52 protein-coding genes (1 of these 52 only partly in view) are annotated in these 56,625 nt (G+C 63.6%); 12 read left to right on the forward strand and 40 right to left on the reverse strand.

The features are described 5' to 3' along the window. Positions 1 to 186 precede the first annotated feature (186 nt). From HR9077_RS18215 to HR9077_RS18340, 27 genes are all read right to left on the reverse strand, one after another. A complete protein-coding gene (locus HR9077_RS18215) occupies positions 187 to 942 on the reverse strand; it encodes a FadR/GntR family transcriptional regulator (protein ID WP_136068726.1) in 756 nt (251 codons plus the stop codon). 681 nt (positions 943 to 1,623) lie between these two features. Then, positions 1,624 to 2,424 (reverse strand): NAD-dependent epimerase/dehydratase family protein, encoded by an 801-nt coding sequence (locus HR9077_RS18220; protein ID WP_136068727.1) that lies wholly within the window; start codon positions 2,422 to 2,424, stop codon positions 1,624 to 1,626. 115 nt (positions 2,425 to 2,539) lie between these two features. Next, the gene (locus tag HR9077_RS18225) at positions 2,540 to 3,403 is read right to left on the reverse strand and encodes an amidohydrolase family protein (protein ID WP_136068728.1); all 864 of its coding nucleotides are present in this window, start codon (positions 3,401 to 3,403) and stop codon (positions 2,540 to 2,542) included. A 2-nt stretch (positions 3,404 to 3,405) separates the two neighbouring features. Next, complete coding sequence (locus HR9077_RS18230) at positions 3,406 to 4,542, reverse strand: mandelate racemase/muconate lactonizing enzyme family protein (protein WP_136068729.1); 1,137 nt, start codon at positions 4,540 to 4,542, stop codon at positions 3,406 to 3,408. Positions 4,543 to 4,575: 33 nt separating this feature from the next. Continuing rightward, positions 4,576 to 5,856, reverse strand: coding sequence for a TRAP transporter large permease (locus HR9077_RS18235; RefSeq protein ID WP_136068730.1), 1,281 nt, complete (start codon positions 5,854 to 5,856; stop codon positions 4,576 to 4,578). Between the two features lie 4 nt (positions 5,857 to 5,860). Further along, the gene (locus HR9077_RS18240) at positions 5,861 to 6,448 is read right to left on the reverse strand and encodes a TRAP transporter small permease (protein WP_168380994.1); all 588 of its coding nucleotides are present in this window, start codon (positions 6,446 to 6,448) and stop codon (positions 5,861 to 5,863) included. A 12-nt stretch (positions 6,449 to 6,460) separates the two neighbouring features. Beyond that, positions 6,461 to 7,465, reverse strand: coding sequence for a TRAP transporter substrate-binding protein (locus HR9077_RS18245; RefSeq protein ID WP_136068731.1), 1,005 nt, complete (start codon positions 7,463 to 7,465; stop codon positions 6,461 to 6,463). A gap of 582 nt (positions 7,466 to 8,047) precedes the next feature. Beyond that, positions 8,048 to 8,194, reverse strand: a complete 147-nt coding sequence (locus HR9077_RS21945; RefSeq protein ID WP_168380995.1) for a hypothetical protein — start codon at positions 8,192 to 8,194, stop codon at positions 8,048 to 8,050. A gap of 22 nt (positions 8,195 to 8,216) precedes the next feature. Then, the gene (locus HR9077_RS18250; RefSeq protein ID WP_136068732.1) at positions 8,217 to 9,533 is read right to left on the reverse strand and encodes a TRAP transporter large permease; all 1,317 of its coding nucleotides are present in this window, start codon (positions 9,531 to 9,533) and stop codon (positions 8,217 to 8,219) included. Beyond that, entirely contained in the window at positions 9,533 to 10,084 is a 552-nt protein-coding gene (locus tag HR9077_RS18255) for a TRAP transporter small permease subunit (protein ID WP_136068733.1), read from the reverse strand. Before HR9077_RS18255 ends, HR9077_RS18250 begins: the two co-directional genes overlap by 1 nt. Before the next feature lie 62 nt (positions 10,085 to 10,146). After that, positions 10,147 to 11,223, reverse strand: coding sequence for a TRAP transporter substrate-binding protein (locus HR9077_RS18260; RefSeq protein WP_136068734.1), 1,077 nt, complete (start codon positions 11,221 to 11,223; stop codon positions 10,147 to 10,149). Positions 11,224 to 11,322: 99 nt separating this feature from the next. Then, positions 11,323 to 12,663, reverse strand: a complete 1,341-nt coding sequence (locus tag HR9077_RS18265) for an enolase C-terminal domain-like protein (protein WP_136068735.1) — start codon at positions 12,661 to 12,663, stop codon at positions 11,323 to 11,325. A gap of 109 nt (positions 12,664 to 12,772) precedes the next feature. After that, complete coding sequence (kdgD, locus tag HR9077_RS18270; RefSeq protein ID WP_136068736.1) at positions 12,773 to 13,690, reverse strand: 5-dehydro-4-deoxyglucarate dehydratase; 918 nt, start codon at positions 13,688 to 13,690, stop codon at positions 12,773 to 12,775. A gap of 407 nt (positions 13,691 to 14,097) precedes the next feature. Beyond that, positions 14,098 to 15,675, reverse strand: a complete 1,578-nt coding sequence (locus HR9077_RS18275; RefSeq protein ID WP_136068737.1) for an aldehyde dehydrogenase (NADP(+)) — start codon at positions 15,673 to 15,675, stop codon at positions 14,098 to 14,100. Between the two features lie 54 nt (positions 15,676 to 15,729). Next, positions 15,730 to 16,482 (reverse strand): FadR/GntR family transcriptional regulator, encoded by a 753-nt coding sequence (locus HR9077_RS18280; RefSeq protein ID WP_136068738.1) that lies wholly within the window; start codon positions 16,480 to 16,482, stop codon positions 15,730 to 15,732. Positions 16,483 to 16,687: 205 nt separating this feature from the next. After that, positions 16,688 to 18,013 carry an enolase C-terminal domain-like protein gene (locus HR9077_RS18285; protein ID WP_136068739.1) on the reverse strand — a complete coding sequence of 442 codons (1,326 nt, stop codon included), beginning with the start codon at positions 18,011 to 18,013 and terminating at the stop codon, positions 16,688 to 16,690. A 33-nt stretch (positions 18,014 to 18,046) separates the two neighbouring features. Beyond that, complete coding sequence (gene garD, locus HR9077_RS18290; RefSeq protein WP_136068740.1) at positions 18,047 to 19,615, reverse strand: galactarate dehydratase; 1,569 nt, start codon at positions 19,613 to 19,615, stop codon at positions 18,047 to 18,049. Positions 19,616 to 19,656: 41 nt separating this feature from the next. Then, on the reverse strand, positions 19,657 to 21,165 hold the full coding sequence (locus HR9077_RS18295) for a tripartite tricarboxylate transporter permease (protein WP_136068741.1): 1,509 nt from the start codon (positions 21,163 to 21,165) through the stop codon (positions 19,657 to 19,659). 15 nt (positions 21,166 to 21,180) lie between these two features. Then, entirely contained in the window at positions 21,181 to 21,624 is a 444-nt protein-coding gene (locus HR9077_RS18300; protein ID WP_136068742.1) for a tripartite tricarboxylate transporter TctB family protein, read from the reverse strand. A gap of 111 nt (positions 21,625 to 21,735) precedes the next feature. Beyond that, positions 21,736 to 22,791: a type 2 periplasmic-binding domain-containing protein gene (locus HR9077_RS18305; RefSeq protein ID WP_136068743.1), complete on the reverse strand. Its 1,056-nt coding sequence runs from the start codon at positions 22,789 to 22,791 to the stop codon at positions 21,736 to 21,738. 123 nt (positions 22,792 to 22,914) lie between these two features. Further along, positions 22,915 to 23,832 carry a 5-dehydro-4-deoxyglucarate dehydratase gene (kdgD, locus tag HR9077_RS18310; RefSeq protein WP_136068744.1) on the reverse strand — a complete coding sequence of 306 codons (918 nt, stop codon included), beginning with the start codon at positions 23,830 to 23,832 and terminating at the stop codon, positions 22,915 to 22,917. 300 nt (positions 23,833 to 24,132) lie between these two features. After that, positions 24,133 to 24,621: a phosphohistidine phosphatase SixA gene (sixA, locus tag HR9077_RS18315; RefSeq protein ID WP_136068745.1), complete on the reverse strand. Its 489-nt coding sequence runs from the start codon at positions 24,619 to 24,621 to the stop codon at positions 24,133 to 24,135. Continuing rightward, complete coding sequence (locus tag HR9077_RS18320) at positions 24,618 to 25,679, reverse strand: NAD(P)H-dependent glycerol-3-phosphate dehydrogenase (protein WP_136068746.1); 1,062 nt, start codon at positions 25,677 to 25,679, stop codon at positions 24,618 to 24,620. Before HR9077_RS18320 ends, sixA begins: the two co-directional genes overlap by 4 nt. Positions 25,680 to 25,802: 123 nt before the next feature. Further along, the gene (locus HR9077_RS18325) at positions 25,803 to 27,245 is read right to left on the reverse strand and encodes an NAD(P)(+) transhydrogenase (Re/Si-specific) subunit beta (RefSeq protein ID WP_136068747.1); all 1,443 of its coding nucleotides are present in this window, start codon (positions 27,243 to 27,245) and stop codon (positions 25,803 to 25,805) included. A gap of 17 nt (positions 27,246 to 27,262) precedes the next feature. Then, on the reverse strand, positions 27,263 to 28,834 hold the full coding sequence (locus tag HR9077_RS18330) for a Re/Si-specific NAD(P)(+) transhydrogenase subunit alpha (protein WP_136068748.1): 1,572 nt from the start codon (positions 28,832 to 28,834) through the stop codon (positions 27,263 to 27,265). Between the two features lie 590 nt (positions 28,835 to 29,424). Continuing rightward, positions 29,425 to 31,323, reverse strand: a complete 1,899-nt coding sequence (htpG, locus tag HR9077_RS18335) for a molecular chaperone HtpG (RefSeq protein ID WP_136068749.1) — start codon at positions 31,321 to 31,323, stop codon at positions 29,425 to 29,427. A 127-nt stretch (positions 31,324 to 31,450) separates the two neighbouring features. Continuing rightward, positions 31,451 to 31,792, reverse strand: coding sequence for a YkvA family protein (locus HR9077_RS18340; protein ID WP_136068750.1), 342 nt, complete (start codon positions 31,790 to 31,792; stop codon positions 31,451 to 31,453). Positions 31,793 to 31,936: 144 nt separating this feature from the next. Here HR9077_RS18340 and HR9077_RS18345 point away from each other — a divergent pair, with 144 nt between their 5' ends. Continuing rightward, entirely contained in the window at positions 31,937 to 33,880 is a 1,944-nt protein-coding gene (locus HR9077_RS18345) for a transglycosylase SLT domain-containing protein (protein WP_136068751.1), read from the forward strand. A 323-nt stretch (positions 33,881 to 34,203) separates the two neighbouring features. Here the strand turns inward: HR9077_RS18345 and HR9077_RS18350 are convergent, their stop codons facing one another. Both HR9077_RS18350 and HR9077_RS18355 read right to left on the reverse strand, forming a co-directional pair. Beyond that, the gene (locus HR9077_RS18350; protein WP_136068752.1) at positions 34,204 to 34,317 is read right to left on the reverse strand and encodes a 30S ribosomal protein THX; all 114 of its coding nucleotides are present in this window, start codon (positions 34,315 to 34,317) and stop codon (positions 34,204 to 34,206) included. Between the two features lie 111 nt (positions 34,318 to 34,428). Next, positions 34,429 to 36,144 carry a DEAD/DEAH box helicase gene (locus tag HR9077_RS18355; protein WP_136068753.1) on the reverse strand — a complete coding sequence of 572 codons (1,716 nt, stop codon included), beginning with the start codon at positions 36,142 to 36,144 and terminating at the stop codon, positions 34,429 to 34,431. A 425-nt stretch (positions 36,145 to 36,569) separates the two neighbouring features. Between HR9077_RS18355 and HR9077_RS18360 the strand changes: the two genes are divergently transcribed. Together HR9077_RS18360 and HR9077_RS18365 are read left to right on the forward strand one after the other, a co-directional pair. Then, on the forward strand, positions 36,570 to 37,019 hold the full coding sequence (locus HR9077_RS18360; protein WP_136068754.1) for a YaiI/YqxD family protein: 450 nt from the start codon (positions 36,570 to 36,572) through the stop codon (positions 37,017 to 37,019). A gap of 45 nt (positions 37,020 to 37,064) precedes the next feature. Then, complete coding sequence (locus tag HR9077_RS18365) at positions 37,065 to 37,178, forward strand: DUF188 domain-containing protein (protein ID WP_244613355.1); 114 nt, start codon at positions 37,065 to 37,067, stop codon at positions 37,176 to 37,178. A 214-nt stretch (positions 37,179 to 37,392) separates the two neighbouring features. On the opposite strand, the gene HR9077_RS18370 is transcribed toward HR9077_RS18365, so the two are convergent. The 6 genes from HR9077_RS18370 to HR9077_RS18395 all read right to left on the reverse strand — a co-directional run bounded on the left by HR9077_RS18370 (position 37,393) and on the right by HR9077_RS18395 (position 44,986). After that, entirely contained in the window at positions 37,393 to 39,159 is a 1,767-nt protein-coding gene (locus HR9077_RS18370) for an SLC13 family permease (protein WP_136068755.1), read from the reverse strand. 331 nt (positions 39,160 to 39,490) lie between these two features. Continuing rightward, on the reverse strand, positions 39,491 to 40,759 hold the full coding sequence (glyA, locus tag HR9077_RS18375) for a serine hydroxymethyltransferase (protein WP_136068756.1): 1,269 nt from the start codon (positions 40,757 to 40,759) through the stop codon (positions 39,491 to 39,493). Positions 40,760 to 41,073: 314 nt separating this feature from the next. Beyond that, a complete protein-coding gene (locus HR9077_RS18380; protein WP_136068757.1) occupies positions 41,074 to 41,400 on the reverse strand; it encodes a type II toxin-antitoxin system PemK/MazF family toxin in 327 nt (108 codons plus the stop codon). After that, positions 41,394 to 41,630, reverse strand: coding sequence for an AbrB/MazE/SpoVT family DNA-binding domain-containing protein (locus HR9077_RS18385; RefSeq protein WP_136068758.1), 237 nt, complete (start codon positions 41,628 to 41,630; stop codon positions 41,394 to 41,396). Before HR9077_RS18385 ends, HR9077_RS18380 begins: the two co-directional genes overlap by 7 nt. Before the next feature lie 75 nt (positions 41,631 to 41,705). Further along, positions 41,706 to 44,267, reverse strand: coding sequence for an ABC transporter permease (locus HR9077_RS18390; RefSeq protein ID WP_136068759.1), 2,562 nt, complete (start codon positions 44,265 to 44,267; stop codon positions 41,706 to 41,708). Continuing rightward, a complete protein-coding gene (locus tag HR9077_RS18395; RefSeq protein WP_136068760.1) occupies positions 44,264 to 44,986 on the reverse strand; it encodes an ABC transporter ATP-binding protein in 723 nt (240 codons plus the stop codon). The genes HR9077_RS18390 and HR9077_RS18395 overlap by 4 nt, the downstream gene beginning before the upstream one ends. Positions 44,987 to 45,065: 79 nt before the next feature. Here HR9077_RS18395 and HR9077_RS18400 point away from each other — a divergent pair, with 79 nt between their 5' ends. Genes HR9077_RS18400 through HR9077_RS18410 form a run of 3 tightly spaced genes read left to right on the forward strand, consistent with a single transcriptional unit; the run spans position 45,066 to position 46,334 of the window. Next, positions 45,066 to 45,683, forward strand: coding sequence for an arylesterase (locus HR9077_RS18400; protein WP_136068883.1), 618 nt, complete (start codon positions 45,066 to 45,068; stop codon positions 45,681 to 45,683). A gap of 43 nt (positions 45,684 to 45,726) precedes the next feature. Beyond that, positions 45,727 to 45,990 carry a type II toxin-antitoxin system Phd/YefM family antitoxin gene (locus HR9077_RS18405; protein ID WP_136068761.1) on the forward strand — a complete coding sequence of 88 codons (264 nt, stop codon included), beginning with the start codon at positions 45,727 to 45,729 and terminating at the stop codon, positions 45,988 to 45,990. After that, entirely contained in the window at positions 45,987 to 46,334 is a 348-nt protein-coding gene (locus tag HR9077_RS18410; RefSeq protein ID WP_136068762.1) for a type II toxin-antitoxin system RelE/ParE family toxin, read from the forward strand. The genes HR9077_RS18405 and HR9077_RS18410 overlap by 4 nt, the downstream gene beginning before the upstream one ends. Here the strand turns inward: HR9077_RS18410 and HR9077_RS18415 are convergent. Then, complete coding sequence (locus HR9077_RS18415) at positions 46,331 to 47,221, reverse strand: DMT family transporter (protein ID WP_136068763.1); 891 nt, start codon at positions 47,219 to 47,221, stop codon at positions 46,331 to 46,333. The two genes, HR9077_RS18410 and HR9077_RS18415, sit on opposite strands and share 4 nt — an antisense overlap. 290 nt (positions 47,222 to 47,511) lie before the next feature. Between HR9077_RS18415 and HR9077_RS18420 the strand changes: the two genes are divergently transcribed. Further along, positions 47,512 to 48,504, forward strand: a complete 993-nt coding sequence (locus tag HR9077_RS18420; RefSeq protein WP_136068764.1) for a zinc transporter ZntB — start codon at positions 47,512 to 47,514, stop codon at positions 48,502 to 48,504. A gap of 115 nt (positions 48,505 to 48,619) precedes the next feature. On the opposite strand, the gene HR9077_RS18425 is transcribed toward HR9077_RS18420, so the two are convergent. Then, positions 48,620 to 48,889 (reverse strand): Rdx family protein, encoded by a 270-nt coding sequence (locus tag HR9077_RS18425; protein WP_136068765.1) that lies wholly within the window; start codon positions 48,887 to 48,889, stop codon positions 48,620 to 48,622. Between the two features lie 107 nt (positions 48,890 to 48,996). On the opposite strand from HR9077_RS18425, the gene HR9077_RS18430 reads away from it, so the two are divergent. From HR9077_RS18430 to HR9077_RS18450, 5 genes are all read left to right on the forward strand, one after another. Further along, positions 48,997 to 50,313: an MFS transporter gene (locus HR9077_RS18430; RefSeq protein WP_136068766.1), complete on the forward strand. Its 1,317-nt coding sequence runs from the start codon at positions 48,997 to 48,999 to the stop codon at positions 50,311 to 50,313. Positions 50,314 to 50,436: 123 nt separating this feature from the next. Further along, positions 50,437 to 50,871 (forward strand): PAS domain-containing protein, encoded by a 435-nt coding sequence (locus HR9077_RS18435; protein WP_136068767.1) that lies wholly within the window; start codon positions 50,437 to 50,439, stop codon positions 50,869 to 50,871. 135 nt (positions 50,872 to 51,006) lie between these two features. Continuing rightward, on the forward strand, positions 51,007 to 51,213 hold the full coding sequence (locus HR9077_RS18440; RefSeq protein WP_136068768.1) for a PA3496 family putative envelope integrity protein: 207 nt from the start codon (positions 51,007 to 51,009) through the stop codon (positions 51,211 to 51,213). A 214-nt stretch (positions 51,214 to 51,427) separates the two neighbouring features. Beyond that, a complete protein-coding gene (ettA, locus tag HR9077_RS18445) occupies positions 51,428 to 53,089 on the forward strand; it encodes an energy-dependent translational throttle protein EttA (RefSeq protein ID WP_136068769.1) in 1,662 nt (553 codons plus the stop codon). Positions 53,090 to 53,207: 118 nt separating this feature from the next. After that, complete coding sequence (locus HR9077_RS18450) at positions 53,208 to 54,590, forward strand: DUF2254 domain-containing protein (RefSeq protein ID WP_168380996.1); 1,383 nt, start codon at positions 53,208 to 53,210, stop codon at positions 54,588 to 54,590. Here HR9077_RS18450 and HR9077_RS18455 read toward each other — a convergent pair. The 3 genes from HR9077_RS18455 to alr form a co-directional block, all read right to left on the reverse strand. Then, the gene (locus tag HR9077_RS18455) at positions 54,550 to 54,705 is read right to left on the reverse strand and encodes a DUF1328 domain-containing protein (protein ID WP_136068771.1); all 156 of its coding nucleotides are present in this window, start codon (positions 54,703 to 54,705) and stop codon (positions 54,550 to 54,552) included. The two genes, HR9077_RS18450 and HR9077_RS18455, sit on opposite strands and share 41 nt — an antisense overlap. 105 nt (positions 54,706 to 54,810) lie before the next feature. After that, a complete protein-coding gene (gene lpxL, locus HR9077_RS18460) occupies positions 54,811 to 55,725 on the reverse strand; it encodes an LpxL/LpxP family Kdo(2)-lipid IV(A) lauroyl/palmitoleoyl acyltransferase (RefSeq protein ID WP_136068772.1) in 915 nt (304 codons plus the stop codon). A 155-nt stretch (positions 55,726 to 55,880) separates the two neighbouring features. After that, positions 55,881 to 56,625: the 3' portion of an alanine racemase gene (alr, locus tag HR9077_RS18465; protein WP_136068773.1), read on the reverse strand. Its footprint extends 356 nt past the window's final position; the window shows 745 of its 1,101 coding nt (coding positions 357-1,101); the start codon falls outside the window, past its right edge; its stop codon occupies positions 55,881 to 55,883.

Consider the following 56,625-nt stretch of genomic DNA (forward strand, 5'->3'; position numbering starts at 1 on the left):
GCCGGCATAGACCGGCTCCAGGCGTTGGTTGGTGCCCGGATCGATGGCCTGGATCGCGTCGCTGGAACCGGCGACGGCCTGCTGGCCGATGAGTAGTTTGCCTTCCAAGGTCATGACTTCCTCCTGATTGACGCGGGCCAGATTCGGCCCGTCGTGGCTGGATTCGCAGGTGCTGGGTGCCTGGAGCTACGACTCCTGATACTTGGCGTACATGTTCCTGGCCCGGTTGAGGTGCTGGTACATCATTTCGCGGGCCGACTCACCGTCGCGGGCGAAGATCGCTTCGAGCACGTAGGTATGTTCCTCCTCGACCCGGGCCAGATACGTGTCGGTCGCCGAGGTGTTGATTTCGATGCTCATCAGCTTGGCACGCGGAATGACGCTCTGGCTCAGTTGTTCGTAGAACGACTTGAAGAAAGGATTGTGAGTCGCCGCAGCAATAGCGTAGTGAAATTCATAGTCCTCGACACGCGCCTGGGAATGTTGGGCACGCGCATGAATGAACGCGTCATGTTTTTCGCGCAGGATACGTCGGTCGTCGTCATCATGACGCAGTGCCGCCAGCTCGGCGGCGGCCGGCTCGATGTTCAAGCGCAATTCGAGGACATGCAGGATGTCCTCGACCGTGGTCGGGCTGATCCGGTTGGCGGGCATTGCCTCGACCGTGGCATTGCGCAATACGGTAGTCCCCACCCCGCGGCGGGTCTCGACGAGACCCAGCGATTTGAGATGAGTAATCGCCTCGCGGATGACCGTACGGCTGACCCCGAAAGAGTCGCACAGACCATTTTCCGTCGGCAGCTTTTCGCCGACGGGCACCCCGCCGTTGACGATCAACGCCTCGAGCTGGTCGGCCACGTGCAGAGAGAGACTCCCTTCCCGTGAAACGCGTTGTACGTTCAGCGTCCTCAAGCCCTTCGTTATGTCGTTCTTGCCTGCCATATTGGGTTCACTACGCCACGGGTTGAGAATCCATTGAGCCTGGGCGGCTAGCGCACCAGCACGGGCCGATTGGGATACAGCCGCCAGTCGGTAATCAAGTATTGCATGGCCATGGCGTCATTGTGCTATGCAACACTCAGGCTGTTGCACAGCCCAAGAGCCTGCCAAGTCGATCCATTCAGAGCTCGACATCCAAGCGGGTATTTCAATAACATTGAGCTTGCCGTCACGAATCTCAAGGGCCATGTGGCTAAGAATGCGTTGCACAATCGAGTACTGCAGCCGGAGCAGGTTTTCGCAAGGGCGCTGATAAACCCTTCCTTGGGCGCTACTTTCGCCATCTGACCGCCATGGATGGCGGAAATGCCGGAATGGAGATGGATCACTTTCCGGCCATGGCGAAAGCCCCTTGCTTCAACCTCCCCGACATCCGCACTATCAGTGTTTTGAAATGTGCTCTAAATGCACCAGCCATCTCGCCAACCCCCGACGCGCGTCGAGAAAATTGATCTCGCCCGGGCAGGCCGTTGCAGCGCGTCATGCTCATCAACGATATACCCGATGTTTATTGCCGTACGCCCCCGGATCATACCCCACTGGTGACACAACTCGGCGACCATTAACGCAACCCGGCATCGTTCATAAATGGAATCGTCGAGCTGAATGCCAGACCGCTTTAGCTCACTGATCGTCGGGATGCCCTGCGGCAACAAACTTGCCCCCCTGATAGACGACCGCCGGATCGTCGGGATCAAGGTCGCCGGCCTGCCCCTCGACCTCGACACGCCAAGGCTCCGAGCTATCTTGCGGGGCCCAGCCGAGAAATGCCGATTTGCTGTTGTCCCACCACTGCTCGGTGTTCGCCGAGGCCCCGTAGATAATAGTGCAACCCAACTGAGGAGCCACGAAGGCACGCTTCATGAGGCGCATGAAGTCGTCGACGCTCAACCAGGTGGCCATCATCCGCGTATCCTTTGGCTTGGGAAAACAGGAGCCGATACGCACACTGAGGGTCTCGATATCAAACTTGTGGTAATACAGGCTCGCCAGATCCTCGCCGAAGCACTTGGACAGGCCGTACAGCGAGTCGGGTCGGCGCGGCACCTCGGTATCGAGCCGCGTAGTACGCGGATAGTAGCCAATAGTGTGGTTGGAACTGGCGAACACGATGCGCGGTTTGCCGAGATGGCGGGCCGCTTCATAGAGATTGTAGGCACCGACGATATTGGCCTGAAGGATATCGTTCCAAGGCTGCTCCACCGATACGCCGCCAAGATGAATGATCGCGTCACACTCCTTGACGAGCTCATATACGGCCTGGGCATCGGCGAGATCACAGGACACCAGCTCTTCATGTTCTGCCGCCTGGCCGAGATCGGCGATATCCGATAAGCGCACCTTTTGTGCCAGAGTCTGCAGGTGCGGGCGAATCGCGCGCCCCACACCACCGGCCGCACCGGTCACCAATAAACGCTTGAGCATTTTGCCTCCTTCACTTGCGACCAGCATGCGCCGCTGGCATCGCTACTGATGATTTTTCATGCCCCCTCAGAGAACACAGCCCTCGGGGCGGGGGCGGTCTAGCTGCGCTAGCTACTCAGAAGCCGTACAGCGCCGCCGGGTTGTCGACCAGAATCTTCTGGCGTTGCTCGGTGCTCGCCCAGTCGAGCAGCACATCGAGCTGCTCGGCATCGTCAGGGTATTGCTCGCGCGGCACGCCGACGTGCGGCCAGTTGGAGCCCCAGATGATGCGTTCGGGCGCATGCGCGATGACCCGCTTGGCGATCGCCCCGATATCCGCGTAGTCGGGTCCGCCGGTCTGGCTGGCCTCGTAGCCGGCGCAGATTTTGAACCAGGCATTGCCGCGATCGAGTAGCCGCAGGATCTCGTCGACCCGGGTATCGTCCGCCGGCACCGGCGGCATGAACTTGCCGATATGGTCGATGATGTACTCGCCTTCGATACGCCGCAGATCGTCGAGATAGTCGTTCAGCTTGCAGCCGTTGAACTGCACCATCAGATGCCAGCCCAGCGGGCGGATCTGCTGCTCGACGGCGAGCATCTCATCGTTGGTGACCGCGCCGCCCGGCAGGTTCATGATCCGCGCCCCGCGCACGCCCTTGTCATGCCAGCCCTGAAGATCGCTGGCCGGGGTATCGGGGGTCACCACGGCAACGCCGCGGGCGCACTCGGTGCCCAGTTGATCGAGCGCCGCGAGCAGGGCGCTGTTGTCGCGCTGGTAGGCGTTGGGCTGGGTGACCACCACCCGTTCGAGCGACAGCCGCCGCTGTAGCTTGCGGTAATCCTCCAACGTTGCCAACTCGGGAATCTTCGGACCGCCGGGCTGGGCTTCGAAGCCCGGCAGGTAAAGATGAATGTGGCAGTCGGTGGCCCCGGCCGGCGCCTCGAGCCTGGGAGCCGGACCGTCGAGCGGGCGGGTGTTGACGGGAATCTCTGACACGCTCATGCCTCCTTCAATGCGAATTGCCGCAGTGCCTTGCGGTTGATCTCGATGCCCAGGCCGGGGCCGTCCGGAATCGGCACCACGCCCTGATGGTGCTCGATGGGCGTCTGCACGACGGCCTGGCGGAACGGGTTCCTGGTGCGATCGAACTCCATGATCGGCTCGATGGGCTTGCGGCGCGGCGGATTGGGCGGCAGAGCCGCCATGACCTGCAGACTGGCCGCGATACACACCGCCGTCCCCCACACATGCGGCACCAGGCGCACGCCGAACATCGCGGCCATGTCGACGACACGGCGCATTTCCGAGAACCCGCCCACGCCACAGACATCCGGCTGGGCGATGTCCACCGCGCGAGTCGAGAGCGGCTCGAGCATGGCGTAGCGACCGTGCCAGTTCTCGCCGCTGGCGACGGGTATCGGCTGTCCGTCGCGCACCGCGCGGTAGGTGGCGATCTGTTCGGGCAGCACCGGCTCCTCGAACCAGTCGACACGATACGCTTCGGCGCGCTTGCCGACTTCCAGCGCTTCCAGCAGGTCGTAGCCGTGATTGGCGTCGACCATCAGTCGGCGCTCGGGGCCGATCGCCTCGCGCGCCGCGGCGATCGAGCGCAGATCCTCTTCGACGTCGAAGCCGATCTTGATCTTGACGCCATGAAAGCCTTCGCGGGCATAGCCGGCGACTTCGTCGGCGACGTCCTGGACCCGGTCGACGCCCTCGCGGCGGAACGAGCCCGTGGCGTAGGCGCGAACGCTGTCGCGAAAGCGCCCGCCCAGCAGCTCACTGACCGACGCACCGTAATGCTTGCCCTTGATGTCCCACAGGGCGATGTCGAGGCCGCTCAGCGCCGTCACGGTCAGCCCGCGCTGGCCCTGGTCGCGCAGGCAATTGTAGAGCTCGAGCCAGAGCTTCTCGGTTTCCAGCGGATTGCGGCCGATCAGCGCCGCGGCATAGATGTCGACGATCGCCGCATTGGCCTTGGCCGGCCCCAGGCACTCGCCCCAGCCCACCGTGCCGTCGTCGCAGACCACCTCCACCAGGCAGTGCTGGCGCCTTTCGAAGCGCATCGAGGCGCTCTCGAAAGCCTGCTCGAGTTCATAGTCGAGAACGTGCGTATGTATCCTTTCGATCTTCATGTCGGCAGCCATGATCCGTATGGGAAGTGAGCGCTACTCGAAGAAGCCGGGCAGCGTCAGCGAGATCGCCGGCACATAGGTCACCAGCATCAGCACCACGAACAGCGCCAGGTAGAACGGCCAGATGGTGCGTACCGCCTGCTCGATCTTGATCTTGCCGATGACGCTGCCGACGAACAGACAGGCGCCGACCGGCGGCGTGCACAGGCCCAGCCCCAGGTTCATCATCATGATGATGCCGAACTGGATCGGGTCCATGCCGAACTGGGTCGCCACCGGCAGGAAGATCGGCGTGCAGATCAGGATCAGCGCTGCCATGTCCATGATCATGCCCAGCCCCAGCAACAGCAGGTTGAGCATCAGCAGGACGACATAGGGGTTGTCGGAAATGCCCAGCAGCGCATCGGTCAGCAGTTGCGGCACGCTGTACAGCGCCAGCAGGTAAGAGAATGCCGAGGCGCAGCCGACCAGGATCATCACCAGCGAGGTGGTGCGTACCGATTGATAGACCGCCTGCTTGAACGACTCCCAGCGCAGCTCGCGATAGACCAGACCGGTCACGACGATGGCGTAGATCGCGCCGAAGGCGCCGGATTCGGTCACCGTCAGGATCCCCGAGAGCACCCCGCCGACGATGATCACGGCAGTCATCAGCCCGGGCAGCGCCGCCGCGAAGCTGATGATCAGCGCCGACCAGCCGGGGAACGGCTCGCCCTTGTAGCCCCGCTTGACCGCCACGACATAGGCCGCCACCGCCAGCGCCAGGCACATCAGCACGCCCGGCACGATACCGGCGATGAACAGCTGGGTTATCGAGATGCCGCCACCCGCGGCGACCGCGTAGAGGATCATGTTGTGACTGGGAGGAATGACCACGCCGGCGATCGACGAGGTCACGGTCACGTTGACCGCATAGTCGGCATCGTAGCCCTTCTCCTTCATGACCGGGATGAGGATCGAGCCGAGCGCCGAGGTGTCGGCGACCGCCGAACCGGAGATGCCCCCGAACAGCATCGACGAGCTGACGTTGACCATGCCCAGCCCGCCACGCACGCGGCCCACCGCCGCCGAGGCCAGGCGCACCAGACGCGTGGAGATCCCGCCATGCAGCATCAGTTCGCCGGCAAAGATGAAGAACGGGATGGCCAGCAGCGAAAAGACCGAGATACCCGAAAGAATCCGTTGAAAACCCACGAACAACGGCAAGCCTTCGTAGAGGAAGGTCCCGACCGCCGCCAGACCGACGGCGAAGGCCACCGGCGCGCCGACGATGAGGCCCAGAAAGAACAGGCCGAACAGGATCATCAGTCCCATGGGATCAAACCTCCCTTGACTTGAGCAGGCGCTGAGCGATGTTGACGCCGGAGAACAGGACCATCAGCACACCGCAGATCACCAGCGGTGCCGCACGCCAGCTCTCGGAAAAGCCGATCATCGGAATGGGACGACTGAGATTTTCCATGACCAGATGCCAGCCCTGCCAGGCCATGAAAACGCCGAAGCACGTGATGAAAAGATCTGAGACATAACGCATGATTTCACGCAGCAACGCCGGCAGCCCTTCGCGCACGAAATCGATGCTCAGGTGACTGTTGTTGCGTACCCCCGCAGCGGCACCGAGACAGGTTATATACACGACGATCACCAGCGAGGATTGCTCGACCCAGGTTGGCGTATCGTTGAGGACATAGCGTCCGAAGACCAACCAGCCGAAGGTGATGATCAGGAAAACCATCAGCACGCCCGCCACGATGATGCACAGCTGAGCGAGGCCGTCCAGGAATCTATCGAACGACGTCTGCGGTTTTTCTTCCGCATCCTGGTCACTGAGTTGATCGGAGTAGGAACTCACGGTAGCGAACCCTTTCAAGAACCCCCGGGTCGCAACCGACCCGGAGTCGTTCATGGATTGATACGATTACTGCTGCGCGGCCTGGATATCCGTGACCAGCGACTCGAGTTTCGGGTTCTGCTCGATGAACCCGTCGTAGATGGGCTGCATCTTTTCCTGGAATGCCGCCTTGTCATCCACTTCGTTGATCTTCACGCCAGCGTCGAGAACTTTCTGCTTACTTTTTTCAACGCCCTTCTCCCAGAGTTGGCGCTGTTCCTTGGCCGCGTCTTCCGCCGCTTCACGAACAGCCTTCTGGTCTTCCTCGCTGAGCGCTTCCCAGCTGGACTTGGCGACGCACAGGCATTCCGGCAGGATCAAGTGCTCGGTGAGCGAGTAATACTTGGCAACCTCATAGTGGCCGCTGGATTCGTAAGACGGGTAATTATTCTCGGCACCGTCGAGGACTCCGGTCTTGAGCGCCTGATAGACCTCCCCATAGGCCATCGGCGTCGCATTGCCGCCCATGTTGTCGATCATCTCCACGTACAGATCGTTGTTCATCACACGGGCCTTGACGCCCTTGACGTCGTCGGGCGTTTTCACCGCATGATCGGTGTTGTAGAGACTGCGCGCGCCGGAGCCGAACCAGGACAGGGCGATAAGGTTCTTTTCAGCCAGGGCATCGGCGAAGCGATCACCGATCTCGCCGTCCATGACCTTGTACATGTCGTCGACGCTATTAAAGATGAACGGCAGCGACAGCACGTTGGTGGCCGGTACGATCGGCCCCATCGGGCCCATGTTGAAGTTGGCGAAATCCAGCGCACCGCTACGGGTCTGCTCGATGGCATCCGGCTGATCGCCCAGAACCCCGTTGTGATAGACCTTGGGCTCGACACGACCCTCGGTCTTCTCGGCGACCTCCTTGGCGAAACTTTCCAGGGCTTCGCTGTTCGGGTAGCCCGGCGGGTGGATGTTCCAGCCCCGCCACTGCTCGGCCTGGGCCGGCATGGCCATGGCGGTCAGGGCCCCCGCTATCGCGGTGACCTGCAGGCAACCTGCTACACTGAAGCGCTTTCTTGTTTGCATGACATGACTCCTGTATGTCGCATGTTTTGTCGTTATAGCTGACGGACAGTTTCAACCAGCCTTTCGAGTTGCCGACGCTCTTCCAAGCTCGGCATGACAAGCGGTTAGCGTACGTTTTCGGCGGGCTTTCCGATGATATCGGCGCCCTTCTTTATCAGGTGGAACCCCCTCCTTGTAACCGCGAAGCCCGATGAGAAGACAAAGAAACCCGGGCAATTTCCAGAATATAATGTCATACATCATACGTTTGAAAATGTAGATGCCGCCGTCAGAACAAGCAATAGCTACCATGGTGGATAGCACTAAAGCCTAATAACAAGAAGAATATCGAAGCATCACATTCTCCATAACCCAAGGTGCACAACAGCCAATCCTGCATGGTCAGGACAGGATCTCATCCAGCGCGAGGTACAGAAGCGTCGCGCTTCTTGGCGACCAGATCCTGCACGCCGCACTGGCGAAAGAGATCCTGGTTGCAGGATACGCTCATAATATGGCGGCCCTGATAGACCGTCCTATTCAGCATAGAGTGATGGAGGATTGCCTGGAGCGGCGCCGACCTGCGCGTTGCCAGCGCAGGCATTACTGAAAGATCACCCAGATGATGGCCAGTGTCATCACCAGCCCGGCTACCTCGGGCCAGTAGCCAAACTTGAACTGGTTCACCTCTTCCGGCGAGTCGCTGATGGTCAGTTCATCATCCTGACGGGCCAGGTCATCGTTGCTCATTTGCATGGCTCATCTCTCTACGTTAGTCGAACATCAGATTGGGCAGCCACAACGCCAGCTGCGGAAAGAACAGCACCAGTACCATGCCGATCATCTGCAACCCGATAAATGGCAGCACAGCCACGAAGATATGCTGAAGTTCGATTCCCTTGGGCGCCACGCTCTTCAGGAAAAAGCAGGCCGGACCGAATGGTGGTGAAAGGTAGTAGATCTGAATATTCATGGCGAACAGCACCCCAAACCATACCGGATCGTAGCCCAGCCCCACTACGACGGGGGCAAAGATCGGCACGGTGATGAAGATGATCGCAATCCACTCGAGGAATGTCCCCAGCACCATGACGATGGCCATCATGATCGCGATGACTGCCAGTGGATGCATGTCGAGCCCCTCCAGGAACCCTGTCAGGAAGCTGACACCGCCGATCAGGTTATAGATGCCGACCAGACTCACCGCACCGAGCACCAGCCATATGATCGAACCGACAGTCAGTGCTGTCTGTCGCATGGCATCGCGAATCATCCTGTAGGAAAACTGCTTGAGGATGACGGCAATGATCATGGCCCCGACCGCCCCCATGGCTGCCGCTTCGGTGACCGTGGTAATACCGGTATAGATTGCCCCCAGCACACAGCCGATCAGAATGAACGGAAGGATTGCACCCTTGAGATACTTGAGACGCTTGTGGAGGGGAAGCGCCGTCTCGGGAATGTCGTTGATGGGGGCCAGCGCCGGGTTGAGCTTGCAGCGGATGACGATGTAGGTGATATAGATCAGCGCCAGGATCATGCCGGGAATGGCACCGGCAGCGAAAAGCTTGGTAATCGAAACCTGCGCCGCCAGACCGTAGACGATCATGACCACCGAGGGCGGAATGAGCGTGGCGAGAGCCCCGGCGGCGCAGATGATGCCGATCGACAGGTTGCGATCATAGCCAAGACGCAGCATCTGGGGCAACGCAATCAGACCGAGCATGACGATCTCGCCCCCCATGATGCCGCTCATGGCGGCCAGGATGACGGCAACCACACAGGTCTGCACGGCGACCGAACCCCGTGCGCGCCCGCCGAGGATCGACATGCTATCGAAAAGCGCATGCGCGATTCCCGATCGTTCGAGCACGTTGGCCATGAAAACGAAGAACGGCACGGCAACGAGCTCGTACTTCTCGAGGACGTGATAGACATTGGAGGCAACCAGGAACAGGCCGTTGGTGCCGTAGTAGATCAGAGCAGTACATACCGACACCGCGAGCGTCGTGACGCCAAGCGGAATGCCGAACGCCATCAACGCCAGCAGCGCCAGGACGATCAATAATGTAACGACTTCGATACCCATCAGTCGGCATCCTTCTCGGCGGGAGCGGCAGACACGGCCGAGTCGTCACGCTCGCTGGCACGATCCTCGAACCAATGCACGACGTTGGCGAGCAGTTGCAGCAGATAAATCGCAGCGCCGACCACCAGGATCGGCTTCAGATAGGCCGGCAGTGGCGGGTTGAAAGAGCTGCCGCTACGTTCGAGACCGTGTAACGCCATCATCGCCGGCTCCCAGGCGGCCCAGATCAGCGAGGCCAAGGCAAAGATCGCGACGAAGAGCGAAACCAGCTCCATCTTCTTCCAGATATGCGCGGGTACCAGCAACTCCACCATGGTGATGGCAATGTGACGCTTGCGTTGGGTGACATAGCCACTGGTCAGCACCCAACCGGTAGCGCAGAGGGCCATCACGGTTTCGAAGGTCCACTGGGTAGGCGCATTGAACACGTAACGCATCACCACCTCGAAAGCGGAAAGGACGATGCAGGCGAAGAACAGCACGGCACAGGCATAGCCGATGAAAGCACTGATCCGATCCATGCCGGCCGCCAGGCGGCTGAGTAGAGACATAGCGAACTCTCCGGGCAAGAAAAGGGTCGCGACAGCCGACTGTCGCGACCCGGCGTGGTTGATTAGCCCTGGGTGGATGAAGCCTCGCCCTCAGACTGGGCACCGTCAGTCTCGAGAAGGCCATGGGCCTTCATGTATTCGAGATGCGCATCGAGTGCTTCCTGGGCAATGGGGCTCTTCTGGGCGAACTCCTGCCAGGCGCCACGAGCGATCTCGCGGAACTTGTCGCGCTCTTCCTGCGGCCAGTCGATGACGGTGATGTCGCCCTTGGCCTTGTCACGCGCCACCAGCTTCTCATCCTGCTGATGCACGGCATCGGCCAGATCATTGAAAGCAGCGTAGAACCATTCGTTCAACGCCTGCTGGTCCTCTTCACTCAGCGCTTCCCACGTATTCTCGTTGATCGTGAATTGCTGCGAGGACATGGAGTGAATGCCCGGATAGATCGGATATTTGGCAATGTCGTGCAGCCCCGAGGCGTCGTTGTTGACGTAGGCCGAGGCGTCCGCTGCATCCACCACACCCTGCTGGAGCGAGGTGTAGACCTCGGAGAACGGAATGTTGACCGGCGTCGCTCCGGCACGCTCGAAGACGGCCGCGGCCAGTCCTTCCGGTGAGCGGAACTTGAGCCCTTTCAGATCTTCGACACTGCGGATCGGCACGGCAGCCACCAGTGCTTCACGCTTGTACGGACCACAGCCGACTACATGCACCTTGTCGGGCACGACCTTGTCGATAGCCTTCTGCAGCACTTCTTCACCGCCGCCATTCTTACAGAAGTCGAGGAACTGGGAAGGCTTGTCGTAGCCGGCGATCAGATCGCCCATCAACGCGAAGGCCGGATCGCGACCGGCAAAATAAGCCGGAGCAGTAAGATCCCCATCGAGCAGCCCCATGCCCACCGCTTCGAGAGTTTCCTTGTAGGGCACCACGCTGCCGATCGGCATCAGGTTGAGCGTGACGTCTCCACCTGTCATCTCCTCTACCTTGGGGACCCACTCTTCCTGCAGATACTGGTAGGCATAATCCCCCGAGTTGAAAGACGTCTGAACGCTCAACTCCTGGGCATGCACAGTGCCGGCCATGACCAGAGTGGCAGAAGCCAGCGTGATGGAGTGGGTTAGCGTGCGTATCTTCATGTTGGATTCCTTTTGTCGCTATTGTGGTTTCAACAGTGAATGGCGCCTCGAGATGAGGCACGATTTCCTCGGGCGGCGTTATCGTGCTTTATTGCGCCCTCAGCGCACCAATGCCGGCCGCTTGGGATCGAAGGCCCAGCCATCGATCAGGTACTGCATTGCCATCGCGTCATTGCGCCCGCCGGCCGGCAGGCTGCGATAGAGTGCGTTGGCCTTTTCGACCTCCGCCAGGTCGATATCGATGCCCAATCCCGGTGCGTCGGTGACAGCGACCCTGCCGTCGATGATCTGCGGCGGATTGCGCGTCAGGCGGGCATCGCCCTCCTGCCAGATCCAGTGCGTGTCCAGCGCGGTAGTACGACCGACAGCCGCCGCGCCGACCTGGGCAAACATCGCCAGTGAAATGTCGAAATGATTATTGGAGTGCGACCCCCAGGTCATGCCGTGGTCCTGGCATAGCTGGGATACCCGCACCGCGCCGGAAAGCGTCCAGAAATGCGGGTCGGCCAGTGGAATGTCGACCGAGCGCAGCATCAGCGCATGAGCCATTTCGCGCCAATTGGTCGCGACCATGTTGGTGGCGACAGGCAACCTGGTCGCATGGCGGAACTCGGCCAGAATCTCGCGCCCGGAGAAACCCTGCTCCGCACCGCACGGGTCCTCGGCGTAAGCAATGATGCCATGCAGGTCCTTGCATAGCCGGACCGCCTCCTTTAGTGACCAGGCACCGTTGGGATCGATGGTCGTGCGCGCCTCGGGAAAGGCCCTGTGCAGTGCAGTAACAGCTTCGATTTCCTGCTCGCCCGGCAATGCACCGCCCTTGAGCTTGAAATCCTTGAAGCCATAGCGGTCGTGGGCCGCCTCGGCCAGTTCGACGATGCGTTGCGGGGTCATCGCCGCCTCGTCGCGCAGACGGTACCAATCGTGACTGGCGCCCTCGGTTCCGTGGCGATAGCCCAACGGGGTGGCGTGACCATCGCCAATGAAGAAAAGATAACCCAGCACCTCGACGCTATCGCGCTGCTTGCCATCGCCCAGCAGTTCCGCCACCGGGACATCGAGAAACTTGCCCATGAGATCGAGCAGGGCCGCCTCCAGCGCCGCTACCGCGTTGACGCGCAGCTCGAAGGTCCAGGAGCCCTTGCCGAAATCCTCGAAGTCGGCACCGCGGCCAGCGGAATGCAACGACGCCACCATGGAGCGCAACTTGCCGATGGATTGGCCGACGACCAGCGGCCGCGCCTGTTCCAGGGACTTCTGGATCGTCTCACCACCGGGAGCTTCGCCAACACCAACGTTGCCAGCACTGTCCTCCAGCAGGACCAGGTTTCGAGTAAAATAGGGCGAGTGCGCCCCGCCGATGTTTAGCAGCATACTGTCACGACCGGCGACCGGAATGACCCGCATATCGGTGATGGAGGGAGTACCTTGGCTGGACATTGGAAAGCCTCCGTCAGCAGATCCAGGATGCGCGCCGCACTATCCGCGGCACAGCACATAAGAGAGTCGAGGACGCAAATGAAGACGCCCCATGAACCGATGCTTCGTTTTAGAGCGCTGCGGCCTTCTCGATCAGCTTTTCAAGCATCGCCATTTCCCGCTCGGCCGGCATGACAAGCGGCGCCCTCACCGGCCCCGCGGGCTTGCCGATCAGCTCGGCCCCGGCCTTGACCAGGCTGACCGCGTAGCCCTTCCTGGTGTCGCGCAGGTTGACGAAGGGAATGAAGAACTCGTTGGTGATCTTCTTGACGGTGGCCGAGTCGCCCTGCCGCAGCGCCTTGTAGAAGGTGACCGCCATCTCCGGCACGAAGTTGAACACCGCCGAGGAGTAGGTGTTCACGCCGATGGACAGGTACGCCTCGGCGAAGATCTCCGCGGTGGGCACCCCGCCCACGTAGACCAGCCGATCGCCGACCGTCTTGACGATCTTGTTGAGCAGCTGGATGTCGCCCTTGCCGTCCTTCAGACCGATCAGGTTGGGGCAGGCATCGGCGAGCTGCTGGACCGCATCGGCCTCGAGCACGCCGTTGCCGCGGTTGTAGTAGATGACGTTGATCGACGTCGAGTCGCAGATCTGACGAGCGTACTCCACCAGGCCCTCCTGCGGGCACTCGGTCAGGTACGGCGGCATCAGCAGGATGCCGTCGGCACCGGCTTGCTCGGCCGCCCTGGCATAGGCCTGGCCGGCGCCAACGCTCAGCCCGGCACTGGCGATGACCGGCAGCTTGCCGCCCACCGTCTCGACGGCCAGGGAAACGATCTCGCGGTACTCGTCCAGCGTCAGGTTGAAGAACTCGCCGGTTCCGCCGGCCACGAACACGGCGGAGATGTCATGACTGACGAACCATTCGAGGCGCTTGCGATAGCTCTCGGCGTCGAAGTTGCCATTGGCGGCGAAATCGGTGATGGGAAACGAAAGCAGACCATCGCCGATCGCTTTCCGGACATCGTCTCTGGTGAAGTTCACAAAGGGTTCCTCTTGCTCATGCGATACTTGGCGAAACCGGGATCCCGGCGCGATAGTTTGCGCCCTTATATAATGTCATACATCATACAAATAGAAGCTATCGACTCCCGTAGATATCAGCAATACAACTTACGTATCGATAAACTAAAGGCTAAGAAGCCCACTTACGGATCTGTCTGAAAAATCGGCGAGCGAAGGCCAGGTAATGAATATTCGACACACAGGACTTCCGCTGAAATGCCCGCCTATCCGAGAGGCATGATCAGATGAACCATAGCTATCAAGGCGTTGCGGTATCAGCTTGATCCAGCAATCAAGTGGCTTCATCGGACCATGCGAAAAACCATAAAAAGCCGGCATGGGCCCCCCCCATGTCGGCTCGGTCATTGCGATGCCAGTGACGCGACTCAGCCCTCGCGCTTGCCATCAACGAGGCGCTCGAGGCCCAGCGGATTGCCCTCCTTGAGCGCCTCGGGCAGCAACCCCTCCGGCAGCGCCTGGTAGCACACCGGACGCAGGAAGCGGAAGATCGCCGCGCTGCCCACCGAGGTGGTGCGCACGTCCGAGGTGGCCGGGAAGGGCCCGCCGTGGACCATTGCGTGGCACACCTCGACGCCGGTCGGCCAGCCGTTGACCAGCAGGCGCCCGGCCTTGCGCTCCAGCGTCGGCAGCAGGTCACGAACCGCGTCGTGGTCGGCATCGTCCATCTGCAGGGTGATGGTGAGCTGGCCCTCGAGTCGATCGGCGACCTGCTTCACCTCGGCCCGGTCGCGGCACTCGATCACCAGCGAGGTGGAGCCGAACACCTCTTCCTGCAGCGCCGCGTCGGCGAGGAAGGCCTCGGCCGAGGTGACGTACAGCCCCGCCTGGCACTGGTTGGGGCTCTCGCCGACCTGGCCGCGAGCGACTTCGCGCACCTTGTCGTGGCTCGAGAGCCGCGCCACGCCCTGCTGGTAGGCGTCATGAATGCCCGGGGTGAGCATGGTCTGCGCGGCGCTCTCCTCGAGCGCCTCGCCGGCGGCGGCGACGAAGGCGTCCAGGTCGGCGCTCTTCTCGGCGATCACCAGCCCGGGGTTGGTGCAGAACTGCCCGGCGCCCATGTTGAGCGAGGCGACGAAGCCCTTGGCCATCTCCTCGCCGCGCGCCTTCAGGGCCGCCGGCAGCGGGAACACTGGGTTGATCGAGCTCATCTCGGCGTATACCGGGATCGGTTCCTTGCGGCTCTGGGCGATCTTCATCAGTGCGGTGCCGCCACTGCGCGAGCCGGTGAAGCCCACCGCCTTGATGCGATGGTCGGCAACCAGCCCGGCGCCGACGTCACGGCCGGAGCCGAACAGTACGGAGAACACGCCTTCCGGCAGGCCGCACTTGGCCACCGCCTTCTGCACCGCGCGCCCCACCAGCTCGGAGGTGCCGGGGTGGGCGGAGTGCGCCTTGACGACCACCGGGCAGCCCGCGGCGAGTGCCGAGGCGGTATCGCCGCCGGCCACCGAGAACGCCAGCGGGAAGTTGCTGGCGCCAAACACCGCCACCGGGCCGAGGGCGATGTGACGCTGGCGCAGGTCGGCGCGCGGCATCGGCTGACGCTCGGGCATCGCCGGGTCGACGCGCACGTCGAGCCACTCGCCGGCACGCACCACGTTGGCGAACAGGCGCAGCTGGCCGCAGGTGCGCCCGCGTTCGCCCTCGATGCGCGCCTGGGGCAGGCCGGTCTCGGCCACGGCACGCTGGATCAGTTCATCGCCGATGGCCTCGATCTCGCTGGCCACGGTTTCGAGGAACACCGCGCGGTCCTCGAGCGAGGTCTCGCGGTAAGTGTCGAAAGCGTCCCAGGCGAGCTGTGCGACCTTCTCGACTTCGGCGGCGCTGCCGCCGGCATAGGCCGGGTCGAGCTGCTCGCCGGTGGCCGGATTGACGGCGTGGATGGCGCTGCTGCTGCCGGCGACGGCCTGTTGGCCGATGAGTGATTTGCCTTCAAGTGTCATGCTTTCTCCTGTTAGTAAGCCTGGGAGAGTCCTTCAATACCCAGGCCTGTCGGCTCAGGCGCTCTGAAACTTCGCATACATGGTCCTGGCACGGTTGAGGTGACGATACATCTTCTCGCGAGCCGCCTGCGGGTCGCGAGCCAAGATCGCCTCGAGGATGGCGGTATGCTCCCCTTCGACCCGGGACAGGTACTTTTCCGTCGAAGCGGAGTTGATTTCATCATCGATGAGATTGGCGCGTGGGATCACGCAATGACGCAACTGTTCATAAAACGCGGTGAAGCAGGGATTGCCGGTTGCCTCTGCGATCGCGTAATGGAAGGCATAATCCTCCTCGCGCGCTTGAGAAACTTTACAGGCATGCATGAAGGACGCATGCGCCTCCAGGAGGCGTCGCCGGCCCTCACTAACGTGGCGTGTGGCCGCAAGCGCAGCCGCGGCCGGTTCTACCGCCATACGCAATTCGAGAACATGCAGGATCTCCTCGACCGTGGTCGGGCGAATCCTTTCCGCCGGCATGGGGTCGAGTGCAGCGCAACGCACCACCCTCGTACCCACACCACGACGGGTAGCCACCAGGCCCAGCGACTTGAGATGCGCGATTGCCTCGCGGATCACCGTACGGCTGACCCCGAAGGCGTCGCAAAGCCCGTTCTCGCCAGGCAGCTTCTGGCCGACCGGAATGCTGCCGGCGATGATCAACGCCTCCAGCTGTTCGGCCACATGCAATGACAGACTGCCCTTGCGTGGGACTGGCTGAACGTACAGCTGTCCCATGTTATCCAACGCTGCGGGATTGCCTGTCATGATTCCCTGCCCCTCGGAACGCCCTTGGAACACATTTCAGAATATTTCCGACACGGAGTGTCGGGGGCAGGTTGTCGCGAGGGTCTTTCGCCATGGAGGGCGAAAGCAGCGCCCAAGGACGGGTTCAAGGCGCCTCGCGAAACCTGCCGCCAACCATGGAAATAGGGTTCTGGAACGCACTCTTGTCCATAAGACCTATAGCCGATCAACGCACCATGGTGGGTCGCTTGGGATCGAACTCCCAACCGGGAATGAGATACTGCATGGCCATGGCATCGTTGCGTTGCGTGACGTCCAGGCTCTTGTATAGATCATGAGCCTGCTCGAGCTTGCCCATGTCCAGTTCCACACCGAGACCCGGTGCCTCGGGCACGCGGAGCTTGCCGTCACGGATCTGGAACGGCTCCTTGGTGATGCGCTGGCCGTCCTGCCATATCCAGTGTGTATCGATGGCGGTAATTTCTCCCGGGCAGGCCGCCGCGACATGGGTCATCATCGCCAGCGAGATATCGAAGTGGTTGTTGCTGTGCGAGCCCCAGGTCATGCCCCACTCGTTGCACAGCTCGCCTACCGCAACCGCACCTTGCATGGTCCAGAAATGGCAATCGGCCAGCGGAATATCCACGGCGTTGAGCTGTACCGCGTACTGCAGCTGCTTGAAGTCGGTAGCGATCATGTTGGTCGCCGTCGCTAGGCCCGTGCGTTTCTTGAACTCGGCCATGGTCTCGCGGCCCGAGAAGCTCTCTTCCTGACCGCACGGGTCCTCGGCGTAGCTCAGCAGGTCGCGGATCGGCGTCAGCACGCGCACCGCCTCGTCCAGCGTCCAGGCCCCGTTGGGGTCGAGGGTCAGTCGCGCCTCGGGGAAGGCTTCATGCAGCGCACGGATGCAATCGGCTTCTTCCTCACCACGCAGAACGCCACCCTTGAGCTTGAAATCCTTGAAGCCGTAGCGCTCATAGGCTGCCTTGGCCAGGTTGGCGACGGCCTCGGGGGTCAGGGCCTCGCGGCAGCGCACCTCGTCCCAGGCATCCTGGGGATTGCTCGGCTTGGGATACGGCAAGTCGGTCTTGTCCGGATCGCCCAGCAGGAACAGGTAACCAAGCGCCTCGACCTCGTCGCGTTGCCGACCGAACTGACCCAGCAGGTCCGCCACCGGCATGTTCATGGCCTGGCCGAACAGATCGAACAGCGCCGATTCGATGGCGGTCAGGACATGTACCCCGACGCGCAGGTCGAAGGTCTGACGACCACGCTCCTCGCGGCCGTTGCCGGCCAGCAGCAGACGACAACGGTTGAGGGTGCGCTTGACGTCGTTGACCGCCGAGCCTTCCACCCACGAACGGCACTGCTCCAGCCCCTTGAGAATGCCTTCGCTGGAAGGGATCTCACCGACTCCCCGATTGCCGGCATTGTCTTCCAGGATCACCACGCAACGTACAAACCAGGGGGCGTGCCCACCGCTCAGGTTGAGCAGAAAACTGTCGTAGCCGGCAACCGGTACCACGCGCATGCTTTTGACGATTGGAAACATGATTAACGATTCCTAAATGGTTGATGAGCGCTCTCAGGTGACTGGCGCCGGGTTGAACAACACAAGATCGTTGTGCAGGCCCAACCGATCGGCAGCCGCAAGCTTCTTGCCGCTTGCGATGTCCAGGATCAGATGGAAGAGCTCCCAGCCGACATCCTCGATGCTTGCCTCTCCGGCGGCGATACGCCCGGCATCAAGGTCGATGATGTCGTGCCAGCGCTGACTGAGTGCCGTATTGGTGGCTACCTTGATGACCGGCACCATGGGCAGGCCATAGGGGGTGCCCCGCCCCGTCGTGAAGACATGAAGGTTCATTCCCGCAGCAAGCTGCAGTGTGCCGCAGATAAAGTCGCTGGCCGGTGTTGCGGCAAACGTCAGACCACGTTTACGAATGCGCTCCCCCGGTCCAATGACATCGACGATAGGGCTGTTTCCAGACTTGATGATCGAGCCCAACGCCTTTTCCACGACATTGCTCAAACCGCCGCGCTTGTTACCGGGAGAAGGATTTGCGCTACGATCCGCCTGGCCCTGCTCGAGGTAGTTGTCGTACCAGGCCATCTGGTCCAGCAGCGCCTGGCCGACCTCCTGGTTGACGGCGCGCGGCGTGAGCAGATGAATGGCATCGCGTACCTCCGTCACTTCGGAGAACATGACACTGCCACCGGCGCGCACGATCAGATCGGTGGCGAAGCCCACCGCAGGATTGGCGGTCACCCCGGAGAAGGCGTCGCTGCCTCCACACTGCATACCGACGACAAGCTCCGAGGCCGGACAGGTTTCGCGCTGACGCCGGTTCAGCTTTTCGAGATGGCGCCTGGCCATGGCCAGGATGCCATCGACCATGTCTTCGAAGCCCGAAAAGCTCTCGTCCTGCAGACTCAGGATATTGGCCTCGGGATCTGCCGCTTCGGTGTTTTCGTAGATCTTGACCGGCTGATCGGAGACCAGTGTCGACGGTTGCAGCTTTTCACAACCCAGGCCGATGACCATGACTTCGCCGCCGAAATTGGGGTTCAGAGTAATATTCTTCAGCGTCCGAATGGGCACGATCGCCGCCGGCGCATTGATGGCAACGCCACATCCATAGGTGTGATTGAGCGCCACGACATCATCGACATTGGGATAGTCGGGCAGCAGCTCGCTCTTGATGCGGCGGACCACATGGTCGGTGGTCCCGGCGACACACTGCACACTAGTGGTAATGCCCAGGATATTTTTGGTGCCTACCGAACCATCGGCATTGCGAAACCCTTCGAAGGTATAGCCTTCGAGCGGCTCGGCCTGGGGCGCGGAGCGCGTCGCCAACGGCATGTCCTCGAGCGCCGGGGGCTGCGGCAGTTGCACGTTCGTTTCATTGACGTGCCCGCCCCGGGGAATGTCGCATGTCGCAGTGCCGATCACCTCGCCGTAGCGAACGATGGGGTCGCCGCTTGCCAATGGCGTCAAGGCGACCTTGTGGCCTTGGGGAATGGCTGCAGCCAGCGTTGTGCCATCAAGAAGGCGGGTACCTTCGGGCAATCCGCCCCGCTCCACGACGATGGCCACGTTGTCATCGTCGTGCACCTTGATAACGCGAGTTTTTGCCTGGTCAGTACTCATTCAGTGACTCCGTAACTTTTGGGGTCGGTTCTCGCTGCCATCTAGTTGCTGGCGACCAGATTCGCCTGCTTCCGCGCACGCATCTTGAGGTAAATGGCGAAAACGAGCGACAGCACGATGAGCACCCAGAGGAAAACGGCAATGGGGCTTTTCGTGAAAAAGATTGTCAGATTTCCGTAGGACTCGAGACTCTTCACGAAATAGACTTCCGCCGATCCGCCGAGAATGAACCCGATTATCAGCGGCACCAGCTCGATACCCACCTTGGTGGCTATGTAACCGAAGACACCGAAGATCAACAGCGTCCAGACATCGAACATGATGCCGTAATTGATCGCATAGGCTCCTACCACACACATCATGACGATAATGGGATAGAGGAGATGCTTGGGCACCTCTATGACCTTGGCAATATACTTGATGGCAAAGAACATGATGCCGAACATCAGGAAGTTGGCGATCACCAGGGCAGCAATCATGATGTACCAGGTGTCGAGATTTTCCCCGATGAACAGCGGGCCAACCTGGATACCCTGCAACGTGAATGCACCAATCAGGATTGCCGTTGTCGAATCACCGGGAATGCCGAGAGACAACAATGGCACCAACGCCCCACCTGTCAGGGCATTATTCGAGGACTCGGAGGCCACCAACCCCTGCGGAGCCCCCTTGCCCATCTGCGACGAGTCGCGGGAGAAGTTCTTTTCCTGCGTATAGGCCAGTACCGAGGCGGCACTGCCTCCAACGCCGGGCAGCATGCCGACGAACGTCCCGATCGAGGATGAGCGTACCAGATTGACCAACTGGCCCTTGAATACACGCAACGAGAAACGCGAGCCTTTGGTCAGCTTGATGGTAGGGTTGGCCGCATCGCCTTTGAAGCCCTTTTCCGCGTCTTGAAGAATTGTCGTGATACCGAATATGCCAATCAACACCGGCAGCAGGGAGAATCCGGCGACAAGGTAGTATTCCATGAAATCGAACATCAGGCGGGTCTCGCCATTGCCGCCATCAGTGATTTCGTAAGTGCCAATCAGGCTAAGCCACACGCCCAGTACACCGCTGAAAATGCCCATCAGCATGTTCTTGGTCAGCGAGGCGATCACCGTCAGCGCCAGGAAGATAATCAGGAACTTCTCGACATACGAGAACTTGATCGCAAAGTCGGCAAGTACCGGGGCAAAATAAAACAGCACACCCGCACTAAACAGCCCCCCAAATAGCGAAGCGACAATGCTGATCTTGAGTGCACGCTCGCCTTCGCCTTTCTTGGCCATGGGGTAACCGTCGAATGTCGTCGTTATCGACGAGGGCGTTCCCGGAATATTCAACAGGACAGCGGGCACCATACCGCCTGAAATACCACCTACGTACAGACCAAGCAGCAGCGCCAACCCATTGGTCAGGTCGAGCGCATAGGTCAGTGGCAGGCAAACGGCGACAGCCATCGTTGCCGTCATGCCGGGGATAGCGCCGAAAATCACACCGATCAGGGCCCCGGCAGCGATTAATGTAAAGAACATTGGACTTAGATGAGACAGAAATTCCATAGCATTATCCTGCCATCAGGGAAGTGTGATTCTAAAGAGTTGGGAAAGTACGTACCAAGCCAACGTCGGCGCGATAACAGCAGTAACAGCTATTACCAGGATATTCTTTCTCGTCTTGTGCTCCACATAAAGCATTGACAAGAGAAAGATAAAGGGAATGGAGACAAACAAGAAACCAAAACCCGTGTTCGGGAAGATATCGCCCACCACGGCCATCATGTAAAAGTATACGATAATCAGCAGGATAGTTCCGAAAAACCGTTTCCTGTCGAAGCCATCGCTACCCTGTGTAACGGCCTGTCCTGCACGTCGCAGTGCCGGGGCAATTCTATTCGACTTGCTCAACAGGATGATGGCGAGCAGGCCTACCAGGACCCAAGACACTATCCTTGGGAAAAAAAGATGCGACTCCTCGAAGGCAATAGACACTTCAAACAAGGATAGAAACTGGCTTTCCATAGGTGCCCCACTTTGACTTTATACTGTCAGGTCACGCTCAACAAGGTGGGTTACACTTGTGAGGGTGACCGTAACGAACGGCGCCAAGCTTGGCTTGGCGCCGAAACATGCTTATTTTATGTTTTTGATAATCGTCTTGTACTGATCGCGCTTATCCTTCAGATAAGCCTGCGCTTCACTGGAAGGCTTGAAGTTAGGAATGAAGAATGACTTCTTCTGCTGTTCCTGAATATCGCCTTGTGCATAGATCTCTTCGAGCGCGGTGTCAATACAGCTGACGATCTCGGGGTTCATGTCCTTGTTGTAAAGGAAGAAGAATTCCTTGTCGAAGGTAAAGTTCTGCGACTCGCTCTGCGGCACGGTCACGTTGGGGTTGACGTACTGAAGAAGATCTTCTCTTGACGTCTTGCCCATCCCCTCTTCATTGGTCTGCTTGATCGTTTCGTTTCTGGCCGTCAGCCAGACAAAACGCATGGCCTTCTGGTCGTCTTCCGACAAGCGCGTATATTGCTCGTTCGCCTGTACCGAGCCATTGATCACGTCCGCCATGTCATCGAAGAGCAACTGGTTCTTGTCGGCCTGAGACCCGGTGTTGACGGCGATGACATTGTCTTCCATTCCGGGATGCTCGACCTTCACGGCATTCTTCAACGCACTGAAGCCGATTTCTGAAACACCGCCCGGCTGGATGGCGACGCGTATCTCCTCGCCTTCACCCGCCGCAGCGATGACCTCATCGATGTTCTGGTAGGGCGAATCCTTGGGCACCAGGTAAGCATTGCCTGGGTTGATCGCAACGGTCGGCCCTACGATGTATTTCTCGAAGATATCGTCGTAGCCATTGACCCCATAGAGGTTACCCAAGTAGGCCTGGTCATGGAAAATCATGACGGTATTGCCATTACGGCTCCGGTCTAGAGCACGAAATCCCGCCATGGCGCCGACGGCATCGACCTTGGCATTGATATCCAGCTTCTCGGCCAGATGATCGGCAACGATGCTGGAGTTCTGGTAGGTGTCCCCGCCCGTCGAGGTAGAACCGATGACGACACGCAAATTACCGGGAATCGGACAGTCTGCCGCAAAACTCGACATGGAAGCCCCGGCAGTCCCTGCAATCGCTACGGCACAGACAAGCTTTCGAAGATGGGTTGTCATGACTTTCATAGATCGTTCTTCCTTTGGCTTGGCGTTTATGAGGCCATTGTAGATTGTATTACCCTTGGGCCAGACCTCTCTTTAATGGCCAGACTCGCTCGTTATCATTCCGCACGAACCTGACCAAAGCTCTTACAGGTTATTGGCTATACCGATGAGCTTCTCCAGCGCGTTCCGCTCTTCTGGCGTTGGCATTTCGAGAGGCGCCCTCACCGGCCCCGCGGGCTTGCCGATCAGCTCGGCCCCGGCCTTGACCAGGCTGACCGCGTAGCCCTTCCTGGTGTCGCGCAGGTTGACGAAGGGAATGAAGAACTCGTTGGTGATCCTCTTGACGGTGGCCGAGTCGCCCTGGCGCAGCGCCTTGTAGAAGGTGACCGCCATCTCCGGCACGAAGTTGAACACCGCCGAGGAGTAGGTGTTCACGCCGATGGACAGGTACGCCTCGGCGAAGATCTCCGCGGTGGGCACCCCACCCACGTAGACCAGCCGATCGCCGACCGTCTTGACGATCTTGTTGAGCAGCTGGATGTCGCCCTTGCCGTCCTTCAGACCGATCAGGTTGGGGCAGGCATCGGCGAGCTGCTGGACCGCATCGGCCTCGAGCACGCCGTTGCCGCGGTTGTAGTAGATGACGTTGATCGACGTCGAGTCGCAGATCTGACGGGCGTACTCCACCAGGCCCTCCTGCGGGCACTCGGTCAGGTACGGCGGCATCAGCAGGATGCCGTCGGCACCGGCTTGCTCGGCCGCCCTGGCATAGGCCTGGCCGGCGCCAACGCTCAGCCCGGCACTGGCGATGACCGGCAGCTTGCCGCCCACCGTCTCGACGGCCAGGGAAACGATCTCGCGGTACTCGTCCAGCGTCAGGTTGAAGAACTCGCCGGTTCCGCCGGCCACGAACACGGCGGAGATGTCATGACTGACGAACCATTCGAGGCGCTTGCGATAGCTCTCGGCGTCGAAGTTGCCATTGGCGGCGAAATCGGTGACGGGAAATGAAAGCAGACCATCGCCTATCGCTTTAATGACATCGTTTCTTGAAAAATTCACGGTCGTTCCTTTTGCTCGGGCCTCAACGGCATGGGACCAATACAAATCGATTGACGGGACAGCATGACCTGATGGACGAGATCGCTAGGGCTGCCTTCTTGTCATACATCATACAAGTGCCAAGATAGGCAGCCGTCGTGGCCGAGACAACCGCGACCATGGTCGATTAAACCAAGGTCTACAAGGTCGGATTCAGAAAGGACGCCGAGACGAAGCAGGATGATGGCGCGAGTGCATGAGCCCCGGGCCGCAGCGCGACCCGGCACTGGGTGCCGAGGGCGAACGGACATCGACCGCCGGCTAACCGGCCAAATCGGCGGGATGGCGGAACGTACGCAGCTCGGCACAGCCCGCTGCCCAGACCTCGGCTTCGAGAGCAGCGATGGCTGCGGTAGGCATCGGCAGCTGGCTGCGCGGGTCCCGCTCCACCAGGCGCGCGGTCAGGCTGCCCACCAGCGGCATATGGCTGACAAGCAACCAAGCGGTCCGTTCGGCCTCGGCCTGCAGCCAGTCGATGACCGCCTCCACCGAATCGTCCGGGGTGATCAGCGCCAGCGTCTCGACGCGCTTGCCCAGCCGGTCGGCGACGATATGCGCCGTCTGCTGCGCGCGTACGTACGGGCTCGCCGCGACACGCAGCTCGGCCGCCCGAGACGGCGTCAGCGAGCGCGCGAGCCAGCCGGCCATGAGCGCGGCCTCCTCGCGGCCCTGCGCGGTAAGTTCACGCCGCTCGTCCGGACTGCCGGCGCCCGCCTGGCCGTGACGCATGATCCAGAGTGCCTGCGTCATGAGCCCTCCTCGCGCCGCTTGGCCTGCACGACCTCCTCGCGCGCCAGGGTGAACTCCACGTCACTGCTCTGCTCGTTACGCATCAACAGCTTGGCCATGTCCCCAGCCGGTACCCCGTTGAACAGCACCTGATAGAGCCCTTCGCAGAGCGGCATGTAGATGCCCTCCTCGTGGGCCTTGCCACGCACCAGGCTCACCGTGTTGACGCCCTCGGCGACCTGGCCCAGCGCCTCGACGGCCTCGTCGAGGGTCCGGCCCTCGCCGAGCGCCTGCCCGACCCGGTAGTTGCGCGACAGGCTCGACGAGCAGGTGACGATAAGATCACCGACGCCGGCCAGACCGAGGAAGGTCATCGGGTTGGCGCCCAGGGCGACGGCGAAGCGGCTCATCTCGGCGAGCGCCCGGGTCATCAGCATGCTGCGGGTGTTCTCGCCCATGCCCAGTGCCGCGGCCATGCCGGCGGCGATGGCATAGATGTTCTTGAGCGCGCCGCCGAGCTCGACACCGTAGCGATCGTTGCTGGCATAGACGCGGAAGTAATCGCAGCCCAGCGCATTCTGGACCCTGGCCCGGGTCAAGGCGTCATCGCTGGCGATCACCGTCGCGGTCAGCTGTTTCTGGGCGATCTCCGAGGCCAGGTTGGGGCCCGAGAGCACACCGATATGCGACGAGCCGGTTTCCTCCTCGAGGATCTGGCTCATCAGCTTGAAGCCCTCGGCCTGGATGCCCTTGGTGGTACTGACCAGTATCTGTCCCGCCTGCAGCCAACGACTCGCCTGGCGGACCACGGAGAGAAACGCCTGGGAGGGAATGGCCACGAACACCAGACTCGCGCCCTCGATGACCGCGCGCAGGTCGCTCGAGGCGACAACCCGCGGATTGATGGCGAAATCGGGAAGGTAACGCGGGTTGCGGTGGTCGCGATTGATCGCCGCCACCTGTTCTTCGTCGCGCAGCCACTGTTTCACGGCGGCACCGTTATCGGCGGCGATGCTCGCCAAGGCCGTACCGAAACTGCCGCCGCCCAGCACGGCCACCTGAATTCGCTCGTCGCTCATGGCCCATCCATTGACGGTGAAAGACGCCTCCAGTGTAACGAAAAACGCCCCGGGAGGGGCGTTGTACAGACGCTTGGGCAACGCATCCCGGGGCGGCCGGCCATCGCGCCCCCCGGGTCGCGTTCACTCGATCATCGGCACCAGCGTGTCGATGCTGGACCGGGCATCGCCATAGAGCATCCGGGTGTTCTCCTTGAAGAACAGCGGGTTCTCGATGCCCGAGTAGCCGGTTCCCTGGCCGCGCTTGCAGACGAATACCTGCTTGGCCTCCCAGACCTTCAACACCGGCATGCCGGCGATGGGACTGTTGGGGTCCTCCTGGGCGGCCGGATTGACGATGTCGTTGGAGCCGATGACGATCACCACGTCGGTCTCGGCGAAATCGTCGTTGATCTCGTCCATTTCCATGACGATATCGTAGGGTACCCTGGCCTCGGCGAGCAGCACGTTCATGTGCCCGGGGAGTCGCCCCGCCACCGGATGAATGCCGAAACGCACCTGCTTGCCGGCGCTGCGCAGCTTGCGCACCAGGTCGCTGACCGCGTTCTGCGCCTGAGCCACCGCCATGCCGTAGCCGGGCACGATGATCACGCTGTCGGCATCGTTCAGCGCACTGGCCACGCCACCGGTGTCGATGGCCACCTGCTCGCCCTCGATCTCCGCGGCCTCGCTCTGCTTGGCCCCGAAGCCGCCGAGAATCACGTTGATGAAGTTGCGATTCATCGCCTTGCACATGATGTACGAGAGAATCGCACCGGAGGAGCCCACCAGCGCGCCGGTGACGATCAGCAGGTCGTTGGAAAGCGTGAAGCCGATCGCCGCCGCCGCCCAGCCGGAGTAGCTGTTGAGCATCGACACCACCACCGGCATGTCGGCGCCGCCGATGCCCATGATCAGGTGCCAGCCGATGAAGAAGGCCAGCAGCGCCAGCAGCAGCAGCGTCCAGAAACCGGCACCATTGAGATAGCCGATCGCCAGCAGCAGGCACAGCACCGCCGCACCGGCGTTCAGCCAGTGGCCGCCCGGATACTGACGCGCCTTGCCGTCGACCTTGCCGGCCAGCTTGCCGAAGGCGATGATCGAGCCGGTGAAGGTCACCGCGCCGATGAACACCCCCAGCACCACCTCGACCTGCAGGAAGGTCAACTCGGCCGGCGTCTTGGAGGCCAGCGTGGCGGCGAAGGCCGACAGGCCGTCCAGGGACTCGCCCGCGGTACGCATGGCCAGCATCCGGGTGCGCTCCATGTCGGCGTTCCAGCCGACGAACACCGCCGCCAGGCCGACGAAGGAGTGCAGCGCCGCGACCAGCTGCGGCATCTGCGTCATCTCCACCCGTTTGGCCACGACGGTGCCGACCACCGCGCCGACGATCATCATCGGGATCATCAGCCAGTAGCCGCCCACGCCCGGGCCGAGCATGGTGAAGAAGACCGCAACGGCCATGCCGACGATGCCGTACCACACGGCCCGCTTGGCCTTCTCCTGATTGCTCAACCCGCCCAGCGAGAGGATGAACAATACACTTGCCGCAATTGCCGCGGCCGAAACGAATTCTTGACCCAACATTGTGTGTCTCCGCGGCTTTAGGATTTCTGGAACATGGCCAGCATCCGGCGTGTCACCAGGAAGCCACCCACGATATTGATGGAAGCGATCAGCACCGAAATCCCGGCGAGCAGGCCGACCAGCCAGTTACCGGAACCGATCTGCAGCACCGCGCCGAGAATGACGATGCCGGAAATGGCATTGGTCACCGCCATCAGCGGGGTATGCAGCGAATGGCTGACGCTCCAGATCACCTGGAAGCCGACGAAGCAGGCCAGCGCGAAGACGATGAAGTGCTGCATGAACGAGGCCGGCGCGACCTGCCCCAGCAGCAGCATCACGACGCCGCCCACCGCGAGCAGGCCCACCTGGCGCTTGGTCTGGGCCTTGAAGGCGGCGTGTTCGGCGGCCTTCTTCTCCTCGGGCGTCGGTTCCTTGACCTTCTCCTTCGGCTTGGACGCGCCGATCGCCTTGACCTTGGGCGGTGGCGGCGGAAAGGTGATCTCCCCCTGGTGGGTCACCGTGGTACCGCGGATGACGTCATCCTCCATGTCATGCACGATCGTGCCGTCCTTTTCCGGCGTGAGATCGGTGAGCATGTGGCGGATGTTGGTGGCGTAGAGCAGCGAGGCCTGGGTGGCCATGCGCGAGGGGAAGTCGGTGTAGCCGACCACGATCACACCATTGTCGGTGACGATGCGCTCGTCGGGCACGGTCGCCTCGCAGTTGCCGCCCTTCTCGGCGGCCAGATCGACGATCACCGAGCCGGGCTTCATCGCCGCGACCATATCCTCGAGCCACAGCTTGGGCGCGGGCTTGCCGGGAATCAGCGCGGTGGTGATGACGATATCCACCTCGGGGGCCTGCTCGCGGAACAGCGCCAGCTGCTTCTCGCGGAACTCGGGGCTCGACGGCGCCGCGTAGCCGCCGCTTTCGGAACCGTCCTGGCTCTCGTCGAAATCGAGAAACAGGAACTCGGCGCCCATCGACTCGATCTGCTCGGCCACTTCGGGGCGCACATCGAAGGCACGCACCACCGCCCCCAGGCTGGTGGCGGTGCCGATGGCGGAGAGTCCGGCCACCCCGGCCCCGACGATCAGCACCTTGGCCGGCGGCACCTTGCCGGCGGCGGTCACCTGGCCGGTGAAGAAGCGCCCGAACTGGTTGCCCGCCTCGATAACCGCGCGGTAGCCGGCGATGTTGGCGGTGCTCGACAGGGCATCCATCTTCTGCGCCCGCGAGATGCGCGGCACCATGTCCATGGCCATGACGCTGGCGCCCCGGGCCTTGCAGCGTTCGAGCAGCGCCTCGTTCTGGGCCGGCCAGAAGAACGAGATCAGGGTCTGGCCCTGGTGCAGGCGGTCGGCCTCCTCCTCGGAGGGTTCGCGCACCTTGATCACGACCTCGGCCTCGCGCCACAGCGCCTCGGCGCCATCGACCACGCTGACGCCCGCTTCGCGATAGGCATCATCGCTGAAGCCCGCCGCCGCGCCGGCGCCGGACTCCACCAGGCACTCGTGTCCCAGCTTGTGGATATGCTGCGCGCTTTCCGGGGTCAGGGCGACTCGCGCCTCACCCGTGGCGCGTTCCTTGGGTGCTCCGATCTTCACGACAGACCTCCCGCCTGGCGGCGCTCGCGGTGGTTCATGGCTACCTTCGTACGTTCAGTCCACATTTCGCCTCACTCCTTGTTATCGGCTGGCCATTTCCAGAAACACGTCAGCGATGACATAAAAAGACAATGGAAAACGGTAAGCGCTTGGCTTGGTTGCAGCCTGGCTGTTCAGTCTCTTCGCAAAGCCCTGCAAAGATCAATGAATTGTTATAAAAAACCAATCATAATCATGCACTTATAAATGCCATAAAGAGTCTCTTATGCAATGAGAATAGTCCAAGCCAATGATTTTGAAAGGTTTTATGAAAACACCAAACCTCGCTTCCGAGTTATGAATGTCATAAGCAATCGGTTATCCAGCCATCCGCTTGCGAATGCAACGTCACGGCAGATGACGCCGTGATTCTCCTGGAGTGCGTTTCAGAATCGCGCCCTGCCACCGCCAACCGACGTGTCTTGAAATACCCTTTCAAGCATAACCGGGTCACCGGAAGTTGCTGGGAATTATCGGCATGGCCAACAGCGGACACAAAAAAACCGGCCTGCCGAGGCGGCAGGCCGGGAGGTGGGCTCAGGTCGCGACCTTCAGGCGGTCAGCATGGCATTGAGCCGCTTGACGTAGGCCGCCGGGTCGTCGAGGTGCCCGCCCTCGGCGATGATCGCTTGGTCGAGCAGGATCCGCGCCAGATCGCCGAACGACGCTTCATCGGCGCTTTCGAGGCGGCCAACCAGCGGATGATCGGGGTTGAGCTCGAGGATCGGCTTGACCTCGGGCAACGGCTGGCCGGCCGCTTCCATGATGCGCCGCATCTGGAAGCCCATGTCGTTCTCGGAGAGCACCACGCAGGCCGGTGAATCGGTCAGCCGGTGGGTCACGCGGACCTCCTGGACATCCTCGCCGAGCGCCGTCTGTACGCGCTTGACCAGATCCTCCTTGGCCTTGGCGGTCTCCTCCTGGGCCTGCTTTTCCTCCTCGCCCTCGATCTCGCCGAGATCGAGACTGCCCTTGGCGACATCGGCCAGGCTCTTGCCGTCGTACTCGGTGAGATGGCTGACCAGCCACTCGTCGATACGATCGTGAAGCAGCACCACCTCGACGCCCTTCTTGCGGAAGATCTCCAGGTGCGGGCTGTGCTTGGCCGCGTTGAAGCTGTCGGCGACGATGTAGTAGATCTTCTGCTGACCTTCCTTCATGCGCGACACGTAGTCGGCCAGCGACTGATCCTGGGTCGCGGTGTCGGTATGCGTGGTCGAGAAGCGCAGCAGCTCGGCGATCTTGTCGCGGTTGGCGAAGTCTTCCGCCGGGCCTTCCTTGAGCACCGCGCCGAAGGTGTTCCAGAAGCGCTGGTAGGCGTCGTTGTCCTTGGCCAGCTTCTTGAGCATGTCCAGGGCGCGCTTGGTCAGCGCCGACTTCATCTTGTCGACCTGCGGGTCCTTCTGCAGCAGTTCGCGCGAGACGTTCAGCGACAGATCCTTGGTGTCCACCACGCCCTTGATGAAGCGCAGGTAGAGCGGCAGGAACTGCTCGGCATCGTCCATGATGAACACCCGCTGCACGTACAGCCGCACGCCGCGCGCGCCGTCGCGCTCGTAGAGGTCGAACGGCGCTCGTTCGGGCACGTAGAGCAGGCTGGTGTATTCGAGCTTGCCCTCGACCTTGTTGTGGCTCCAGGTCAGCGGATCGCTGAAGTCGTGCGAGATGTGCTTGTAGAAGGCCTTGTACTCGTCGTCGCTGACCTCGCTCTTGGGCCGCACCCACAGCGCCTGGGCCTCGTTGACGGTCTCCCAGGTGACTACCTCGCTGCCCTCGACCTCGTTGCCGTCGTCGTCGGTGGCGGTTTCGGTCTTGGGCATGCGCACCGGCACGTCGATGTGGTCGGAGTACTTGCGCACCAGGTTGCGCAGCCGGTAATCGTCGGCGAACTCCTTGGCGTCGTCCTTGAGATGCAGGACGATCTCGGTGCCGTGCGTGTTCATGTCGATATCGGCGACGGTGAACTCGCCCTCGCCGCGCGAGCGCCATTCGACACCGGCATCGCTACCCGCGCGCCGGGTGCGCACGGTGACTTCGTCGGCGACGATGAACGCCGAGTAGAAGCCCACACCGAACTGGCCGATCAGCTTGGCGTCCTTCTGCTGTTCGCCGGAAAGCTGCTTGAGGAACTCGGCGGTACCGCTCTTGGCGATGGTGCCGAGATTGGCGATGACGTCCTCGCGGGTCATGCCGATGCCGTTGTCGCGCACCGTGACGGTATTGGCTTCGGCATCGTGCTCGATCTCGATGCGCAGGTCGCTGTCGCCCTCGAAGAGCGCGTCGTTGTCCAACGCCTGATAACGCAGCTTGTCGCCGGCATCGGCGGCATTGGAGATCAGTTCGCGCAGGAAAATCTCCCGGTTGGAATACAGGGAGTGGATCATCAGATGAAGTAGCTGCTTGACTTCGGTCTGGAAGCCAAGGGTCTCTTCATGGGTGGCGGTTGTCATTTAGCGGCCCCTCATGGTGTTGAACAACGTTCCGTCACCGATATGGGGCCCCGAGGAGGCATTTCAAGCGTTTGCCGGACCAACCCGTGGAGGGCCGACACCGGAAGGGCCATATGACACGGCGGGTCTAGCGCGGCGGCGGGCGTCTCACCGGCATGTCGACGCCCTTCCAGCGCCGGTAGTCGGCCAGTGCCGCGTCCACGCGGGTCAACAACCAGCCGACGATCACCACATCGTCGATCACCCCGATCAGCAGCAGAAAATCGGGAATCAGATCGAGCGGCGATATCAGGTAGACAACGGCCAGCGCCATCCAGCCGATCGCCGGCCAGGGCACCGGACGGTATCGCCCACGCACGACATCGCCGCACATCGGAACGAACAGCCGCATCGCCCGTGCCATCTGCGCCAGTGCGCCGCCGCGCCTTTTGAGCCGCGCGGCGATATTCCAAGCCTTGAATCCCGCCATGTGTCGCCTCCTCGTGTCTCGCGCCGCCGGTCGCACCGTCAATAATTGCCTCATGGTCACCAAACAACACTACTCAACTGCCCCGCTATCGGCGAGGATGAGGCAGTTCGTATCCGATAGGCAAGCATGCACGAGGAGTCGCCGATGCCCTTTCGAGTTCCCCGCCGCGGACTCGCGCTGATCAGCGCACTGCTGCTGAGCCTGCCGGCCCTCGCCGACGAGGCCGCCGACCGCGCCATGCGCAACGCCCTCGAGGCCGCACGCAACCACCAATGGAACCGTATCGACCAGGCCGCCATCGACGATCATGTGCTGGCCGGATACGTCGAATACCATCGCCTGCGCGAGCGCCTGCCCAACGTCGACCCGGCGACCGTCGGCGCCTACCTGACGCGTCATGCCGACTCGCCGCTCAGCGACTGGCTGCGCGGCGTCGCCGAGGTCAGCTACGGTCAGGCCGGACGTTTCGGCGATCTGCTGGCGATCAGCGATGGCGAGCCCCGCGGCACGATTCGTCAATGCTACTACTACACCGCGCTGCTCGACCGCGAACCGGCGACGGCGGCCGAGGGCGGGCGCGAGCTATGGCTGACCGGACGCTCGCAGCCAGGCGAATGCGATACGCTGTTCGACACCCTGCGCGCCCGCGGCGAGATCGACGGCCAGGCCATCTGGCAGCGCCTGATGCTGGCCTGGGAGGCCGGCGAGACCGGGCTGATGAACTACCTGGAAAACCAGTTGCCCGCCGGCTGGGGCGGCGCCAGGGAGGCCCTCGAGCGTCTGCGCAAGGATTACTCGGCGATTACCCGGGTGCCTCGTGACGCCGGCCCCGACGGCGCCAGCGCAGCGCTTTTCACGGCGGCCATGCATCAGTTCACCCGCGCCGATACCGAAGCCGCGCTGGAAGCCTGGCGCAAGATCGCCCCGCACCTGACACTCGGCGACGCCCAGCGCCATGTCATCGAAAAGGACCTGGCGTTCTATTCGATGGTTCGCGAGGTCGCCAACAACCGCGCCTGGGTCGACGCCAACCTGGCGCGACTCGCCGACGGCGACCTGCTCGAGCTGCGGGTACGCCGCGCGCTGGCCGAGCGCGACTGGCGCGGCGTCATCGACTGGGTCCACGCAATGCCCGACGACCCCCGTCAGGACGCCCGCTGGCAGTACTGGCTGGGGCGCGCACTGGGCGAACTGGGCGACGAGCGGACCGCCGAGAAGGCCTTCGCCGCGGCCGCCGACCAGCGCAGCTTCTACGGCTTCGCCGCCGCCGACCGGCTCGGCCAGCCCTACGCCCTCAACCGCCACCATGCCGAGTTCAACGACGCCTATCGTCAGACGGTCGACGACTGGCCGGTGGTCCAGCGCACCGAGGCGCTGATGCGCATCGGTGAACCGGGCCTGGCGCGCAGCGAGTGGTATCACGCCTCGCGGCAGGCCAGCGACGCAGAGGCCCGTGCACTGGCCGACTACGCCCTGCGTCGGGGCTGGTACGCGCTGGTGGTACAGACCACCATCCTCGCCAAGCAGTGGGATGCCATCGATTGGCGCTTTCCACCGGCCTACCGGGCCAGCTTCCGCGAATGGGGCGAGCGTGCCGATGTCGATCCGTTCCTACTGATGGGCATCGCACGCCGCGAAAGCGCGTTCAACCCCGAAGCGCGCTCGCCGGTGGGCGCACGCGGGCTGATGCAACTGATGCCGGGCACCGCCCAGCATGTCAGCGATCGTCACGGCTTCGACCGGCCCAGCCCCGACGAACTCTACCAGCCCGAGCGCAACATACGCCTGGGCAGCCACTACATTCGCGAGATGATGGATCGCTACAGCGGCAACCGCCTGGCCGCCGCCGCGGCCTACAATGCCGGTCCCGGCCGGGTCGATCGCTGGCTGCGCGAGGCACCCCGCGAGTTCGACCTGTTCGTCGAGAGCATCCCCTACAGCGAAACCCGGGCCTATGTTCAGGCCGTGCTCGCCTACCGGGTGATCTTCGCCAGCCTGGCCAACGATGGAGATACCAGGGGCATCGCCATGCTCGACGACAGCGAGCGCCAGACCCGCTATGACGCCTCGCTATTGGCACGCAACTGAAAATCGAGGGAAAACTCTATGAGTCCATTTCACGACTCGGTGGGCGAGAGGTGGGCTTGCCGGCGGCAAGCCTTCGCAAGGGGGCTGTAAACCCGTCCCTGGGCGCTACCTTTGCCCTCCATGGCAAAGGACCCTTGCTTCGCCTTGCCGCCGGCGCCCGACATTGCCGAGCACTGGGCCATGAGTTCTAAGTCTCGAGAGAAAACCCAGTCTGAAGAGAATCAGCCAAGGCCGGCTCGGCTCGCTGCACGGCCCACAAAAAACGGGGGTGGCCATCGGCCACCCCCGTTTTCTTTGCCTTAATCGCAATCGATCGATCGCGATCAGTAGCCGCGCTGCTTGAAGCGCTCGGCCTTGCGTTGGCCGCTTGGCCGCCGCCGGCCGTAGGAGCCGTTGGCAACCTTGCCACGCCGGCTGCGAATATCGCCTTTAGCCATGTGTCACCTCCATGTACCGCTGAAGTGTCGAACCGCCCTTGGGCGATTGCCCTCAGTGTGGTGATCACCCCGCCTCCGGGTCAAGGCGCAAGCCGCAGCCGGCCATTCGCCTCAGGCCCGCGAACGGCGGCGAATCGGCGCGTCATCGCTGTTGCGACGACGTGCCGGACGCTCCGAGCGCTCCGGTCCACCCTGATCCTCGGCGATCTCCAGCGCCTGGCCGGCGACCCGGGCACGCGCCATCTTGGCGAGGATCGATGTCGGCAGCGAACTGGGCAGCTCGACCACCGAGAAGGCGTTGCGGATATCGATGCGCCCGATACGCGCGCCCTCGATGCCCCCTTCGTTGGCCAGCGCGCCGACCAGTTGGCCCGGCTTGACGCCGTCCTTGTGGCCCACCGAGACGCGGTAGCGAGTCATGCCCTCGCTGGGACCGCTGTCACGGCGACGCGGCGGCTTGCCATCGCGGGGCGCGCTGTCGCGCTCGCCACGTGCACCCGGCTTGGGCAGGCGACCGATGGGCGCCTCGTCGGCACGCGCCATGGCGGCGAAGGCACAGGCCAGTTCGACCGGGTCCTGGCCCTCTTCGATCAGCCGCTCGATCAGGCTGCGCTGCTCTTCGGCGCCGGCGGTCAAGGTGCCGACGACACGCTCGCGGAAGCGCTCGTCACGATGGGCGCGGATCGCCGCTTCGTCGGGCAGCTGGGTATCGGTCAGGGTCTGGCCGGTGGCCTGCTCCAGCCAGCGCACCTTGCGGGTCTCGCGAACGCCGGCGAAGGTGATCGCCACGCCCGAGCGCCCGGCACGGCCTGTACGCCCGATGCGGTGCGTGTAGGCCTCGCTGTCCTGCGGCAGGTCGTAGTTGATGATATGGGTAATACGCGGCACGTCGAGGCCGCGAGCAGCCACGTCGGTCGCCACCAGCACGTCGATCTTACCGCGCTTGAGGCGCGTCACGGTGCGCTCGCGCAGGCTCTGGTCCAGATCGCCCGACAGCGCCGCGGCGTTGATGCCGCGCAGGGTGAGCTGCTCGACCAGGGTGGTACAGGCGGCACGAGTGCGCACGAAGACGATCGCCGCATCCACCGGCTCGACTTCGAGGATTCGCGACAGTGCTTCCAGCTTCGCACCGCCGTCGACGCGCACCAGGCGCTGGTCGATGCTCGCCGCGGTGTCGGCCCTGGACTCGATGGCGACCTTGACCGGATCGACCAGGTAACGGTTGACGATGCGCTCGATCTCGGCCGGCAGCGTCGCGGAGAAGAACACCCGCTGGGCGTCCTTGGGGGTATCGGCGACCACGCGCTTGACGTCGTCGATGAAGCCCATGCGCAGCATTTCGTCGGCTTCGTCGAGGATCAGCGCCGACAGGCCGTCCAGCTTGAGGCTGCCGCGATCGAGATGATCGATCACCCGGCCGGGCGTACCGACGATCACCTGCGCGCCGCGGCGCAGCGCGCCGAGCTGCTCGCGATATTCCTGGCCGCCACACAGGCTGGCCACTTCCAGGCCCTTGAGGTTCTGGCCGTACTTGGTGAACGACACGGCGACCTGCTGGGCCAGCTCACGGGTGGGCGCCAGCACCAGCACCTGCGGCTCACGGCGGGTCAATTCGAGTTTGGACAGCACCGGCAGCGCGAACGCCGCGGTCTTGCCGGTACCGGTCTGGGCCTGGCCCAGCATGTCACGGCCTTCCAGCAGCGCAGGAATGGTCTGCGCCTGGATCGGCGAGGGATTCTGATAACCCAGGGTTTCCAGGGCGGAAAGCACAGCAGGCAGCAGTGCCAGGTCGCCGAAGCTCGGCGAGGCGACAGAAGTCGAGGTCATATCACACCTTGAGTGGCCGGCAGTCACCGGCGGGAAATTGTCGTGGCACCGCGTCGTTTGCGCGTTGCCGAAGCAATCGCTTGGCAACGTGACGGGGTACCGGGTCGCACCTGCATCCTGTCCGCTTCTATGCGTCACCGCGGAATGCGGAAACGGACGAACAGTGTGGCGACCTTGCACGCCGGAGCCGAGTCGGCAACTGTGGCGTTCCATCAATGCACCTGGCGCTTCACGTCAGCCGCTCGTAACGAGTCGAACTGTGCGCCTTGCGAGAGAAACGTCCCCTGCCCGTTGGCAGTCGATGGGGGCGAATCAGCTGGATGGTGGGGTCAACACATGCGAGGAGCGGGCATGCTACCATCGTCGAGGGAGCTTGCCTAGCCTCTTTTCCATTCGCCGCCTAACAATCCGACCGGGAGAGATCGATGCCCAGCCTGTGGGTCGATGCCGATGCCTGCCCGCGCGCCGCGCGGGACATTCTGATCCGCGCCGCCGAGCGCACCCGGACCAGCGCCTGGTTCGTCGCCAACCATCAGGTGCCATTGCCGCCCTCGCGCTGGGTCAAGCCGCTGGCGGTGGCCAGCGGCTTCGACGCCGCCGACAACGAGATCGTCCGGCGCATCGAACGCGGCGACCTGCTGATCACCGCCGACCTGCCGCTCGCCCTGGAAGCGATCGACAAGGGCGCCGAGGTCATGACCAACCGTGGCGAAGCGCTGACCCCGGACAATATCCGTGCCCGAGTGCAGATGCGCGACTTCATGGAGACTCTGCGCGCCAGCGGCGAGCACACCGGTGGCCCCGGCGGCTATGGCGATGTCGAACGCCGCGAGTTCGCCAACGCCCTGGATCGCTGGCTGGCCAGAAATCGCTAATCTCGCGGCAGCGCCCGCGTGCAGATGCGGCTATCCAAGATTTGCATGGAGACTCTGCGCGCCAGCGGCGAGCACACCGGCGGCCCCGGCGGCTATGGCGATGTCGAACGCCGCGAGTTCGCCAACGCCCTGGATCGCTGGCTGGCCAGAAATCGCTAATTTCGGACTTCGTGCGCCAGGTCCGGGGCGCTGTGAAGAGCGGCTTCGGGCTTCGAGCGCCAGGTTCGGGGCGCTGTGAAGAGCGGCTTCGGGCTTCGGGCTTCGGGCTTCGGGCTTCGGGCTTCGGGCTTCGGGCTTCGGGCTTCGGGCTTCGGGCTTCGGGCTTCGGGCTTCGGCAGCATTTCGCTCGTAGCTCGTAGCTCGTAGCTCGCGCCTAAAACCCCCACACCAGCGGTATCAAACCGACGGCGGTGATACCGACGATCAGGCTCAACGGCGCGCCGAGGCGCAGGTAGTCGCTGAAGCGGTAGCCACCCGGGCCGAGCACCATCAGGTTGGTCTGGTAGCCCAGCGGGGTCATGAAGCTGGCCGATGCGGCGAACATGATGGCGATGACGAACGGCATGAAATCGACTCCCAACTGGTCGGCGACCGAGACGGCGACCGGGAACATCAACACCGCCGCGGCGTTGTTGGTGATCAACTCGGTGAACAGCACTGTCATAGCATAGACCAACGCCAGCGCCAGCCACGGCGAAGGCCCTTCCATGAACAGCAGCCACTGGGCGATCTGCGTTGCCGCGCCGGTCTTGCTCATCGCCGCGCCCAGGGCGAACGAGGCGGCGATGACGATGAGCACCGAGAGATCGACGTAACGGCGCGCCTTGCTGGCCGTCACGCAGCGCGTCATCAACATCGCCCCGGCGGCGAGCAACGCCGCTTCGAGAATGTTCAGAAACCCGCTGGCGCTGGCCACGACCAGCAAGCCGAGGATGCCCAGCGCCAGGGGGGCCTTACGGAAATCGGGCGGTGTGGAGTCACGGAGCGCGCTGACCAGCAGGAAGTCCTTGCGGTAGCGGTACTGGGGCACGAACTCCTGCGAGGCTTCCAGCAGCAGGGTGTCGCCGATCTGCAGACGGATTTCGCCCAGCTTGCCCGGCAGGCGCTTGCCGTGGCGGGAGATCGACAGGATCACCGCCTGGTAGCGCGAACGGAAGCGCGATTCGCGCACGGTCTGGTTGAGCCCGCCGAAGTCGGGGCCGATCACGGCCTCCACCAGGCAGCGGTGATGATTGGCGATATCCAGCTTGTGCACGTCGCCGCCGGCGGGCTTCAGGCCGTGGATGCGCCGCAGCTCGCGGGCGCATTCGGGCGCGCCGATGAACACCAGTGTGTCGCCGGCCTGCAGCTGCGTGTCGGGCGGCACGGCGGTCATCAACCGGTCGTCGCGCTCGATGTCCGCCAGGTAGCCGTGGGTCAGGCTGCGCAGGCCGGCGTCGCGAATCGTCTTGCCGACCAGCGGCCCGCCGGCGGTGACGAGCACTTCGACGGAGTACTCGCGCGCCTGTTCGAGCTGCTCCAGGGCGCCCTGCCGGTCGGGCAGCAGGCGGGCCGCCAGCGCGTAGATGAAGCCGCCGGCGATGACCAGCAGCGGCACGCCCACCCAGGCCAGTTCGAACATCTGCAGGGACACGTCCTGCTCGCTCTGCAGCAGGCCGTCGACCACCAGGTTGGTACTGGTGCCGATCAGCGTGCAGGTGCCGCCGAGGATCGCCGCGTAGCTCAGCGGCAACAGCAGCTTGGAGGGCGGCAAGCCGAGCCGCGCGGCCCACTCCTGAATGGCGGGAATGAACATTGCCACGACGGTGGTGTTGTTCATGAAGGCGCTGAGCCCCGAGGCGGGCAGCAGTACGCGCAGTTGCGCCTGACGTAGCCGCTTCGGCTGGCCGAGCAGCGCATGGGCGATCCACTGGATCGCGCCGGTCTCCTTCAGGCCGGCGGCGACCACGTAGAGCGTGGCGATGGTCATCACGCCGGGGTTGGAGAAACCCGCCAGTGCCTCGCCCGGCGAAAGAATGCCCGCCACCACCAGGAACGTCAGCGCTGCCATGAGGATGACATCGGGGGCGATGCGGGTCAGGGCGAGTGCGCTGAGCACGGCGACTATCAGCGCCAGGGTGGTGATTGCCGGGAGTGTCATTCGCTACGGATCGTTTGCACAAGCATGGTCGCAGAGAGTCGTGTGAGTGCAATAGCCAGCGTGAAAAGAGGTCACGACAGAATCACTCCGCGGGACCGCACACTTTAGGTTTGCATCGGGCGGCTTCCCGAGCCCCCTGCAAGCAGAATTCGTCGCTATTCCCGTTAGCTATTGATGAGAGGCAGCGAGGCATGATTCTCAGCGGGCATGCCGGGGCTCATTCTATGCGTGCACCCTGAAGGGCGCAAAATAAAACGAGGCGTCACTTGGCGACGCCTCGTTTGGCTGCGGGTAAAACGCGGCTGATCAGTCACCAGCCATCAGGCGTGGCTCAGCCCTGGCGATACACCGGCAGGCGCGCGCAGACGGCTTCGACCTTGGCCTTGACCTCGCTCTCGGCGACGCTGGAGTCGCCCTCGCCCATGGCGTCGAGGATGTCGCAGATCCAGCCGGCCAGGTCGCGACACTCGCTCTCGCCGAAGCCGCGGGTGGTCACCGCCGGGGTGCCGATGCGCAGGCCGGAAGTCACGAACGGGCTCTGCGGATCGCCGGGCACGGCGTTCTTGTTGACGGTGATATGCGCGCGGCCCAGGGCGGCGTCGGCGTCCTTGCCGGTCAGGCCCTGCTTGACCAGCGAGAGCAGGAACAGGTGATCCTCGGTGCCGCCGGAGACCACGTCGAAGCCGCGCTCGAGGAATACCCCGGCCATCGCCTTGGCGTTGACGACTACCTGCTGCTGGTAGGCCTTGAACTCGGGGTCCATGGCTTCCTTGAAGCAGATCGCCTTGGCGGCGATGACGTGCATCAAGGGGCCGCCCTGGCCGCCCGGGAAGACCGCCGACTGCAGCTTCTTCTCGATGTCGGCGTTGTCCTCGGCGGAGAGGATCAAGCCGCCGCGAGGGCCACGCAGGGTCTTGTGGGTGGTGGTGGTGACCACGTGGGCGTGGGGCAGCGGGCTCGGATACACCCCGGCGGCGACCAACCCGGCGATGTGCGCCATGTCGACCAGCAGGAAGGCGCCCACCTCGTCGGCGATCTCGCGGAACCTGGCCCAGTCGATGATCTGCGAATAGGCGGAGAAGCCGGCGATGATCATCTTCGGCTGGTGCTCGCGCGCCAGGCTGGCAACCTGGTCATAATCGATCAGCCCCTTGTCGTCGAGGCCATACTGCACGGCATTGTAGTGCTTGCCCGAGAAGTTGGGCTTGGCGCCGTGGGTCAGGTGGCCGCCGGCGTCGAGGCTCATGCCCAGCACGGTGTCGCCGGGCTTGACCAGCGCCTGGAACACCGCGCCGTTGGCCTGCGAGCCGGAGTGCGGCTGGACGTTGGCGTAGGTGGCGTTGAACAGCTGCTTGGCGTAGTCGATGGCCAGCTGCTCGACCACGTCGACGTGCTCGCAGCCGCCGTAATAGCGCTTGCCGGGATAGCCTTCCGCGTACTTGTTGGTCAGCTGCGTGCCCTGGGCCTGCATGACGCGCGGGCTGGCGTAGTTCTCGGAGGCGATCAGCTCGATGTGCGCCTCCTGACGGGCGACCTCGTTGCACATCGCATCCCACAGCGCGTCGTCGAATCCGGCAACCTGCATATCACGGGTGAACATCGGCGATAATCCTCGGCTCAAAGCGAAAAAATCAGGCGCCATGATACCCCAGGGCCGCGGGCCTTTCACATGAAAGCCGGTCAAGCCGACCCGAGAATTTCTCACCTTGGGTTTAGTCAGGCTGAAGGCTTGGAGCTGGGGCCCTTATGGGAGATTCCTGTGACCGAACCCATCGGGAAACCGGGGCTAATGGAGACATTGGAGCGTCTCGCCCCCTTGATGAGACGCTGGACGATAATGATGAAGGGCTACTGCCACCCGACGATATCGAGCGGTAAGTGCGGCCGGCTATCGGGTGGATGCCAACCCCCTCGCTACTCGAACATTTCCAGTAGCAGTGGATGCCATATCGCCTTGTCGATCTCGCCTAGCCGCCCCAGCAAGCGAGCTTTATCGATACAACGCACCTGATCGAGCAGGATGCGGGCACGCTTACCCTGAAAGGTCAGTTCGGGCCGACAGCCCAATGGTTGGCCCTTGCTGGTGACGGGCGCCACGATAACGCGCGGCAAGGCTGCGTTCATGTCATCGGGCGAGACGACCAGCGCGGGCCGGGTCTTGCGTATCTCGCTGCCCAGGGTCGGGTCCAGGTTCACCCAGAAGACATCGCCGCGTCGAACGGATTTCGACCGTTTCACCATTCCCAATCGTCACTGTCGGCATCGGGGGGCAAGCCCTGCCAGGCGTCGGTATCGCGCTGTTCCTGATAGTCGTCGAACCATCCCTGACGGGCCGGCTTTATCGGCTCTATGACGATGCGCCCGTTTTCCTGGCGCAGCTCGATCTCGCCATCGATACCGCACTCATCGAGCAGGAGCGCAGGAATCAGCACACCGCGTGAATTGCCTATCTTGCGTAATGTCGTTCTCATGGTTTCTCCTGGCCGAACCGGGTAATAACTATGTTATTACTCTGCAGGCGATTTCGCCAACGCCATTCGCTCGAATTACGCCTCGCCCAGCAGCCCCAGGCTGGCCATCGGAGTCTGCCGGCGCACCCCGCGCGACAGCAGGTGGCCGATCAGCCCGATCAGCAGCGCGCCGCCCAGCGGCAGCACCAGCCACAGCGTGAGGTGCAGGCGCGGCGCCAGGTCGAGCCAGCCGATATACACCCCGGCCGCGGCGAGTTCGGCGAGCAGCGCGCCCATCAGGCCGCTGGTCAGCCCCAGCAGGGCGAATTCGACGCCCTGGATCCGCGAGATCAGCCGGTCGCCGGCGCCGAACACCCGCAGCAGGCCGCTTTCGTGGGTGCGCAGCGAATGGCTGGCGGTGAGCGCGGCATACAGCACGCTGATCCCTGCCAGCAGCACGAACAGCAGCACCAGCTCCACGGCGCGGGTGACCTGGGCCAGCAGCTCGCGAACGCGGCCCAGGATGGCGTCGACGTTGAGCAGCGAGACGCCGGGGTAGGCCTCGACCATGCGCCCGAGCAGATCGCGGTGCTCGCTGGCGTCGAGCTTGAAGGCGGTGATGTAGCTGTGGCCGTAGCGTTCGAGCACGCCGGGCGGAAAGATCACGAAGAAGTTGGGCCGAAAGCTGTCCCAGTCGAGATCGCGCAGGCTGGTGATCTCGCCGGTGACCCGGTCGCTGCCGACGGTGAAACTCATGGTGTCGCCAAGCCCCACGCCGAGCCGCTCGGCCAGGCCGTCCTCGACGGAGATCGGCACCGGCTGGCCCTCGGCGCCACCATTCGCCCCGCCGCTCTCGGCGTCGAACCATTCGCCGGCGACCACGCGGTTGCCCTCGGGCACCTCGGCGCGCCAGGTCAGGTTCAGTTCGCGCTGCAGGGAGTTGTCGCCGCGGCTCTCCTCGGGGACGGCCTGGCGTGGTTCGGCACCGTTGATCGCGGTGACCCGGCCGCGCACCATCGGATACAACGCGGTGCGCGCGTCCGCCGCGCCGTCGAGCAGCTCGACGAAGCCGTCGCGCTCGCCGGGCTGGATGTTGATGGCGAAGTAGTTGGGGGTGTCCTCGGGCAGTTGCGCCTGCCAGGTGCTGAGCAGGTCGCCGCGCACCAGGGTGATGATCGCCATCGCCGCGAAGGTCACGGCGAACGCCAGCAGCTGGCCTAGACTGGCCTGGCGGCGCCGCGCCAGCTGGCGGGCGCCGAGCCGCAGGGCCTGGGCGAAGCCGCCGCTGCCGGCGGCGCCCTGTCCCGACCCGCTGCGCCCGGCCAGGCGCAGCACCAGGCCGAGCAGCAGCCAGCCCAGCCCCCACAGCAGTGTCAGGGCGATGAGCCCGCCGACCAGCAGCGCAGCGGAGAGCACCAGGTCGCCGGAATACAGCCACAGCAGCGCGCCGAACACCAGGCTGGCCACCGCCACCACCAGCCACGCCGAGGCGGGCAGCGGGTCGAGCTCGCGCCGCAGTACCTTGAGCGCGCTGACCCGCTTGAGGCGCAGCAGGGTCGGCCCGGCGAAGCCGACCAGCACCGCCAGCGCGGTGAAGATGCCCATCAGCAGCGGCAGGATCCCCGGCGGCGGCAGCTCCATCGGCAGGAACTGCGCGAGCAGCGCCAGCAGGCCGGCCTGCCCCGCCAGCCCCAGCAGCGCGCCGAGCGCCGAGGCGCTGAGCGCCAGCCACAGCAGCTGCCAGGCGAACAGCCGGGACAGCTGCGACTGGGTGGCACCGAAGCAGCGCAGCAGCGCGGCGGTGTCCAGGTGCCGGTCGACGTAGCGGCGCGTGGCCATCGCCACGGCGACCCCGGCGAGCAGTACCGCGGCCAGCCCGGCCAGGCTCAGGTATTTCTCGGCGCGTTCCAGGGCGCTACCCAGCTGCGGGCGCTCGTCGCGCACGTCCTCGACCTCGACGCCCTGGCTGGCGAGACGTTCGAGCAGGCCGCCGACGCCCTCCACCGCCTCGGGCGACCCCTTGGCCAGCAGCTCGTATTCGACTCGCGAGCCGGGGCGCACCAGCCCGGTGGCGTCGAGATCGGCGATGCGCATCATCAGGCGTGGATTGAAGCTGGAAAAGCCCGCCGACTGGTCGGGCTCGCGCTCGATCAGCCCGCTGACCCTGAGCTCGGCCTGGCCCACCTGCACGCTGTCGCCGACGCTCACTTCGAGCAGTTGGGCGAGGCGCGGCGCGATCCACACCGAACCCGGCTCGGGGCCCCGCGGCAACTGGCTGATCCGGCCGTCGCCGAGATCGACATGGACCTCACCATAGAGCGGATAGGCCTCGTCGATCACCTTGAGGCTGGCCAGTTGGAAGGCGTCGTTGCGGCTGACCATCGACACCATGTCGACCTGGTCGGCGAGCGTCAGCCCGGCGTCGCGCAGCGTCCGGTAGAGCGACTCGTCGAACGGCTGGCCCTGTTCGAGCTTGATGTCGCCGCCCATCAACTGGCCGGCCTGGCGGGTCAGGCCGCGATCCAGGCGGTCGAGAAAGAAGCCGATCATCGTCGAGGCGGCCACCGCCAGCGCCAGGGCGATGAACAGCGCGCGTACGTCGCTGGCGCGCAGGTCGCGGCGCAGCCCCTTGAGCGAGAGTCCCAGCATGCCGTTCATGCCTCGACCTCGTCGCGGTTCATTTCCACCAGCTGGCCGGCGTCGAGACGCAGGCAGCGCCCGCAGCGCCGCGCCAGGTTGTGGTCGTGGGTGACCAGTACCAGGGTGGTGCCCGCCTCGCGGTTGAGGGTGAACAGCAGGTCGATGACCGTCCGCCCGGTCTCGCGATCGAGGTTGCCGGTGGGTTCATCGGCGAACACCAGTTCGGGCTGGGTGACGAAGGCCCGCGCCACGGCGACGCGCTGCTGCTCGCCGCCGGACAGCTGCTTGGGCAGGTGGTCCAGCCGCTCGCCGAGCCCGACCCGCGTGAGCCATTCGCGACCCCGCGCGGCGGGGTCGCCGTTGGGCGCCAGTTCCAGCGGCAGCAGCACGTTCTCCAGCGCGGTCAGCGTCGGCAGCAGTTGGAAGTTCTGGAACACGAAGCCGACCCGCCCGGCGCGCAGCCGTGCCCGACCGTCCTCGTCGAGCGCCGGCAACGATTCGCCGAACAGCTCGAGACGCCCCTCGCTGGGCGCGTCGAGCCCGGCCAGCAGGCCCAGCAGGGTCGACTTGCCGGAACCGGAACTGCCCAGGATCGCCACGCTCTCGCCGGCCGTCACTTCGATATCGAGCCGATCGAGGATGGTCAGCCGGCGTTCGCCGCTGTCGACATGCTTGCTGAGTCCCTGGGCCTGTAGAATGGGTACCGACGATACTTCACGCGCGTGGGAGTTGGACATGATGCAGACGTTCCCTGTGGTTGGGCGATGGTTCGCGAAGGGCGACAAGAACACGAGGCTGGCGGCGCTGTCGTTATGGATGCTGCTGGCGGCCGCGACCTGGGCCGGGCCGGCCGTGGCGGCGCCGACGCTGCTGGTGATGGGCGACAGCCTGAGCGCGGCCTACGGCATCGAGCGCGAGTCGGGCTGGGTGCAGCTGCTCGACGAACGGCTCACCGACGAGGTCGAGGTGATCAACGCCAGCATCAGCGGCGAAACCACCTCGGGCGGCGTCACGCGGCTGCCCGAACTACTGCGACAGCATCAGCCCGACATCGTTCTGCTCGAACTCGGCGGCAACGACGGCCTGCGCGGCCTGCCGCCGCAGCAGATGCGCGCCAATCTGGCCCGGATGATCGAGGCCAGCCAGCAGGCCGGCGCCCGGGTACTGCTGCTGGGTATCCGGATTCCGCCCAACTACGGCCAAGCCTACGCCGATGCCTTCAGCCGGGTCTACCGCACGCTCGCCGAACGCCATGACGTGCCGTTGGTGCCGTTCATCCTCGATGGCATTGCGCTCGACGATACGCTGATGCAGGACGACGGCATCCACCCCACCGCCGAGGCCCAGCCGCAGGTACTGGACAACGTCTGGCCGGCGCTGGAGAAGCTGCTGCCCAAACGCGCCATCGCCGAGGCCAAATTGCCCAAGAACTAAAAAAGGACCAAAATAAGACTACACAACGCAAGAGGAACGGGCCATGCGTGTCGAAACCATCAGCTACTTGAAGAAAAATGCCGCCACCCTGGACGTGGAAGAGCCTCTGGTGATCACCCAGAAGGGCAAGCCGACTTACGTGGTCGAGTCCTATGCAGCCCATGAGCGCCGGGAGCAGGCCATTGCCCTGCTCAAGCTGCTGAGCCTGGGCGAGAAGAGCCGCGCGGAAGGCAAGACCATGAGCGCCGAGGAATTCATGGCGAAGTTGAAGGAGGACGAGCGAATCGATCTGGATGAAACGCCATGAGCCAGGCCTCGGCGGTAACGCTCGAAGACACGGCGTTGCAATCGTTGCGAAGTTGCCGCCACTTTCTGATCGATCATATGGACATGCCTCCTGCCCGGGCGCACGCCTACACGCAAGGGCTGGCCGACAGTGCGATGACCCGCGCTCGTGAAAGACCCGACACCTATCGCCTCTGTCGCATCGCCCTGGAAATGGGCATCGACCATTATCGCGAGCTGCTGGTCGACGACTATCGGGTCATCTACCACTACTGGCCCAAGGAAAATCAGGTCTCCATCTACCTCTTCGCCCACCAGCGCCAGGACTTCAAACGGTTGCTATTTGAATATCAAATATTGAGTTAATGCTCCGCGACCGGCGCCGGCGCCTTCTGCAACTGCTGCAAGCCCAGCCCGGCGAGGATCAGTACCAGGCCGACCAGCGTCGAGGCCAGGATCGGCTCACCGACGATGAAGTGCAGCAGCAGCAACGACACCGGCGGCGAGAGAAAGATCAGGTTGGAGACCTTGGCGGTGCGCGAGACCTGCTGCACCGCCATCTGCCACAGCACGAAGGCGAAGCCCATCTCGAACAGCCCGACATAGACGCCGGCGCCAAGGCTCGCCCAGCCGTGCCAGTTGAATCCCGGGCCGAAGGCAACGATCGCGGTCAGCACCGGTAGGCCGACACTGAAGTTTTGCCACTGGGCGACGAGCGGCTCGCGGTGATCGCGGGCGTTGAGCAGCCAGTAGAGCGCCCACAACAGCGTCGAAACCAGCGCCAGCGCTACCCCCAACGGATCGGCGAAGGCCACGTCGAGCACTCGCCCGCGAGTGGCGATGGTCCACACTCCGGCGTAGGCGACCAGCCCGGCGAGCACGTCGTAACGGGTCAGGCGCTGGCCGAGGATCGGCACGGCGAGAAAGGCCATCGCCAACGCCCAGGTGTAGTTGAGCGCCATCGCCTCCTGCCCCGGCAGCCGGTCGTAGGCAGCGAACAGCGCCAGGTAGTACGCCACCGGGTTCATCAGTCCGGCCCACAGCGCAGTCCGCCAGCCATGGCGCAGGGCGTTTCCGAGCTGCCCACGACGCACCATCAAAAGGCCGATCAACAGCCACGAGACCAGCGCGGCGATCCACATCAGCTCGGCGGGTGTCATGCCGGCCAGCGCCAGCTTGAAGGCGGTAGCCACCGTCGACCACAGCCCCACCGCCCCGACGCCGTATAGCATCGCCCGTTGATCGCGCGTCATCTCGCCTCCCTGCCTTCCACGCCCGGCGCGGCTTCATTACGCTTTGCCTGAAAAATGCCTGCGCTCGCCCATACGGCGTTAAAAATCAGCTCGGGCGCGAGTTCGATCAAAATGCTCATTTACACCATGTAAACTCGCGTGCGAGCCCAGTACGCTTTCTACACCGATTTTTGCCTTGTCTGGCCATCGCTCGCCGATTTTTCAGACAAAGCTAGGATATGGCGAACAGCCTAACCGGGCCGCCGAGCGCTGGCGAGCCCCCGGGCACCGGCCACGAGGAACCGCCAATAATGACGAGCCAATTGCCGATCCCCGTCGAGAGCGCGTTCGTCACCGCCTACCGGCTCGATGGGCGCGGTGGCGGCGAACAGCTCGACAACGAGGCCCTGCACCGCGCCTGGAGCAGCGACAATGCCCCGCTGTGGTTGCATCTGGACTTTCGCCACGATGACGTCACCGATTACCTGGGCTCGCTGGCCGGGCTCGAGGAGGCGGTGATCGAGGCGCTGCTCGAGCCGGACACCCGGCCCCGGGTCGCGCGCTTCGGGCGTGGCGTGGTGACCACCCTGCGCGGGATCAACTTCAACCCCGGCGCGGCTCCCGAAGACCTGATCTCGCTGCGCGTGTGGATGACCCCCAAGCGGCTGATCACCCTGCGCCGGCGCCCCCTTCATGCGGTCAACGTGGTTCGCGAGCGCATCGATTCCGGCGAGGGGGCGATGTCGATCCCCGATCTGGTCGCCTGGATGGCCGAGACGCTGGTCGACCAGGCCGGCGACGTCACTCATCAGCTCGAGGAGCGCATGGCCGAACTGGAGGACGCCCAGCTGGCCGGGCGCGGCAACCTCAACGTCGACGAGCTGACCCGCATCCGCCGGCCGCTGATCACCCTGCGGCGGTTCATGGGCCCGCAGCGCGACTGCCTGTCGCAACTCGCCCAGGGCCCGCTGTGGCTGGACGACGACAGCAAGGTGTCGATCCGCGAGAGCGCCAACCAGTTGTCGCGCTACGTCGAGGATTTCAACGCCATGCAGGAGCGCGCGCTGATCCTTCAGGAGCAGTTGTGGAGCGAACACAACGAACAGCTCAACCAGCGCATGTACATGCTCGCCATCGTCACCACGGTGTTCTTGCCGCTGAGCTTTCTGACCGGGCTGCTGGGCGTCAACGTCGGCGGCATCCCCGGCGCCGACAGCCCGCTGGGCTTCACGATCTTCGTCGTCATCACCGTGACGGTGGGCATCGGCGTGATGGCGCTGCTCAAGCGCAAGCACTGGTGGTGAGACCAGCCACGAGCCACGGGCAGCGAGCTGCGGGCCAGAATATTAGCTCGTAGCTCGTAGCTCGTAGCTCGTAGCTCGTAGCTCGTAGCTCGTAGCTCGTAGCTCGTAGCTCAGCCTACCGATCGACATGCCCCAGATCGCGCTCGGGGTCGAGCCGGTCGCGCACCCGGCGCTTGAGCTCCTTGATGTCGGGGAAGCCGCCGTCGCGCTTGCGCTCCCAGAGCGTCTCGCCGTCATAGCTGACTTCGAAGTGACCGCCATGGCTGGGGACGAGCGTGACGCCCTCGAGGTCCTCGCCGAAGGTTGAGAGCAGCTCCTGGGCATACCAGCCGGCACGCAGAAGCCACTGGCATTGCGTGCAATAATGAATGTGAACCGAGGCCATCGTGATACTCCTTGGAAAAAGACCTGTAGATCGCCGATGACCCGATGATAGCAACTGGCCGCCACGTCCCGTAGCGTGCCGGGCCGATGACGACGAGGGAGCGCCGCGTGGCCGAGACCAGCATCAGTCAGACCCGCCTTTTCGAGTGGCTCACCGGCGACGAGGACAGCCGGCTGTGCAGGGACATTTCCGACAGCGCCTGCCGCGAACAGCCGGGCAACTTCTTTCGCCATCTGTGCGCCGCGCTGGGCAACAAGCTCGCCGACGAATTGTCGAGCGCGCGCCTGGTGCTGCCCTGGCTGCTCGGCGCGATCGGCGCGCCGATCTGGATGGTCGGCCTGCTGGTGCCGATCCGCGAGGCCGGCGCGCTGTTGCCGCAGGTGCTGGTCGCCGGCGTTGCCCGAGGGCTGCCGCAGCGCAAGTGGATCTGGGTGATCGGCGGCCTGCTGCAGGCGTTCAGCGCCGCGCTGCTGGCCGCGCTGGCACTGTTCGGCCGGGGCGGCATCGGCGGCACGCTGGTGCTGCTCGTGCTGGTGGTACTGTCGTTGGCCCGTGGGCTGTCGTCCATCGCCACCAAGGATGTGATGGGCAAGACCATCGCCAAGCGCCGACGCGGCACGCTGATGGGCTGGAGCGGCAGCGTCGCCGGCGCGGTGACGCTGGCCGCCGGCGGCGTGCTGATGCTGTTCGACGACCGGCCCGGGCAGTTGGCACTGGCGGTCCTGCTGGCCATCGCCGCGCTGGGCTGGCTGCTCAACGCCGCCTGCGCGGCGCTGATCCGCGAGGAACCCGGCGCCACCGAAGGCGGCGACAGCGTCTGGGCCAGCCTGCGCCAGGGCATCGCCAAGTTGCGCCAGGACCGCGCCTTCCTGCACTTCAACCTGACCCGTGCCCTGTTGCTGTCCAGTGCCCTGGCATTGCCCTACATCGCGCTGCTCGGCCAGCAGCAGGGGAACGGCGACCTGGGCGGGCTGGGCACGCTGATCGTCGTGTCGGGGCTGGCCGGGATGCTGGCCAGCCCGCTGTGGGGCAAACGCGCCGACGCCTCGAGCCGCAGGGTGCTTCGCGACGCCGGCCTGGCGGCGGCGGCGTGCTGCGTGGCCACCGCCGGGGTGGCCTGGGCGCCGGGCGACTGGAGCCATACGGTGTATCCGTTCGCCGTCCTGTACGGCCTGCTGCTGATCGCCCACACCGGGGTACGCCTGGGGCGCAAGACCTACGTGGTCGATCTGGCCGGCGCCGATGACCGAGCCCTCTACGTGGCATTGTCGAACACCCTGACGGGCGTGCTGATGCTGATCGTCGGCGGCCTGATCGGGGCACTGGCGCAGTGGCTGGGCAGCGCCGCCCTGCTGACGATCCTGGCCGGGTGCGCCCTGGCGGCGGCGGCCTGCGCCCAGCGCCTGCCCGAGGTGGAGGCGTGACACGGGCGGGCCCGTGCAAGCCGCAGGCCCCTCAACGCGTTGAAATCCCTGTCCGCTCTGGCCATGATGCTAGACAGGCAGCACCGTGCGAGCGGCACGTCACCGTCACAGGACAACAAGCGCATGAAAAGACCCGCCATGATCGACGCCCGGTTGCTGGAACGCATTGTCGATGCCTCGGTTGACGGCATCGTGGTCGCCGAGCAGGAAGGCGACGAGACCATCCTGATCTACGTCAACCAGGGTTTCGAGCGCCTGACCGGCTACACCACCGACGAGATCCTGTATCGCGATTGCCGTTTCCTGCAGAACGGGGATCGCGACCAGCCCGCCCTGTCGCGCATCCGCCAGGCGCTAGAAGAGCGCCGGCCCTGCCGCGAGGTGCTGCGCAACTATCGCAAGGACGGCACGCTGTTCTACAACGAACTGTCGATCACGCCGATCTTCGACGAGCACGATCAGCTGACCTACTTCATCGGCGTGCAGAAGGACGTCACGCAGCTCGCCGAGGCATTGGCCGAGCTCGAGGCGCTCAAGACGAAACACGGCCTCGCCTAGGGTCGTCACGCCACGCGGTGATGGCCGCGAATTTATTGGCCTCAGCCTCTTGTACCAGACGCCGAGTGGCGCTATATAGCGACCAAGGCATCATCCGGATGCCGAATCGCCACCGCGTCAGGGGAGGCAGGTGACATGAGCCGTAAATCCTTCATCGAAGAAGAGAGCGTCGACGAGCAGGAATTCTTCGAAGCCGTCAACGACGAACACTTCACACGCCCCCGCGTCAGCCGCGCCGATAGCCTGCGTGCGCGTCGCCAGGTCGAGGCGCTGCTCGAGGAGCGCCGCCTCAGGAAAGCCATCGAGGACGACTGGTTCGCCGGGCTCGACGAGGAAGAGTAGGAATTCTTGAAGCGTTTCGTGGGAGTGGATCGACTCACGATCGGGGCAGCCGAAACCATCGGGAACGAGTTCCCTCCCACGAGACCCCTCCGCCCATGCACTGGGCCAGCTTCATCGGGAACAAGTTCCTTCCACGAGGGCCCCTGGCTGGCCTTTCCGGTTTGCCACCACTATCATCGAGACCCATCGTTCACTTCCAACCGACCGGATTTCCATGGCGCAATACGTCTTCACCATGAACCGGGTGGGCAAGATCGTGCCCCCCAAGCGCGAGATCCTCAAGGATATCTCGCTGTCCTTCTTTCCCGGCGCCAAGATCGGCGTACTCGGCCTGAACGGCTCGGGCAAGTCGACCCTGCTGCGGATCATGGCCGGCGTCGATACCGAATATAACGGCGAGGCCCGGGCAATGCCGGGACTCAACGTCGGCTATCTGCCGCAGGAACCCGAACTCGACGACAGCAAGACGGTGCGCGAAACCGTCGAGGAAGCGGTCGGCGAGATCAAGGATGCGCAAGAACAGCTCGACGCCGTCTATGCCGCCTACGCCGAGCCGGATGCCGACTTCGACGCGCTGGCCGCCGAACAGGCGCGGCTGGAAAACCTGATCGAGGCCGCCGACGCCCACAACCTGGAGCGCAAGCTCGAGGTCGCCGCCGAGGCGCTGCGCCTGCCGCCCTGGGATGCCAATGTCGGCGTGCTGTCGGGCGGCGAGCGTCGCCGCGTGGCGCTGTGCCGGTTGCTGCTGTCGAACCCCGACATGCTGCTGCTCGACGAGCCGACCAACCACCTGGATGCCGAATCGGTGGCCTGGCTCGAGCGCTTCCTGCACAACTACTCCGGTACCGTGGTGGCGATCACCCACGACCGTTACTTCCTCGACAACGTCGCCGGCTGGATCCTCGAGCTCGACCGCGGCCAGGGCATCCCCTTCGAGGGCAACTACTCCGACTGGCTCGAAGCCAAGGAGAAGCGCCTCGAGCAGGAAGCCAAGCAGGAAGCCTCGCGCAACAAGGCGATCAAGCAGGAACTCGAGTGGGTGCGCAGCAACGCCAAGGGCCGCCAGGCCAAGAGCAAGGCGCGCCTCAATCGCTTCGAGGAGATGCAGTCCGGCGATTTCCAGAAGCGCAACGAGACCAACGAGATCTACATTCCGCCCGGCCCGCGGCTCGGCGACAAGGTCATCGAACTGCACGACGTCTCCAAGCGCTACGGCGACAAGCTGCTGTTCGAGAACCTGTCGTTCCAGGTGCCCAAGGGGGCGATCGTGGGTATCGTCGGCGGCAACGGGGCGGGCAAGTCCTCGCTGTTCCGGATGATCAACGGCAGCGAGACGCCCGACAGCGGCGAGGTGGTGCTCGGCGACACGGTCCAGATCGCCTACGTCGAGCAGCTGCGCGATGCCCTCGACGACAAGCAGACCGTGTGGGAAGCGGTCTCCGACGGGCAGGACATGCTCAACATCAACGGCTACGAGGTGTCGTCGCGGGCCTACGTGGGCCGCTTCAACTTCAAGGGCAACGACCAGCAGAAGCGCCTGTCGGAGCTGTCCGGCGGCGAGCGTGGCCGGCTGCAGCTGGCCCAGACCCTCAAGCAGGGCGCCAACGTGCTGCTGCTCGACGAACCCTCCAACGATCTCGACATCGAGACCCTGCGCGCCCTGGAAGAGGCACTGCTCGCCTTCCCCGGCTGCGCCATGGTGATCTCGCACGATCGCTGGTTCCTCGACCGCATCGCCACGCACATTCTGGCCTACGAGGGCGAATCGCAGGTGGTGTTCTTCGAGGGCAACTACACCGACTACGAAGCGGACCACAAGAAGCGTGTCGGCAGCGACACGCCCAAGCGCATGAAGTACAAGCGCATCGACGCTTGACCTGAGCGCCGAACCCAAAAGGCCCCGTTGCGCGACGCAACGGGGCCTTTTTTGGATGGCTCATGGAAAGCGACAGAGAACCCCGCCAGAATCAAGGCCATTGCAAAAGGACCGTGCGATGTTTGCCGCAATCAACTTGCCGTACAAGTTGTTCAACCGTGTTCGACAGAGCATCGCCTATCTCCCCTGCCTGCTGGCGTTGATCTACCTCACCCTGGGGCTGATTGCCGTGATACCACGGATACCCGATTCCGCCCTGCCCGACATCCTCGGCCACCTCGGCTTCAAGGATCCCGACACGGCCCGAGCGCTGCTCTCGACGCTGATCGCCGGGATGATCTCGATGGTCGTGTTCAGTTTCTCGATGGTCATGACGGTGCTTTCCCAGGCGGGGGGCAACTTTTCACACAAGCTGGTCTTCGGCCTGATCACGGAACGGCATCATCAGCGGGTGCTCGGCCACTACCTGGGTACGATCCTGTTCATTTTGATTCTGCTGATGGTGCCTTTCGACGGCGATACGCCCAGCCTGTGGCGTTCGCTGGGAGGCTATCTGGGGACGTTGATGGTGATCCATTGCCTGGCGCTGTTCGTCTACTTCATCCACAACGCCTCCCAGTCAGTCCAGATCAACGCGATCCTCCAGGGCCTGCACCAGTCGACTCGCGAGTCGATGCAACGCCTGACCACCCTGCAGGAGCAAGCGCGCTGGCAGCGACTGGATGGCATGGAGATACCCGCCGGGGGCCATGTGATCCATGCCCGACAAAGCGGATACGTGCAGAACGTTCAACTCGAGACACTGGCGCGGCTCGCCGAGGAGCACGGTACGGCAATCCATCTCAATTTCATGTTCGGCGATTACACCGTCGAAGGGTTTCCGCTGTTCAGGGTCGATACCGCCAGCCCGCCAGGCGAGGATTTCGATGACGCGGTGCTGGCAACGCTGATCCATGTGCAGGGGGAGTCGGTGAAGGATCTCTATATCAACGGCCTGACGCAGTTGATGGAGATCGCCGTCAAGGCGCTTTCGCCGGGGATCAACGATCCCGGGACCGCCCGGCTGTGCCTGCATCAATTGACCGAACTACTGTGCCGACGGCTGAAGATCGCTCCCAGCAACGCCTTGACCGATAAGCGCGGCAGCCTGCGGGTGAGCTGGAAGACTCACGATTTCGAAAGCCTGCTTTACCGGCTCTTCACGCCGATCCTGCATTACGGCCGCGACGATGTCAGTGTCGTGCTGGCCTTGCTGAAGGCCTTGAAGACGCTTTCGCTATTCGCCGATGCAGAGAGGCTTGTCATCATTCAAGCGCACGCCGACCGGGTGGTCGGCGCACTGGGGGAAGCGGCCAAGGACAACCTTGACCGCCATTTCATCGACAGGCGCCTGCAGGCGGGAGAACACCGACTTCGACTACCCGGCGGTCTCTCTCCGGCATCAGCGCCGGCCACCCTCGTCAACGACGACTGCGTATCAGCGACACGACGAACAGAATGAGGAAGACGAAGAACAGGATCTTGGCGATCGTTGCCGCCGCGCCGGCGATACCACCGAAGCCGAGCACCCCGGCAATGATGGCAATGACCAGAAAGATGATTGCGTAGTTGAGCATGACCGTCGTCCTTGTAGAAGTTGGCTTTCCCTCGCCTCGATCGTCCGATCGAGGCTATTAGAGAATCGTCATGTTTTGACGTAGCGTCAAGTCCGAAGGCAAGGCTCAGTAGAACTTGGGCTCGCCGCGCGGACGCGTCTTGAAGCGCCGGTGCAGCCACAGGTACTGCTCGGGATGGCGACGGATCGCCGCCTCGATCACCGCGTTGATGCGTGTGGCATCGGCCACTTCATCGCCGCTGGGGAAATCTTCCAGGGCCGGCAGGTACTCCAGCGTGTAGCTGCGATCGTCGGGATTGCGATGGAAGATCAGCGGCATGACCGGCGCCCCGGTCATGCGGGCGATCTTGGCGGTGAGCCTGATCGTCGCCGCCTCGATACCGAAGAACGGCGCGAACACGCTGGCATCGCGCCCGAAATCCTGGTCCGGCGAATACCACACCGCATGGCCGGCCTTGATGCGACGCACCACGCCGCGCAGGTCGTGACGATCGATCGCCTGGCCGAAGATCCGCGAACGGGCGCGGGTCATGAAGCGTTCGAACAACGGATTGTCGTGGGGGCGATAGACCACGTCGGCGGGGAAGTACAACGAGTGCAGCGCGCCGCCCAGGTCGAGCGTCGAGAAGTGGATGCCGACGATCAGCGCGCCCTTGCCCTGGGCGAGCGCCCGGTGCATGTGCTCCTCGCCGCGGAAGGTCACGCGGTGGCGCAGGTGTTCGGGATCCCGACACCAGCCGGTCGCCGTCTCGAGAATGCCGATACCATTGGCCAGGAAGGTCGCCTTGACCAGGTCGGCCCGCTGGCGCTCGTCGAGTTCGGGGAAACACAGCCGCAGGTTGGTCTCGGTGATGTGCCGGCGGCGCTTGCCGAAGCGCCAGGCCAACCAGCCGATGGTCCGGCCGACGGCCAGCTTGAGCGACCAGGGCAGCCAGGCGCCCAGGCGCATCAGGCCGATCGACAGCCAGGTCGGCCAGTAGCGCGGATGTGCCCAGGAGCGCGGCGACGTCGTGTCAGTCATTGGCAAGCGATTCCGTCATGCTGCTTAAAGTGCCTAGTTTATCCATCGATGCGGGATGCGTCAGTGCAGCCTGTTGATGAGGGCGAATCTATTCGCGATGGGGTGGCTGGAAACCCCATCGGGAACGCGCCCCACCAGACCGCCAGGCTTTCTCTTCAGAGGTGACGATAGCGCCGGGGCACCCGCGGCAGTATCCCGGTCAACAGGGTGTAGCTGATGGTGTCGCAGTGCCGGGCGACCTCGTCTATCGACAGCCGGGCACCGCTCGGGTCCTCGCCCCACAACACCACGCGGCTGCCGATATCGGCCCCGGGCAGGTCGGTGAGATCCACCGTCAGCATGTCCATGGAGACCTTGCCGGCCAGCGTCGTCCGCTGGCCGTCGACCAGCACCGGCGTGCCGTCGGCGGCATGCCGGTCGTAGCCGTCGCCATAGCCGGCGGCGACCACGCCGATCCGCGACGGCCGTGGCGCATGCCAGCGACCGCCATAGCCCACCGGCTCGCCGGAGGCGACCTCGCGCACCGCGATGATCTCGGAGCGCAGCGTCATCACCGGCCTGAGTTCACGGGCGGCATCGTTCCCGCCTTCCAGCGGGTTGCTGCCGTAGAGCATCACCCCGGGGCGGTTCCAGGCGCCGTGCGCTCGGGGCCAGGCCAGCGTGGCCGGCGAGTTGGCCAGACAGGTCGGTGCATCGAGGCGCCGCGCCAGCGCGTCGATCGTCGTCATCTGGTGCTGGAAGCAGGCCGGATCCAGGGCGTCGGCGGTGGCGAAATGGCTCATCAGGTGCAGCGCCGTGACCCGCTCGGGGCATGCCGTCAGGCGTGCCCACACGGCTTCGGCACGCGCCGGATCGAAGCCCAGCCGATGCATGCCCGAATCCACCTTGAGCCAGGTCGGG

Origin of the sequence: Modicisalibacter radicis, from assembly GCF_900961225.1 — a bacterium.
Lineage (GTDB): Bacteria > Pseudomonadota > Gammaproteobacteria > Pseudomonadales > Halomonadaceae > Modicisalibacter.

What these genes read in the sequence shown, in the direction of transcription:
- HR9077_RS18280 (WP_136068738.1), bottom strand. Translation starts at nt 16,482, where the DNA reads ATGACAGGCAATCCCGCAGCGTTGGATAACATGGGACAGCTGTACGTT.
- lpxL (WP_136068772.1), bottom strand. Translation starts at nt 55,725, where the DNA reads ATGACTGACACGACGTCGCCGCGCTCCTGGGCACATCCGCGCTACTGG.
- HR9077_RS18365 (WP_244613355.1), top strand. Translation starts at nt 37,065, where the DNA reads ATGGAGACTCTGCGCGCCAGCGGCGAGCACACCGGCGGCCCCGGCGGC.
- HR9077_RS18415 (WP_136068763.1), bottom strand. Translation starts at nt 47,221, where the DNA reads ATGACGCGCGATCAACGGGCGATGCTATACGGCGTCGGGGCGGTGGGG.
- HR9077_RS18220 (WP_136068727.1), bottom strand. Translation starts at nt 2,424, where the DNA reads ATGCTCAAGCGTTTATTGGTGACCGGTGCGGCCGGTGGTGTGGGGCGC.
- HR9077_RS18420 (WP_136068764.1), top strand. Translation starts at nt 47,512, where the DNA reads ATGACGAGCCAATTGCCGATCCCCGTCGAGAGCGCGTTCGTCACCGCC.
- garD (WP_136068740.1), bottom strand. Translation starts at nt 19,615, where the DNA reads ATGAGTACTGACCAGGCAAAAACTCGCGTTATCAAGGTGCACGACGAT.
- HR9077_RS18425 (WP_136068765.1), bottom strand. Translation starts at nt 48,889, where the DNA reads ATGGCCTCGGTTCACATTCATTATTGCACGCAATGCCAGTGGCTTCTG.
- glyA (WP_136068756.1), bottom strand. Translation starts at nt 40,759, where the DNA reads ATGTTCACCCGTGATATGCAGGTTGCCGGATTCGACGACGCGCTGTGG.
- HR9077_RS18370 (WP_136068755.1), bottom strand. Translation starts at nt 39,159, where the DNA reads ATGACACTCCCGGCAATCACCACCCTGGCGCTGATAGTCGCCGTGCTC.
- HR9077_RS18385 (WP_136068758.1), bottom strand. Translation starts at nt 41,630, where the DNA reads ATGAGAACGACATTACGCAAGATAGGCAATTCACGCGGTGTGCTGATT.
- HR9077_RS18380 (WP_136068757.1), bottom strand. Translation starts at nt 41,400, where the DNA reads ATGGTGAAACGGTCGAAATCCGTTCGACGCGGCGATGTCTTCTGGGTG.
- HR9077_RS18350 (WP_136068752.1), bottom strand. Translation starts at nt 34,317, where the DNA reads ATGGCTAAAGGCGATATTCGCAGCCGGCGTGGCAAGGTTGCCAACGGC.
- HR9077_RS18305 (WP_136068743.1), bottom strand. Translation starts at nt 22,791, where the DNA reads ATGAAAGTCATGACAACCCATCTTCGAAAGCTTGTCTGTGCCGTAGCG.
- HR9077_RS18355 (WP_136068753.1), bottom strand. Translation starts at nt 36,144, where the DNA reads ATGACCTCGACTTCTGTCGCCTCGCCGAGCTTCGGCGACCTGGCACTG.
- HR9077_RS18405 (WP_136068761.1), top strand. Translation starts at nt 45,727, where the DNA reads ATGCGTGTCGAAACCATCAGCTACTTGAAGAAAAATGCCGCCACCCTG.
- HR9077_RS18325 (WP_136068747.1), bottom strand. Translation starts at nt 27,245, where the DNA reads ATGTTGGGTCAAGAATTCGTTTCGGCCGCGGCAATTGCGGCAAGTGTA.
- HR9077_RS18340 (WP_136068750.1), bottom strand. Translation starts at nt 31,792, where the DNA reads ATGGCGGGATTCAAGGCTTGGAATATCGCCGCGCGGCTCAAAAGGCGC.
- HR9077_RS18240 (WP_168380994.1), bottom strand. Translation starts at nt 6,448, where the DNA reads ATGAACGACTCCGGGTCGGTTGCGACCCGGGGGTTCTTGAAAGGGTTC.
- ettA (WP_136068769.1), top strand. Translation starts at nt 51,428, where the DNA reads ATGGCGCAATACGTCTTCACCATGAACCGGGTGGGCAAGATCGTGCCC.
- HR9077_RS18230 (WP_136068729.1), bottom strand. Translation starts at nt 4,542, where the DNA reads ATGAAGATCGAAAGGATACATACGCACGTTCTCGACTATGAACTCGAG.
- HR9077_RS21945 (WP_168380995.1), bottom strand. Translation starts at nt 8,194, where the DNA reads ATGAGCAACGATGACCTGGCCCGTCAGGATGATGAACTGACCATCAGC.
- HR9077_RS18345 (WP_136068751.1), top strand. Translation starts at nt 31,937, where the DNA reads ATGCCCTTTCGAGTTCCCCGCCGCGGACTCGCGCTGATCAGCGCACTG.
- HR9077_RS18250 (WP_136068732.1), bottom strand. Translation starts at nt 9,533, where the DNA reads ATGGGTATCGAAGTCGTTACATTATTGATCGTCCTGGCGCTGCTGGCG.
- HR9077_RS18265 (WP_136068735.1), bottom strand. Translation starts at nt 12,663, where the DNA reads ATGTCCAGCCAAGGTACTCCCTCCATCACCGATATGCGGGTCATTCCG.
- HR9077_RS18395 (WP_136068760.1), bottom strand. Translation starts at nt 44,986, where the DNA reads ATGTCCAACTCCCACGCGCGTGAAGTATCGTCGGTACCCATTCTACAG.
- HR9077_RS18295 (WP_136068741.1), bottom strand. Translation starts at nt 21,165, where the DNA reads ATGGAATTTCTGTCTCATCTAAGTCCAATGTTCTTTACATTAATCGCT.
- HR9077_RS18215 (WP_136068726.1), bottom strand. Translation starts at nt 942, where the DNA reads ATGGCAGGCAAGAACGACATAACGAAGGGCTTGAGGACGCTGAACGTA.
- HR9077_RS18360 (WP_136068754.1), top strand. Translation starts at nt 36,570, where the DNA reads ATGCCCAGCCTGTGGGTCGATGCCGATGCCTGCCCGCGCGCCGCGCGG.
- HR9077_RS18410 (WP_136068762.1), top strand. Translation starts at nt 45,987, where the DNA reads ATGAGCCAGGCCTCGGCGGTAACGCTCGAAGACACGGCGTTGCAATCG.
- HR9077_RS18245 (WP_136068731.1), bottom strand. Translation starts at nt 7,465, where the DNA reads ATGCAAACAAGAAAGCGCTTCAGTGTAGCAGGTTGCCTGCAGGTCACC.
- HR9077_RS18390 (WP_136068759.1), bottom strand. Translation starts at nt 44,267, where the DNA reads ATGAACGGCATGCTGGGACTCTCGCTCAAGGGGCTGCGCCGCGACCTG.
- HR9077_RS18275 (WP_136068737.1), bottom strand. Translation starts at nt 15,675, where the DNA reads ATGACACTTGAAGGCAAATCACTCATCGGCCAACAGGCCGTCGCCGGC.
- HR9077_RS18260 (WP_136068734.1), bottom strand. Translation starts at nt 11,223, where the DNA reads ATGAAGATACGCACGCTAACCCACTCCATCACGCTGGCTTCTGCCACT.
- HR9077_RS18455 (WP_136068771.1), bottom strand. Translation starts at nt 54,705, where the DNA reads ATGCTCAACTACGCAATCATCTTTCTGGTCATTGCCATCATTGCCGGG.
- HR9077_RS18440 (WP_136068768.1), top strand. Translation starts at nt 51,007, where the DNA reads ATGAGCCGTAAATCCTTCATCGAAGAAGAGAGCGTCGACGAGCAGGAA.
- htpG (WP_136068749.1), bottom strand. Translation starts at nt 31,323, where the DNA reads ATGACAACCGCCACCCATGAAGAGACCCTTGGCTTCCAGACCGAAGTC.
- HR9077_RS18400 (WP_136068883.1), top strand. Translation starts at nt 45,066, where the DNA reads ATGCTGCTGGCGGCCGCGACCTGGGCCGGGCCGGCCGTGGCGGCGCCG.
- HR9077_RS18320 (WP_136068746.1), bottom strand. Translation starts at nt 25,679, where the DNA reads ATGAGCGACGAGCGAATTCAGGTGGCCGTGCTGGGCGGCGGCAGTTTC.
- sixA (WP_136068745.1), bottom strand. Translation starts at nt 24,621, where the DNA reads ATGACGCAGGCACTCTGGATCATGCGTCACGGCCAGGCGGGCGCCGGC.
- HR9077_RS18285 (WP_136068739.1), bottom strand. Translation starts at nt 18,013, where the DNA reads ATGTTTCCAATCGTCAAAAGCATGCGCGTGGTACCGGTTGCCGGCTAC.
- HR9077_RS18300 (WP_136068742.1), bottom strand. Translation starts at nt 21,624, where the DNA reads ATGGAAAGCCAGTTTCTATCCTTGTTTGAAGTGTCTATTGCCTTCGAG.
- HR9077_RS18255 (WP_136068733.1), bottom strand. Translation starts at nt 10,084, where the DNA reads ATGTCTCTACTCAGCCGCCTGGCGGCCGGCATGGATCGGATCAGTGCT.
- HR9077_RS18235 (WP_136068730.1), bottom strand. Translation starts at nt 5,856, where the DNA reads ATGGGACTGATGATCCTGTTCGGCCTGTTCTTTCTGGGCCTCATCGTC.
- HR9077_RS18435 (WP_136068767.1), top strand. Translation starts at nt 50,437, where the DNA reads ATGAAAAGACCCGCCATGATCGACGCCCGGTTGCTGGAACGCATTGTC.
- HR9077_RS18450 (WP_168380996.1), top strand. Translation starts at nt 53,208, where the DNA reads ATGTTTGCCGCAATCAACTTGCCGTACAAGTTGTTCAACCGTGTTCGA.